The 43420-nt window shown below is 53.2% G+C and carries 38 protein-coding genes and 1 pseudogene; 28 read left to right on the forward strand and 11 right to left on the reverse strand.

The features are described from left to right. On the reverse strand, nucleotides 1–1896 hold a 1896-nt coding region (locus FDW95_RS03675; RefSeq protein ID WP_249358905.1), incomplete at its 3' end, for a beta-L-arabinofuranosidase domain-containing protein. 7 nt (nucleotides 1897–1903) lie between these two features. Next, complete coding sequence (locus tag FDW95_RS03680) at nucleotides 1904–3307, reverse strand: MFS transporter (RefSeq protein ID WP_115257898.1); 1404 nt, start codon at nucleotides 3305–3307, stop codon at nucleotides 1904–1906. Between the two features lie 340 nt (nucleotides 3308–3647). Here FDW95_RS03680 and FDW95_RS03685 point away from each other — a divergent pair, with 340 nt between their 5' ends. From FDW95_RS03685 to hisP, 7 genes are all read left to right on the forward strand, one after another. Continuing rightward, entirely contained in the window at nucleotides 3648–4661 is a 1014-nt protein-coding gene (locus FDW95_RS03685; protein ID WP_115257899.1) for a LacI family DNA-binding transcriptional regulator, read from the forward strand. 40 nt (nucleotides 4662–4701) lie between these two features. Then, on the forward strand, nucleotides 4702–5271 hold the full coding sequence (locus FDW95_RS03690) for a UbiX family flavin prenyltransferase (RefSeq protein ID WP_096756350.1): 570 nt from the start codon (nucleotides 4702–4704) through the stop codon (nucleotides 5269–5271). Between the two features lie 287 nt (nucleotides 5272–5558). Beyond that, nucleotides 5559–6341, forward strand: coding sequence for a lysine/arginine/ornithine ABC transporter substrate-binding protein ArgT (argT, locus tag FDW95_RS03695; protein ID WP_096756351.1), 783 nt, complete (start codon nucleotides 5559–5561; stop codon nucleotides 6339–6341). A 246-nt stretch (nucleotides 6342–6587) separates the two neighbouring features. After that, complete coding sequence (gene hisJ, locus FDW95_RS03700) at nucleotides 6588–7370, forward strand: histidine ABC transporter substrate-binding protein HisJ (protein ID WP_096756352.1); 783 nt, start codon at nucleotides 6588–6590, stop codon at nucleotides 7368–7370. 186 nt (nucleotides 7371–7556) lie between these two features. Beyond that, nucleotides 7557–8243 carry a histidine ABC transporter permease HisQ gene (locus FDW95_RS03705; protein ID WP_096756353.1) on the forward strand — a complete coding sequence of 229 codons (687 nt, stop codon included), beginning with the start codon at nucleotides 7557–7559 and terminating at the stop codon, nucleotides 8241–8243. Continuing rightward, complete coding sequence (hisM, locus tag FDW95_RS03710) at nucleotides 8240–8953, forward strand: histidine ABC transporter permease HisM (RefSeq protein ID WP_096756354.1); 714 nt, start codon at nucleotides 8240–8242, stop codon at nucleotides 8951–8953. The genes FDW95_RS03705 and hisM overlap by 4 nt, the downstream gene beginning before the upstream one ends. 7 nt (nucleotides 8954–8960) lie before the next feature. Further along, nucleotides 8961–9734 carry a histidine ABC transporter ATP-binding protein HisP gene (hisP, locus tag FDW95_RS03715; RefSeq protein ID WP_096756355.1) on the forward strand — a complete coding sequence of 258 codons (774 nt, stop codon included), beginning with the start codon at nucleotides 8961–8963 and terminating at the stop codon, nucleotides 9732–9734. Nucleotides 9735–9765: 31 nt separating this feature from the next. Here the strand turns inward: hisP and FDW95_RS03720 are convergent, their stop codons facing one another. The 4 genes from FDW95_RS03720 to yfcG form a co-directional block, all read right to left on the reverse strand. Next, nucleotides 9766–10284, reverse strand: a complete 519-nt coding sequence (locus tag FDW95_RS03720; protein ID WP_115257900.1) for a GNAT family N-acetyltransferase — start codon at nucleotides 10282–10284, stop codon at nucleotides 9766–9768. Between the two features lie 70 nt (nucleotides 10285–10354). Continuing rightward, nucleotides 10355–11248, reverse strand: a complete 894-nt coding sequence (locus FDW95_RS03725; RefSeq protein ID WP_096756357.1) for a TIGR01777 family oxidoreductase — start codon at nucleotides 11246–11248, stop codon at nucleotides 10355–10357. Between the two features lie 19 nt (nucleotides 11249–11267). Then, complete coding sequence (gene folX / locus FDW95_RS03730; RefSeq protein WP_096756358.1) at nucleotides 11268–11630, reverse strand: dihydroneopterin triphosphate 2'-epimerase; 363 nt, start codon at nucleotides 11628–11630, stop codon at nucleotides 11268–11270. 54 nt (nucleotides 11631–11684) lie between these two features. Next, the gene (gene yfcG / locus FDW95_RS03735) at nucleotides 11685–12320 is read right to left on the reverse strand and encodes a GSH-dependent disulfide bond oxidoreductase (RefSeq protein WP_115259916.1); all 636 of its coding nucleotides are present in this window, start codon (nucleotides 12318–12320) and stop codon (nucleotides 11685–11687) included. A gap of 134 nt (nucleotides 12321–12454) precedes the next feature. Here yfcG and yfcF point away from each other — a divergent pair, with 134 nt between their 5' ends. From yfcF to yfcD, 3 genes are read left to right on the forward strand one after another with little or no spacing between them, the layout of a single operon-like run. After that, the gene (gene yfcF, locus FDW95_RS03740; RefSeq protein WP_115257901.1) at nucleotides 12455–13099 is read left to right on the forward strand and encodes a glutathione transferase; all 645 of its coding nucleotides are present in this window, start codon (nucleotides 12455–12457) and stop codon (nucleotides 13097–13099) included. 55 nt (nucleotides 13100–13154) lie between these two features. Continuing rightward, nucleotides 13155–13706 (forward strand): phosphodiesterase, encoded by a 552-nt coding sequence (gene yfcE / locus FDW95_RS03745; RefSeq protein WP_115257902.1) that lies wholly within the window; start codon nucleotides 13155–13157, stop codon nucleotides 13704–13706. A gap of 56 nt (nucleotides 13707–13762) precedes the next feature. After that, nucleotides 13763–14317, forward strand: a complete 555-nt coding sequence (yfcD, locus tag FDW95_RS03750; RefSeq protein ID WP_096756361.1) for an NUDIX hydrolase YfcD — start codon at nucleotides 13763–13765, stop codon at nucleotides 14315–14317. An 81-nt stretch (nucleotides 14318–14398) separates the two neighbouring features. On the opposite strand, the gene yfcC is transcribed toward yfcD, so the two are convergent. The 3 genes from yfcC to ackA form a co-directional block, all read right to left on the reverse strand. After that, the gene (gene yfcC, locus FDW95_RS03755) at nucleotides 14399–15919 is read right to left on the reverse strand and encodes a putative basic amino acid antiporter YfcC (RefSeq protein ID WP_115257903.1); all 1521 of its coding nucleotides are present in this window, start codon (nucleotides 15917–15919) and stop codon (nucleotides 14399–14401) included. A 214-nt stretch (nucleotides 15920–16133) separates the two neighbouring features. Beyond that, complete coding sequence (pta, locus tag FDW95_RS03760; protein WP_096756363.1) at nucleotides 16134–18278, reverse strand: phosphate acetyltransferase; 2145 nt, start codon at nucleotides 18276–18278, stop codon at nucleotides 16134–16136. Between the two features lie 75 nt (nucleotides 18279–18353). Continuing rightward, the gene (gene ackA / locus FDW95_RS03765) at nucleotides 18354–19556 is read right to left on the reverse strand and encodes an acetate kinase (RefSeq protein WP_115257905.1); all 1203 of its coding nucleotides are present in this window, start codon (nucleotides 19554–19556) and stop codon (nucleotides 18354–18356) included. A 340-nt stretch (nucleotides 19557–19896) separates the two neighbouring features. On the opposite strand from ackA, the gene yfbV reads away from it, so the two are divergent. From yfbV to FDW95_RS03785, 4 genes are all read left to right on the forward strand, one after another. Next, nucleotides 19897–20352, forward strand: coding sequence for a terminus macrodomain insulation protein YfbV (gene yfbV, locus FDW95_RS03770; RefSeq protein WP_045445597.1), 456 nt, complete (start codon nucleotides 19897–19899; stop codon nucleotides 20350–20352). Between the two features lie 83 nt (nucleotides 20353–20435). Beyond that, nucleotides 20436–20930, forward strand: a complete 495-nt coding sequence (locus FDW95_RS03775; RefSeq protein ID WP_096756365.1) for a YfbU family protein — start codon at nucleotides 20436–20438, stop codon at nucleotides 20928–20930. Continuing rightward, entirely contained in the window at nucleotides 20923–21600 is a 678-nt protein-coding gene (locus FDW95_RS03780; protein ID WP_115257906.1) for a sugar phosphatase, read from the forward strand. The genes FDW95_RS03775 and FDW95_RS03780 overlap by 8 nt, the downstream gene beginning before the upstream one ends. Before the next feature lie 77 nt (nucleotides 21601–21677). Further along, the gene (locus tag FDW95_RS03785; RefSeq protein WP_115257907.1) at nucleotides 21678–23510 is read left to right on the forward strand and encodes an SLC13 family permease; all 1833 of its coding nucleotides are present in this window, start codon (nucleotides 21678–21680) and stop codon (nucleotides 23508–23510) included. 120 nt (nucleotides 23511–23630) lie between these two features. Here the strand turns inward: FDW95_RS03785 and yfbR are convergent, their stop codons facing one another. Together yfbR and alaA are read right to left on the reverse strand one after the other, a co-directional pair. Further along, on the reverse strand, nucleotides 23631–24230 hold the full coding sequence (yfbR, locus tag FDW95_RS03790; RefSeq protein ID WP_115257908.1) for a 5'-deoxynucleotidase: 600 nt from the start codon (nucleotides 24228–24230) through the stop codon (nucleotides 23631–23633). Between the two features lie 207 nt (nucleotides 24231–24437). After that, nucleotides 24438–25655: an alanine transaminase AlaA gene (alaA, locus tag FDW95_RS03795; RefSeq protein ID WP_096756369.1), complete on the reverse strand. Its 1218-nt coding sequence runs from the start codon at nucleotides 25653–25655 to the stop codon at nucleotides 24438–24440. A 924-nt stretch (nucleotides 25656–26579) separates the two neighbouring features. On the opposite strand from alaA, the pseudogene lrhA reads away from it, so the two are divergent. The 14 genes and pseudogenes from lrhA to nuoN all read left to right on the forward strand — a co-directional run bounded on the left by lrhA (nucleotide 26580) and on the right by nuoN (nucleotide 43384). Further along, nucleotides 26580–27518 (forward strand): annotated as a pseudogene (gene lrhA / locus FDW95_RS03800) (transcriptional regulator LrhA). A gap of 626 nt (nucleotides 27519–28144) precedes the next feature. Further along, the gene (nuoA, locus tag FDW95_RS03805) at nucleotides 28145–28588 is read left to right on the forward strand and encodes an NADH-quinone oxidoreductase subunit NuoA (RefSeq protein WP_003028077.1); all 444 of its coding nucleotides are present in this window, start codon (nucleotides 28145–28147) and stop codon (nucleotides 28586–28588) included. Between the two features lie 15 nt (nucleotides 28589–28603). Then, nucleotides 28604–29266, forward strand: coding sequence for an NADH-quinone oxidoreductase subunit NuoB (nuoB, locus tag FDW95_RS03810; RefSeq protein WP_003028075.1), 663 nt, complete (start codon nucleotides 28604–28606; stop codon nucleotides 29264–29266). An 89-nt stretch (nucleotides 29267–29355) separates the two neighbouring features. Further along, nucleotides 29356–31158 carry an NADH-quinone oxidoreductase subunit C/D gene (nuoC, locus tag FDW95_RS03815; RefSeq protein ID WP_096756372.1) on the forward strand — a complete coding sequence of 601 codons (1803 nt, stop codon included), beginning with the start codon at nucleotides 29356–29358 and terminating at the stop codon, nucleotides 31156–31158. Nucleotides 31159–31160: 2 nt separating this feature from the next. Next, nucleotides 31161–31661 carry an NADH-quinone oxidoreductase subunit NuoE gene (gene nuoE, locus FDW95_RS03820; protein ID WP_003028069.1) on the forward strand — a complete coding sequence of 167 codons (501 nt, stop codon included), beginning with the start codon at nucleotides 31161–31163 and terminating at the stop codon, nucleotides 31659–31661. Beyond that, nucleotides 31658–32995: an NADH-quinone oxidoreductase subunit NuoF gene (nuoF, locus tag FDW95_RS03825; protein WP_096756373.1), complete on the forward strand. Its 1338-nt coding sequence runs from the start codon at nucleotides 31658–31660 to the stop codon at nucleotides 32993–32995. The genes nuoE and nuoF overlap by 4 nt, the downstream gene beginning before the upstream one ends. A gap of 183 nt (nucleotides 32996–33178) precedes the next feature. Then, nucleotides 33179–35905 carry an NADH-quinone oxidoreductase subunit NuoG gene (nuoG, locus tag FDW95_RS03830; protein WP_115259917.1) on the forward strand — a complete coding sequence of 909 codons (2727 nt, stop codon included), beginning with the start codon at nucleotides 33179–33181 and terminating at the stop codon, nucleotides 35903–35905. Next, on the forward strand, nucleotides 35902–36879 hold the full coding sequence (nuoH, locus tag FDW95_RS03835; RefSeq protein ID WP_003028063.1) for an NADH-quinone oxidoreductase subunit NuoH: 978 nt from the start codon (nucleotides 35902–35904) through the stop codon (nucleotides 36877–36879). The genes nuoG and nuoH overlap by 4 nt, the downstream gene beginning before the upstream one ends. Nucleotides 36880–36893: 14 nt before the next feature. Continuing rightward, entirely contained in the window at nucleotides 36894–37436 is a 543-nt protein-coding gene (gene nuoI / locus FDW95_RS03840) for an NADH-quinone oxidoreductase subunit NuoI (protein WP_096756374.1), read from the forward strand. Nucleotides 37437–37447: 11 nt separating this feature from the next. Next, nucleotides 37448–38002 (forward strand): NADH-quinone oxidoreductase subunit J, encoded by a 555-nt coding sequence (gene nuoJ / locus FDW95_RS03845; RefSeq protein WP_096756375.1) that lies wholly within the window; start codon nucleotides 37448–37450, stop codon nucleotides 38000–38002. Continuing rightward, nucleotides 37999–38301, forward strand: coding sequence for an NADH-quinone oxidoreductase subunit NuoK (gene nuoK / locus FDW95_RS03850; protein ID WP_006683663.1), 303 nt, complete (start codon nucleotides 37999–38001; stop codon nucleotides 38299–38301). The genes nuoJ and nuoK overlap by 4 nt, the downstream gene beginning before the upstream one ends. After that, the gene (gene nuoL / locus FDW95_RS03855) at nucleotides 38298–40139 is read left to right on the forward strand and encodes an NADH-quinone oxidoreductase subunit L (RefSeq protein ID WP_115257909.1); all 1842 of its coding nucleotides are present in this window, start codon (nucleotides 38298–38300) and stop codon (nucleotides 40137–40139) included. Before nuoK ends, nuoL begins: the two co-directional genes overlap by 4 nt. A gap of 251 nt (nucleotides 40140–40390) precedes the next feature. Next, a complete protein-coding gene (gene nuoM, locus FDW95_RS03860; RefSeq protein WP_115257910.1) occupies nucleotides 40391–41920 on the forward strand; it encodes an NADH-quinone oxidoreductase subunit M in 1530 nt (509 codons plus the stop codon). A gap of 6 nt (nucleotides 41921–41926) precedes the next feature. Next, nucleotides 41927–43384, forward strand: a complete 1458-nt coding sequence (gene nuoN / locus FDW95_RS03865; RefSeq protein ID WP_115257911.1) for an NADH-quinone oxidoreductase subunit NuoN — start codon at nucleotides 41927–41929, stop codon at nucleotides 43382–43384. Nucleotides 43385–43420: the final 36 nt, after the last annotated feature.

A 43420-nucleotide genomic window follows, 5' to 3' on the forward strand; every position in this document is an offset into this window, starting at 1 on the left:
TAAGGTCTGCTTTTCGACCGTTGTCTGACGGTTATCAAAGCTGTACAGCGGCTTGTCACTCTCAGCGGTCAACACGCGCAGCCCTTCAGCTTGCAGCAACACTTTGCCCTTCAGCACTCCGACGCCCTGAATTTCACGCAGCTCGCTTGCTTTTGGCAGCGACAGGTTATGCAACTCAGCGCCGTTATCCGCCTGTTCCAGACAGTACACCAGCGGCCCGCGCTGAATAGCGACCTTGCCCGCAGCGTGGCGCACCAGTGGGTTAGCGTAAACGCGACGGACCGTCATCGGCAGGTTCAGGGTAATGATGTCACCTTGCTGCCACTGACGGCGCAGATGCAGATAGCCCTTAATCACTCTGCCTTGTGCCGTTTCTCCGTTGACCTGCACGTGCGGTGTTTCGCACCACGCCGGTAGACGTAGCGCGACGGTATGTTCAACGGTCTTTGGCTGGCTAAAGTGAATAGTGACCCGCTCATCCCATGGATAGTTACCGCTAATGTTCAGCGCCAGGGTCTGGTCTTTTACGCTGAACTGCGCTCCGCTCCCGGCGTAGAAGTTGATAAACAGCACGTCCGGTCGCGGGGTGAAAATATAGTGACCAATGGCGACCAGCGTGCGGGCGATATTCGGTGGGCAGCAGGCGCAGCCGAACCAGCGCTGGCGCACCGGCTTAATGTGATCGTAAATATGGTTATGTGGAATACTTTTCGGGTACGTCTCCAGCGGATTGACGTAGAAGAAGTGCTTCCCGTCCAGCGCCATTCCACCCAACACCGTATTGTAAAACGCACGCTCCATGACGTCGGCGTAGTGCGCATCACCTTCCATTTCCAGCATGCGGCGGGCGAACATCATCAGGCCGATGGAGGCGCAGCTTTCGCCGTAAGCGGTGTCGTTCGGTAAATCGTAGTCGCTGGTAAAGGCCTCGCCGATGCCCTGCGAGCCGATACCGCCGGTGATGTACATCCGCCGCTGCACCATATTGTTCCAGATGCGCAGGCAGGTTTGGCGCTTCTCTTCATCCTGGGTGATACGGGCAATGTGCGCCAGTCCGGTCATCAGATACACCGACCGCACTGCATGACCGACCGCTTCATGCTGTTCAGCGAGCGGTTTGTGCGCATGGGTGTATGTTTTGTCTTTGATCATTCCCGGCCAGGCGTCGCCCCAACCAACCCAGTGTCGGGTACCGCCGCGTTTTTCGAACTCAATATCGTAATAGTAGGGTTGTTTGCCACGTTCCTCGACGAAATAGCAGGCCAGCGCCTGGTAGCGCGGTTCCTGAGTGACTTCATACAGACGCATCAACGCCAGCTCGATTTCCGGGTGCCCAGGATAGCCGCGCAGTTGGCCTTCTTTGGGACCAAACACCGTGTCGATGTGATCGGCAAAGCGACAAGCGATGTTCAGCAGTCGACGTTTTCCGGTGGCGTTGAAGAAGGCGACTGCCGCTTCAAACAGGTGTCCGGCGCAGTAGAGCTCGTGGCATTCGGCGACGTTGGTCCAGCGCAGTCCTGGCTCCTTTACGGTATACCAGGTGTTGAGATAGCCGTCGTCACACTGCGCCTGAGCCAGCAGCTCAATCACCTCGTCGGCAGTTTTTTCAAGCACTGCATCTGGCTTCTGGCACAGCGACCAGGCTACGGCTTCCAGCCATTTGGTGACATCGCTGTCCTGGAAGACCATGCCGTAAAACTCGCCGTGTTCCAGACCGGCGGCGATGCGGTAGTTAGCCAGCGCGTGGCTGGGTTCTGCCTCGGGAATCGTGTCGTTCAGTGCTTCCCATTGGTACGGGATCACTACGTCGCGAATCAAGCGTTGGTATTCACCCAGAAATGGATCGGTGATGGTGATTCGGTTGAGATCGGCTTCAATCACAGCAGACTGCATCATGTATACCTCAGGAAATGTGTGAATGTCGTTGGTGAAGATCGGTTGAAATACGCTGCATCATCGGGCCATTGAGGCGGCATTTGAGCAGGCACAGCGCCAGTGCGAGGTGGAAAATGGCCGGCACAATGCTTTGCAATAGGGTGATGCCCTGAAGAGAGGCTGCGGTCTGATTTTCAAGACCTGGCTGGTAGGCCACCATGATCAGCAGAATACTGATAATGCCGCCGGAAGATGCCCACGAGAGCTTGATGAAAAACAGATTAAAAGCGAAGTTCATCCCGGATGAGCGCACGCCGTTTTTCCATTCGCCGTAGTCGTCGGCGAAGGCCATGATTGAGAAGTGCAGGGGGAGGGTGAAGCCGAGGATCACGCCGTTTAGTGCAATGCAGCCCAGCCACAGCATGCGGTAATCAGCTCCGGTTGGCAGGAACCACATCGCAATGCCAAATACCACCAGAATCAGGTTGGTGCAGATATACAAGCGCACCATATCGAAACGCCGCGAGAGGGGATTAACGATGATCGCGCCTAAAATGCCCGCCACTGTCAGTACACCGAAAAACAGCGACATAAACCCGGCGCTGCCCTGCAGAACATACGAAATAAAGTACATGTAGCCGCCGCCGCGAATACACAGGATATTCACCAGCAGGAAGGACATCACCAGCATCATCAGTAACTGATCGTTTTTACGCAGCCCGGCCAGATGCTCACGCAGGGTAAATTTGCCGACCAGCGACAGCGGTACGCGTTCTTTCACCCACAAGAAGCACAGTAAAAACATCACCATGCCCACGCAGCACAGTACGGTGACGCCATATTGATAACCTTTGGCCAGATTGCCCTGACCAAAGAATTCCACCATCCACGGCAGACCGACCGCAACCAGAAAGCCGGCAATACCGCTTAATACAAAACGCCAGGACTGACACGACATCACCTGATCGTGGCGGTTCGTGACGGCGTTTATCAGCGCACAGTAGGGCACATTGTTGGCGGTATAGCCCAGGGAAAGCAGGAAGTAGGTACCGAATGCCCAGGCGATTTTCATGTTGGGGCTGATATCCGGGACGGTAAAGGTCAGGATACCGATAATGCCCAAGGGAACGGCTGTCCATAATTGCCACGGACGAAAGCGCCCCCAGCGACTGCGGGTTCGGTCGGCAACCACGCCCATCACAGGGTCAGAGACGGCGTCGAATATGCGTAGAACAAAAAACATTGCCCCGACGATGGCCGGGCTAAGCCCGAACACGTCGGTGTAGAAAAAAAGTAAAAAGCCGCTTATTAAATCTGAGATGCAGTGTCCACCAGCATCGCCTAATCCATAGCCTATCTTTTCGCGGGTTGAGAGCGTTTCTCCCGCATCAACGGTTTGTGCATCAGAATCCAGGTTATCAGCAATTGTCATAACCAATCCTCGAACAAGGGGGGATGATTTAAAAAGTCATTACGGCTTATCTCTGACAGTTTTTACTAAAGATGTAACGGTTCTGAGCATAGGGCTGTACGGGTATTTCGGTATATGACGGTTTTCTTTCTCTGTGAAAATGATCCTGGTTTTTACTAGAAATAATTATTTTATAGTGATCGGTGTCACGATGTTGGCGGTGGGAGGCGCCATTAGTGGTTCTGTTAGTTATTCTGTAGGGAAATGAGGGAGAGTTAATCATTGGCGCGTTAGTGGTATTCTTAGCGCTTAAGGAACCCGACATCGACTTAACCACGCGTGACAGGTAAAAACGAACGGAATGGCAAACAAGACCCGAATCAAAGATATTGCAATGGCGTGCGGTGTGTCGATTGCCGCCGTGTCCCGGGCCCTGAAAGGGCAGCCAGGACTGAGCGAAGAGACCCGACAGCGGATACTGGCGATTGCCGAGTCTGAAGGTTACGATTTCGGTCGTTTGCGCAGTGGCCGCATTAAGCGGCTGCTGTTTCTGCTGCACCGCGAGCACAATATAGCCAGTGCATTGCCGTTCTATTCCAGCGTGATGCTTGGGGTGGCTGACGCCTGCCGGGAAAACGATATTGCGATGAGTTTCTTGCCGATTGGCCCGGAAGATTCGCTGGCTGAACTCATTAATTTGCATCAGCCTGACGCGCTGATTGCCGCAGGGTATCTGGAAACGGAAACTCTGGTCGAGCTGCGTAAACTGGCACTGCCGGTCACGCTGGTGGATCTGTGGGCAGCGGATTTTCCCTGCGTCAATCCGGATAACTTTCATGGGGGCTTCATTGCGACACGGCATCTGCTTGAACAAGGGCGCAAACGCATTGCGTTTCTCGGCCATTCGCAACGCCATTACAGTATCCGCCAGCGCGTAGAAGGATATCAGCAGGCGTTATTTGACGCCGGGCTGTCTTTACCCGCGGAATATCGTGTTGAAGCACCGCCGGTCAAAGATATTGAACAGGCGCTGGTCGAGGGCATGGACAAACTGTTAGCTCTGCCGCAGCCGCCGGATGCTATCTTTGCCTATAACGATATTGCCGCGCTGGTGGCGATGCGCGTCTGCGCGCGTAAGGGGCTCAACGTGCCGCAAGATATCGCGATTGTTGGCTTTGATGACATCGATGCCGCTGCCTGGGCGCATCCGGCGTTAACCACTGTGGCGGTAGATAAGCGCGAGCTTGGGCGAGATGCGTTTCGTTTACTGCTCAGCGAGCAACATGAGCGAAATTTACTGCTGCCGGTGCGGCTGGTGATCCGCGAAAGCTCGCTGAGTGCGACTGCACATTCACAGTTGCACCCTACGCGGTAATCCGGCACAGTCACGCCATGAAGAACAAAGGGCTCTCACAGTGAAACGACTCATCATTGGTATTTCTGGCGCCAGCGGTGCAATTTATGGCGTGCGGCTGTTACAGGTTTTGCGTGACGTTGCTGATGTGGAAACCCATCTGGTAATGAGTGCGGCGGCACGTCAGACCCTGGCGCTGGAAACCGATCTGTCCGTACGTGAGGTGCAGGCATTAGCCAATGTGAATCACGACGCGCGTGATATCGCCGCCAGTATTTCATCTGGTTCATTCCAGACGGCGGGGATGGTCATTCTGCCTTGTTCCATTAAAACACTCTCCGGTATCGTCCACAGTTATACCGATGGGCTGTTGACCCGCGCCGCTGACGTGGTGCTGAAAGAGCGTCGTCCACTGGTGCTGTGCGTACGTGAGACACCGCTACATCTGGGGCATCTGCGATTGATGACCCAGGCGGCGGAAATAGGCGCGGTAATTATGCCGCCGGTTCCGGCGTTTTATCATCGTCCCCAGACACTTGATGATGTGATTAATCAAACGGTTAACCGTGTACTCGACCAGTTCGACATTGCTCTCCCACACGATCTGTTTACCCGCTGGCAGGGGGCATAAGCCGCTCCGCCAGCGTGCATATCTGCATTCCTTGCCCTGTTTCAGGGCAATTTTGTAACCGCGATCATATCCTCAACATTTAATTCGTTAAAACGTAACGAAACGCTGCGGTTCAACCGTCATACCTGCTATCTTCAAAATCAGGACAATATTGCAACGTTTTATTAACATATTTAACGTCGAATATCCTCATCGACGCGAAAATGGCATAAGACCTGCATGAAAAAGTCTGCAAACACACAACACAACGTAAAACATAATAAAATTTCGCCACTTGAGGGTTATGTATGAAGAAGACGGTACTTGCTTTGTCATTGCTGGTAGGACTTTCCGCCACCGCGGCCAGCTACGCAGCGCTTCCGCAGACAGTTCGTATTGGTACAGATACCACCTACGCCCCTTTTTCCTCTAAAGATGCCAAAGGGGATTTTGTCGGGTTTGATATCGATCTCGGCAATGAGATGTGTAAGCGTATGCAGATCAAATGTACCTGGGTTGCCAGTGACTTTGATGCGCTGATCCCCTCTCTGAAAGCGAAGAAAATTGATGCCATTATCTCCTCTCTGTCTATTACCGAAAAGCGCCAGCAAGAAATCGCGTTCTCAGACAAACTTTACGCCGCAGACTCACGTCTGATTGCTGCGAAGGGTTCCCCGATCCAACCGACCCTTGATTCGCTGAAGGGAAAACATGTTGGCGTACTGCAAGGCTCAACCCAAGAAGCCTATGCTAACGATACCTGGCGCAGCAAAGGCGTGGATGTGGTGGCCTATGCGAACCAGGATCTTATCTATTCTGACCTGACGGCAGGACGTCTGGATGCCGCGTTGCAGGATGAAGTTGCGGCTAGCGAAGGATTCCTGAAACAGCCTGCGGGCAAGGACTACGATTTTGCGGGTCCTTCGGTAAAAGACAAAAAGTACTTTGGTGACGGAACCGGGATTGGCTTACGCAAAGATGACGCAGAGCTGAAAGCGGCCTTTAATAAAGCGCTCGGCGAACTGCGTCAGGATGGGACTTACGACAAAATGGCGAAAAAGTACTTTGCCTTTAATGTCTACGGCGACTAATACGCCAATACGGGAAGCGATTGCACCGTAACGGGGAACGATTACGGTGCATGATAGTTACAGTGCACTATTTTGGTGCTTTTATCGCTGACATAATGAGCATGAATGCATACTTAAGCGCTTTTCATGCAAAAAAATACCGCCAACAGGGCAGAATGCTTTGCCATGTTGGCCTGATTAATGGCACGATAACTGCACCTGGTCCTGTAAAGATCCCCTATAAAAGACAGTCTGTTGAGGATAGTTATGAAAAAACTGGTGTTGTCTCTTTCTCTGGTTCTGGCGTTCTCCAGTGCTACCGCAGCATTTGCCGCTATTCCGCAAAAAGTGCGGATCGGTACCGACCCCACTTATGCCCCGTTTGAATCGAAAAATTCGCAGGGTGAATTAGTCGGTTTTGACATCGATCTGGCAAAAGAACTGTGCAAGCGTATTAATACACAATGTACCTTCGTTGAAAACCCGCTGGATGCGCTGATCCCTTCGTTAAAAGCGAAGAAAATTGATGCCATCATGTCGTCACTTTCGATCACTGAAAAACGTCAGCAGGAAATCGCCTTTACCGACAAGCTTTATGCAGCAGACTCTCGTCTGGTGGTTGCGAAAGATTCGGCTATCCAGCCGACCATTGAATCGCTGAAAGGCAAGCGTGTCGGTGTACTGCAGGGCACGACTCAGGAAACGTTTGGCAATGAACACTGGGCGCCGAAAGGTATTGAAATTGTCTCCTATCAGGGGCAGGACAATATCTACTCTGACCTGACGGCCGGGCGTATTGACGCCGCGTTCCAGGATGAAGTTGCGGCCAGCGAAGGTTTCCTGAAGCAGCCGGTAGGCAAAGATTACAAATTCGGCGGCCCGTCTGTGAAAGACGAGAAATTGTTCGGAGTGGGTACCGGTATGGGGCTGCGCAAAGAGGATAACGAACTGCGCGAAGCACTGAATAAAGCGTTTGCAGAAATGCGCGCTGACGGAACTTACGAGAAGCTGGCGAAAAAGTACTTTGATTTTGATGTTTATGGCGGTTAATCACCGCTGGTGCTGATAAAGCCCGTAGATTTTTGACGTGTTGAATTTATGCCTGATGGCGCTGCGCTTATCAGGCCTACAGCGATTTTGTAGGCCGGATAAGGCAACGCCGCCATCCGGCATTTAACAGTTTGTCTGAAATCAAAAGAGGCTTCTTACTTCACCACACACGACAGGACAGGCAGCATGTTGTATGGCTTTTCAGGTGTTATTTTACAGGGCGCAATCGTGACGCTTGAGCTTGCTCTTAGCTCGGTGGTTCTGGCGGTTCTGATAGGCCTTGTCGGCGCGGGCGCAAAGCTGTCGCAAAGCCGGGCAATGGCGCTGATTTTCGAAGGGTACACGACGTTGATCCGTGGGGTACCCGATCTCGTCTTGATGTTGCTCATTTTCTACGGATTACAAATCGCACTGAACACGGTCACTGACGCGGTTGGTATCAGCCAGATTGATATTGATCCGATGGTGGCGGGGATTATCACGCTCGGTTTTATCTACGGGGCCTATTTTACTGAAACGTTCCGTGGCGCGTTTATGGCGGTTCCAAGAGGCCATATTGAAGCGGCGACGGCGTTTGGGTTTACCTCTTCGCAGATTTTTCGCCGGATTATGTTCCCGGCGATGATGCGCTACGCGCTGCCGGGGATTGGCAATAACTGGCAGGTCATTTTGAAGGCGACGGCGCTGGTTTCGCTGCTCGGACTGGAAGACGTAGTGAAAGCGACGCAGCTTGCCGGGAAGAGTACCTGGGAGCCATTCTATTTTGCCGTCGTGTGCGGGCTTATCTATCTGGTGTTTACCACCGTGTCTAATGGTGTGCTGCTGTACCTTGAGCGCCGCTACTCTGTGGGTGTGAAGAGGGCTGACCTGTGATTGAGATTATTCAGGAGTACTGGAAATCCCTGCTGTGGACCGACGGCTATCGCTTTACCGGCGTAGCGATCACCCTGTGGTTGCTGATTTCATCCGTAGTGATGGGCGGCATTCTGGCGCTGTTTTTGGCGATTGGTCGCGTATCCAGCAATAAGTTTATCCAGTTCCCCATTTGGCTATTTACCTATATTTTCCGTGGCACGCCGCTTTACGTTCAGCTACTGGTGTTTTATTCCGGGATGTACACGCTGGAAATTGTCAAAGGGACGGACCTTCTCAACGCGTTTTTCCGCAGCGGGCTGAATTGCACCGTGCTGGCATTAACGCTGAATACCTGCGCCTATACCACCGAGATCTTTGCCGGGGCGATTCGTTCGGTGCCTCATGGTGAGATTGAAGCCGCGCGCGCTTACGGTTTTTCTTCATTCAAGATGTATCGCTGCATTATTTTGCCCTCCGCATTGCGTATTGCGCTGCCTGCGTACAGCAATGAGGTTATTTTAATGCTGCACTCAACGGCGCTGGCCTTTACTGCCACGGTACCGGATTTGTTGAAAATTGCCCGCGATATCAACTCGGCGACCTACCAGCCGTTTACCGCCTTCGGTATTGCCGCCGTGCTGTATTTGATGATTTCGTATGTCCTGATCAGTCTGTTCCGTAAAGCGGAAAAACGCTGGTTGCAGCATGTAAAACCTTCGACGCACTGAGAACATGATGTCTGAGAATAAATTAAACGTTATCGATTTACACAAACACTACGGCGAACATGAAGTGCTGAAAGGGGTATCGCTGCAGGCCAATGCGGGTGATGTGATCAGTATTATCGGCTCGTCAGGCTCTGGCAAAAGTACGTTCCTGCGCTGTATTAACTTTCTTGAAAAACCGAGCGCCGGGTCGATTGTGGTCAGCGGTCAGAACATTGGCCTGGTCCGTGACAAAGACGGTCAGCTCAAGGTGGCGGACAAAAATCAGCTGCGCCTGCTGCGTACGCGCCTGACCATGGTCTTTCAACACTTTAACCTGTGGAGCCACATGACGGTGCTGGAAAACGTCATGGAAGCGCCGATTCAGGTATTAGGGCTGAACAAGCAGGAAGCCCGCGAGCGTGCGGTGAAATATCTGGCTAAAGTGGGTATTGATGAACGCGCTCAGGGTAAGTATCCGGTGCACCTGTCCGGTGGTCAGCAGCAGCGTGTCTCCATTGCGCGCGCGCTGGCTATGGAGCCGGAGGTTCTGCTGTTTGATGAACCGACGTCAGCGCTTGACCCAGAGCTGGTGGGGGAAGTATTGCGTATCATGCAACAGCTGGCCGAAGAGGGGAAAACCATGGTGGTCGTCACCCACGAAATGGGGTTTGCCCGTCATGTCTCCACGCACGTGATTTTCCTGCATCAGGGGAAAATTGAAGAAGAAGGTGATCCGGAGCAGGTCTTCGGTAATCCGCAAAGTCCACGTTTACAGCAGTTCCTTAAAGGATCGCTGAAATAAGCGCTTGATTGCCCGGTGGCGCTTTTGTTGCTTACCGGGCCTTCGGCTTCCCGCACTCCAGACGATAACCCCAGTCGTCATAATGCACACCATTCACTTCATAGGCTTGCTCGAGCACCTGTGTGCGCACAAAACCGGTCTTTTCCAGTATGCGTATCGAGCCTTTGTTGTCCGCCAGCACCCACGCGTTTATCGCCATTACGCCAGCGTGTTCAAAGGCATAGTCGCACACCGCGCGTACCGCTTCACTGGCAATCCCTTTTCCCTGAGCGCGTGAAATAATGCAATAGCCAATATCAGCCTCTTGCGGAAAGTGATGACTAATCTGCAAACCAATATCACCGAGCGGAGTCGTGTCATGATGTTGGCGGATGACAAACGTATGGGGTGCATTAAGGCGCCGGGCGAACAGCAGGCGTGTTTCTTTTATCGGGGAGATAGTGCCCATAAAGCGCATGATGTCCGGGTTTTCGCGTAGTCGCAGGAAAAACGGCCAGTCAGTCGGTTGAAACGGGGAGAGGATAAGTCGCGGGGTGGTAATTATCGCCATAAATTCGCCATTACAGAAGTCAGGCTTATAACCTTACCACCGTAATGGCGACAGTGAACAGTCTTCGCGCTTATCGAATGACGTCGGCCAGTGCTTCCTCTAAATCATACCAGCGAAACGCAAAACCAGACGCTTCCAGCCGCTTAGGTAATGCGCGCTGACCGCCGAGAACCAGCACCGAGGATTCCCCCATCAGCAAGCGCATTGCGGTTGCGGGAACGCGTAAGACAGCAGGGCGATTCAGCGCATGGCCCAGCGCATGGGCAAATTGCTCATTACGCACCGGGTACGGCGAGACCATATTGAATGGGCCACGCAAATCGTTATCCAGCAGCCAGATGATCGCATTGACCATATCATCAATATGGATCCAGGCCAGATACTGACGTCCGTTACCGATGGGGCCGCCCAGACCAAGGCGAAACGGCGGAACCATTTTTCCGAGGATACCGCCCGCAGGTGCCAGTACGACACCGGTACGCAGCAGGCATACGCGCGTGTTATCGCTTTGCGCGCCGCAGGCAATTTGCTCCCACCGGGCGCAGAGCTTATGGGTAAATTCATTGTGCGGCGGTTCTTCTTCCGTGACGACGACTTCACCTAAGTCACCGTAGTATCCGGCAGCCGAACCTGAGATCAACGCCGTCGGTGGCGTATCGCTGGCGTTGATTAAATCGACCAGTTTCTGGGTGATACCCCAGCGACTTTGGCACAAACGCTCCTTTTGCTCAGCCGTCCAGCGCTTATCGGCGATGGGCTCTCCGGCAAGGTTAACAATCGCGTCGATCCCATTGAGGTTGGGCCTGTCCTCCAGCCCTTTCCACAGCGTAACCCGGGAGTCCAGAATCTGACGGGCCTTATCAGGGGTACGTGTTACAACGCTTATCTGATGCCCCAATTCCAGCAAGCGGGGGATCAGATGGCGTCCAATCAGGCCAGTACCACCGGTAATCAGAATCTGCATGTTGCCTCCCGGATAACGATTAGCGCTGCCAGCTCAGCGTCATGGACACGGAGTCGGCGTAACGCAATGCGTGAAGTTTATCGATCTCTACTTCAGCATAAGTGACCCAGTGATGTTCGCGTGCGATATCGAGCACATCTTGGGTTAATTTTTCTAACAATGAGAAGCGGTTACTCTCTACGTGCGAAATAATGCTCTTGGTAATGGTGCGATAATTCAACGCATCGTTGATATCTTCGCTGGCGCGGGCTTTGTCTGCCGGGTAGTGGATGGCGATGTTAATGACGATATCCTGACGGTTCAGGATCTCCTCTTCTTTGATGCCAATAAACGTGCGCAGACGAAGGTTTTTTATACGAATAATTGCGTCAGGTTGTGACATTGCAGGTTTCCTCCATGTATGAACCTCTTAATGATACACGAGAATCGAATCGCGTTACCGGTTCTCACTCGGCGCGTGCTGCAGCGCACGTTCCGTGGCGGGACGGGTACGAATGCGTTCGTACCAGTTATTAACCGCCGGATAGGTATCGAGGTCGATACGCTGACGCTGATGAGCATGAATCCACGGCCAGCAAGCAATATCCGCAATGCTGTAGTGATCGCCACCTAACCAGGGGGACATTTCCAGACGTTTGTTCATCACGTTGTACAGACGCTGAGTTTCAACCTGATAGCGCTCAATGGCGTAAGGGATGGTTTGGGGGGCAAAATGATTAAAATGATGATTCTGGCCCAACATGGGACCCAGACCGCTCACCTGCCAGAACAGCCACTGCAACGTGGTGTGGCGTTCGCGTAATTCACCGCTGAGCAGCTTGCCGCTCTTCTCCGCCAGATACAGCAAAATTTCACCCGATTCAAACAGGCTGAGCGGCTTACCGCCGTCCTCCGGGGCGTTATCGATAATGGCCGGGATTTTATTGTTCGGCGAGATCTGCAGAAAATCCGGATGAAATTGATTCCCTTTGCTGATATCGACAGGAATCAGACGGTATTTCAACTGCGCCTCTTCGAGAAACAGCGTGATTTTGTGACCGTTGGGCGTTGGTGTGTAGTAGAGGTCGATCATTTTCAGCGTCCGTTGAGTGATGAACCGGGTCATGACAAGTATAGAGCCTGTTGGCGTGCGTGAGTTTTCATCAAGTGACAGGGTGAGAAAGACTCTATATTTTGAAAGCTAGCCAATCCAATCCCGAGGTCATTATGAGCAAACCTGCAATTACGCTGTGGTCAGATGCCAACTTTTTCTCCCCCTATGTGTTGTCTGTTTACGTTGCGCTACAGGAGAAAGGGCTGCCTTTTACGCTGAAAACCGTTGATCTCAGTGCGGGCGAGCATTTACAACCCGCCTGGCAAGGATATGCGCTGACGCGTCGCGTCCCGGTTCTTGAGATTGACGGTTTTGAATTGAGCGAATCATCGGCGATTGCCGAGTTCCTGGAAGAGACCTTCTCGCCGCCGCAGTGGGAACGCATCTATCCACATGATGTGCAAAAACGCGCGCGTGCCCGCCAGGTTCAGGCGTGGATCCGCAGCGATCTGATGCCTATTCGTGAAGAACGTTCCACGGACGTTGTGTTTGCCGGGGTGAAGAAAGCGCCGTTGAGTGAAGCGGGTAAAGCCAGCGCAGAAAAATTGTTCGCCACGGCGGGAAGTTTGCTTGCTCATGGGAAACAAAATTTATTTGGCGAATGGTGTATCGCAGATTGTGATTTAGCGCTAATGCTTAATCGTCTGGTGCTAAACGGAGATGACGTTCCACAGGCGTTAGCAGACTACGCCACCTTCCAGTGGCAGCGGGCTTCGGTACAACGTTTTATCGCGCTTTCAGCGAAGCGTTCCTGCTGATAATCGAGCGATAATCCAGTATCATTAAACGGTATTATACGACGAGGAGTGAGTGATGAAGCTGATGTTCGCATCGGACATTCATGGGTCGTTGCCAGCCACGGAGCGCGTACTTGAACTGTTTGCCCAAAGCGGGGCGCGATGGCTGGTGATATTGGGTGATATTTTAAACCACGGACCGCGTAATGCGCTGCCACAAGGTTATGCACCTGCACAGGTTGCTGACCGCTTGAACGCGCTGGCGTCACGTATTATTGCGGTACGCGGTAATTGTGATAGCGAAGTGGATCAGATGCTCCTGCATTTTCCAATAACTGCGCCATGGCAGCAGGTTCTGATGGATAATCAGCGGCTCTTTTTGACGCATGGGCATCTTTATGGCCCGGAAAACCTCCCGGCGCTGAATGCGGGTGATGTGCTGATTTATGGGCATACGCATCTGCCGGTTGCCGAAAAGCGTGGTGATATTTACCACTTTAACCCCGGCTCGGTCAGTATTCCGAAAGGGGGTTTTACGGCAAGTTACGGGATTCTGGATGATAATGTTCTCAGCGTAATGGCACTCAATGATCAAAGTATCATTGCGCAGATCGAGATTAATCCGTAAGTTACCCCACAAACGTAAACGCGCCGTAAGAGCGCTAGAAAAAAGAAGGTTTCCTGATGGTGGAACAGCATCGTTTGGCAAGTACGGAATGGGTGGATATTGTGAATGAAGACAATGAAGTCATCGCACAGTCCAGCCGTGAACAAATGCGGGCGCAGCGCTTACGTCATCGCGCAACGTATATCGTCGTGCATGATGGTATGGGCAAAATTCTGGTTCAGCGTCGTACCGAGACAAAAGATTTTTTGCCCGGCATGCTGGATGCTACCGCGGGTGGTGTTGTTCAGGCTGATGAGCAAATGCTTGAATCTGCCCGCCGTGAAGCGGAAGAAGAGTTGGGCATTGCAGGCGTACCGTTTGCTGAACACGGTCAGTTTTATTTTGAGGACCAACACTGTCGCGTATGGGGAGGGCTGTTTAGCTGCGTATCCCACGGGCCGTTCGCGCTGCAGGAAGAAGAAATTAGCGAAGTCTGCTGGCTAACGCCGGAAGAAATTACCGCGCGCTGTGATGAGTTCACACCGGACTCGCTGAAAGCGCTGGCGCTGTGGATGACCCGCAACGCCAAGAATGAAGGGGCGAAAGCCGAAAAACAGGAAGAGGCGGAGTAAACACCGCTTATCCAGCCTACCCAGTAATGCAATCGGGTAGGCCGGGTGACACGCTTTGACATCGCCAACCGGCGTTGTGAATTAGTGATACCCCATTATCTGCGCACCAATCACCACCACGCTGGACATAATAAACAGCAGGCCCAGCAGTGTGGCACCTACCTTCAGCCAGTTACGGAAGTCCACCCGGCAAACGCCTAACGTCGCCATTAATGATGCTGATGTTGGATAGATAATGTGGCTGAATCCGTCACCAAACTGGAAGGCCAGCACGGTCACCTGACGGTTTACGCCGACCAGATCGCCCAGAGGCGCTAACAGTGGCATAGTGAGCGCTGCCTGGCCCGAACCGGAAGTGACGAAGAAATTAAATACCGCCTGGAACAGCAGCATAAACCACGCCGCAATGGCATTGTCCAGGCCGCTAATGCCGTTGGCAATGCTGTGCAGCAGGGTATTCAGCACACTCGCATCGCCTGCCTCACCATTACCAACCAGCAGTAATATCCCCTTGGCAAAACCGACCAGCAGGGCCGGGGCAATCATCATGCGTGCCCCCTCAATGAATGAGGAAGCCATGATGTTAACCGTCATTCCGTTGAGCCGGAAGACAACGCCGATAATGCCAATCACCAGACCCATAGTGAAAAACTGGCTGGCGATTTCAGGAATGAACCATGCGTTGACGATAACGCCCCAGACAACCCAGATCATTACCGCAGTGAGGACGATCAGTACCAGCCAGTCACCCAGCGTGAAGCGTCGCTCTACCACCTCGTCCTGCTGTTCGCGGAAAAAACGGTCTGATTCATGAACGCGGGATAGCAGGGGGTTTTTCTTGATGCGTGTTGCGTAGGCCAGCGTAAAAGTCAGGCCAATCATTGTGGCAACGACCCACACCACGATACGCAAACCAGAGCCGGAGAGTACCGGGACGCCTGCAATGCCCTGTGCGACAACCACACAGAACGGGTTCATCCATGAACTGGCAAAGCCGATTTGGGTGGCAATGTAGGTCACCAGCACGGTGGTAATACTGTCGTAACCTAAGCGCACCATGAGTGGGGCGATGATAATGGCAAAGGCGACCGCCTCTTCTCCCATACCAAAGACCGCGCCACCCAATGAGAAGAGGATAAACAGCACCGGGATGAACAAGACCTCGTTACCCCGGGTATGGCGGATGAGCGCCAGGATGCCGTTATCAATGGTTCCGGTGCGCATAACAATGCCAAACGCGCCGCCGATCACCAGCATAAACATAATGATGCCAACGGCAGTACCGAATTTAGAGCCGGAGGTTAACCCTTCGAACGGAAAATTCATCAGCCCGGGACTTTCATCGCCGGTGGTGAAAAATTTCACCCGGTGATACTGCTCTTCGCCGGCATCGTTGGTCAGAATGCGAAAAGAGTGGGGATCGACCACTTTACGGGTTTTGGTTTGCCCATCAACCTGGTACTGCACTTCTTGACTGTCGAACATGCCGACGGGAACAACCCAGGTGGCCAGGCTGGTTAAAATAGCGACGAAAAAAATAATCACCAGCGTATCGGGCATAGCCCATTTTTTCGCGGATTGTGATTCTGTAACTGCAGACATGACAGACTATCCCTGTTGCAAAGCAAAGAGACTAAGTATGAGAAGAGAAGAATAGTTATTCATTGATGCAGCGCAGCTAAGCAAAATTTTCAGAATTTGCGACTGCAATTGCGGAGATAAAAAAGCCGGAAATATCAGCTATTTCCGGCTTTCATGAGCATGATGTGTAGGCCGGATAAGGCGCTTGGCGCCACTATCCGACACACGCAGCAAATTACTGCTGTTGCTGGGAAGACTGGATCGCGGTCAGTGCGATGGTGTAGACGATATCGTCTACCAGCGCGCCACGAGACAGATCGTTCACCGGCTTGCGCATACCCTGCAGCATCGGCCCGATGGAGATCAGGTCGGCAGAACGCTGTACCGCTTTGTAGGTGGTGTTACCGGTGTTCAGATCCGGGAAGATGAACACGGTAGCGCGACCTGCAACCGGAGAGTTCGGCGCTTTAGATTTCGCAACGTCAGCCATAACAGCGGCGTCGTACTGCAGCGGACCGTCGATCATCAGGTCTGGACGTTTTTCCTGAGCCAGACGCGTTGCTTCGCGGACTTTCTCAACGTCGCTACCTGCACCAGAGGTGCCGGTAGAGTAGGAGAGCATCGCTACGCGAGGTTCAATACCGAAGGCCGTTGCGGAGTCTGCGGACTGGATGGCGATTTCTGCCAGCTGTTCTGCAGTCGGATCCGGGTTGATCGCGCAGTCGCCGTAAACGTAAACCTGATCCGGCAGCAGCATGAAGAACACAGAAGACACCAGAGAGCTGCCCGGTGCAGTTTTGATCAGCTGCAGCGGTGGGCGAATGGTGTTTGCGGTGGTGTGAACAGCACCGGAAACCAGGCCGTCAACGTCGTCCTGCTCCAGCATCAGGGTACCGAGAACCACGTTGTCTTCCAGCTGTTCGCGGGCAACGGTTTCAGTCATACCTTTGTTTTTACGCAGTTCGACCAGGCGGGCCACGTAGCTTTCGCGAACCACATCCGGGTCAACGATTTCTACGCCTGCGCCCAGTTCAACGCCCTGAGACGCTGCAACACGGGTGATTTCATCCGGGTTACCCAGCAGTACGCAGGTCGCGATACCACGTTCAGCACAGATAGCTGCCGCTTTAACAGTACGCGGTTCGTCGCCTTCTGGCAGAACTACGCGTTTGCCTGCTTTACGCGCCAGCTCGGTCAGCTGGTAGCGGAACGCTGGCGGAGACAGACGACGGCTGCGCTCAGAGGTCGCAGTCAGGGATTCAACCCAGTCAGCGTTGATGTAGTTAGCAACGTATTCCTGAACTTTCTCGATGCGCTCGTGATCGTCAACCGGGACTTCCAGGTTGAAGCTCTGCAGGCTCAGGGAGGTCTGCCAGGTGTTGGTGTTTACCATGAATACCGGCAGGCCGGTTTCGAATGCACGTTCGCACAGTTTTGTAATGCGCGCGTCCATTTCGTAACCGCCAGTCAGCAGCAGAGCACCGATTTCTACGCCGTTCATTGCCGCTAGGCATGCTGCAACCAGCACGTCAGGACGATCGGCAGAGGTCACCAGCAGAGAACCGGCACGGAAATGCTCGAGCATGTGCGGAATGCTGCGTGCGCAGAAAGTCACAGACTTCACGCGACGGGTATTGATATCGCCTTCGTTAACGATGGTGGCGTTCAGGTGACGCGCCATATCGATTGCACGAGTGGCGATCAGATCAAAGCTCCACGGCACCGCGCCCAGAACCGGCAGCGGGCTGGATTCTTGCAGTTTAGCCGGGTCAACTTTAACCACTTTCGCTTTGGAGGAGTCGTCAAAAATTTCGGACAGATCCGGGCGAGTACGGCCCTGCTCATCAACCGGTGCGTTCAGTTTGTTAACGATAACGCCGGTGATGTTGGTATTTTTAGCGCCGCCGAAGCTGCTGCGAGTCAGTTCAATACGCTCGTTCAGCTGTTCCGGGGTGTCAGTGCCCTGAGACATTACGAAGACGATTTCTGCATTCAGCGTTTTCGCAATTTCGTAGTTCAGAGACTGAGCGAACTGGTGCTTACGGGTTGGGACCAGGCCTTCAACCAGCACCACTTCAGCATTTTTGGTGTTCGCGTGGTAGTTTGCGATGATCTCTTCCATCAGCACATCTTTCTGATTGCTGGAGAGCAGAGACTCAACGTGGCTCATCTTCAGCGGCTCAGCGGCTGGCAGAGACGAGTTCGCACGGACAATCGCAGTAGTCTGGTCTGGCGCATCGCCACCGGCACGCGGTTGAGCGATCGGCTTAAAGACGCTCAGACTTACGCCTTTACGTTCCATTGCACGGATCACGCCAAGGCTGACGCTGGTCAGACCGACGCTGGTTCCGGTAGGGATCAGCATAATAATACGGGACACGGTTTATCCTCTTTCGTTACCGTCGATTTCGACGGGTTACAAAACAGCACCGCCAGCTAGGCTGGCGGTGTGAAATCAGGCAGTCAGACGGCTCGCGTCTTGCGCGATAACCAGTTCTTCGTTGGTTGGGATAACCACCGCAGGACGGGTACCTTCTTTGTTGATGAAACCAGATTTGCCGAAACGTGCGGCCAGGTTACGTTCGTGGTCAACGTCAAAGCCCAGAACGCCCAGTTTGCCCAGGGACAGTTCACGAACCATCGCGGCGTTTTCACCGATACCACCGGTGAAGACGACGGCGTCCAGACGACCGTCCATCAGTGCAGTGTAAGAACCGATGTATTTCGCCAGACGGTGACAGTAAACGTCCATTGCACGTTTAGCGTCTTCTTTGGTCTCGTAGTTGTCTTCAACATAGCGGCAGTCGCTGGTGACTTCGGTCAGGCCCAGCAGGCCAGACTCTTTGGTCAGCATTTTGTTGATTTGGTCAACGCTCATGCCCAGGGTGTCGTGCAGGTGGAAGATAATCGCCGGGTCGATGTCACCGGAACGCGTACCCATCACCAGACCTTCCAGCGGGGTCAGACCCATGGAGGTATCAACACATTTACCGTTACGGATAGCAGACACAGAACCACCGTTGCCCAGGTGGCAAGTGATGATGTTCAGTTCATCAACCGGTTTGTTCAGCATTTTTGCCGCTTCTTGAGTGACGAAGAAGTGGCTGGTGCCGTGTGCGCCATAGCGACGAACACCGTGCTCTCTGTACAGGCTGTACGGCAGAGCGTAGAGGTAAGATTCTTCCGGCATAGTCTGATGGAACGCGGTGTCAAACACGGCCACGTTTTTGTCTTTCAGATTAGGGAAAGATTTCAGTGCTTCTGCAATACCGATCAGGTGAGCCGGGTTGTGCAGCGGTGCGAAAGAGGCAGAATCTTTGATGCCCTGAATAACGGAGTCATCGATAACCACGGAGCTGGTATACTTCTCGCCGCCGTGTACGATACGGTGACCAATCGCAGTCAATTGCGCGGACAATTCCGGTTTTTGTGCCAGAATAGTGTTAACGATGAAGTTCAGCGCTTCACTGTGAGCGGCGCCTGCACCTAAAGCCGCTTCTTGTTTACCGCCGTCCATTTTCCACTTGATACGTGCTTCTGGAAGATGGAAACATTCGGCTAAACCAGAAAGGTATTCTTCACCGTTTACTGCATCGATGATGGCAAATTTCAGTGAGGAGCTACCGCAGTTCAGAACCAGTACTAACTTACTCGACATGGAAGTACCTATTTATGGATACGTGGCTAAAAAAACGTCATGGAGTCAAAGAGCGTAGCGCATGATGACACCGACGTTTATGATTAACATCATGCGCCGTTGTCTTTTTGGGCATGATGGAATAAATACCTTTGAGTCTATGTCATTTTGCGTATTTTTCAGCCAATGGCATACTGTATGCCAATTTGACGACTCAATTATTTTGGACTAAAGGCCTTACAGGCCGACACAGGATACCTGATTGTGGGTATCGAAGACAAAATGTTTTGAACGATGTCCCTTGCAGTTGTTGTTTTGCACAAATTTTTTAAATTTTATATGTGAAGTTGAGGTAACCGCCATGTCGACACCGGATAATCGCTCCGTAAATTTTTTCAGTTTGTTTCGCCGGGGGCAGCACTACGCTAAGACGTGGCCGATGGAAAAGCGCCTGGCGCCCGTATTTGTTGAGAATCGCGTAATCCGCATGACGCGTTACGCGACCCGTTTTATGCCGCCGATTGCCGTCTTTACCCTGTGCTGGCAAATCGCGCTGGGTGGGCAACTGGGACCGGCCGTAGCGACCGCGCTGTTTGCGCTCAGCCTGCCGATGCAGGGCATGTGGTGGTTAGGTAAACGTTCCGTTACGCCGTTGCCGCCCTCGATTCTCAACTGGTTTTATGAAGTCCGGGGCAAATTACAAGAGGCCGGCCAGGCACTAGCTCCGGTGGAAGGGAAGCCTGATTATCAAGCGCTAGCTGACACGCTTAAGCGCGCCTTCAAACAACTGGATAAAACTTTTCTCGATGATTTGTAATTGACCCCTGATTACGCATATAAAAGAAGGCATAAGATGCCTTCTTTTTTTTCATCGCAGCAGTAGTGATACAGGAGTCCCAAATGGAAATGACCAACGCTCAACGTCTCATTTTATCTAACCAGTACAAAATGATGACTATGCTCGATCCAACCAACGCCGAGCGTTATCGTCGTTTACAGACGATTATTGAACGCGGTTATGGCTTGCAGATGCGCGAGCTCGATCGTGAGTTTGGTGAGCTGACAGAAGAAACCTGCCGAACAATTATCGATATCATGGAGATGTATCACGCATTACACGTTTCATGGACTAACCTTAAAGACGCCCAGTCCATTGATGAGCGCCGCGTCACATTTTTGGGCTTTGATGCCGCAACGGAAGCGCGCTTCCTCGGATACGTGCGTTTTATGGTCAATGTGGAAGGGCGTTATACCCACTTTGATGCCGGTACGCATGGCTTTAACGCCCAGACGCCGATGTGGGAAAAATATCAGCGTATGTTGAGTGTCTGGCATTCTTGCCCGCGTCAGTACCACCTGAGCGCGAATGAAATTAACCAAATCATTAATGCCTGAGGGGGCGAGCGTGCAGTGCAAAGGCTTTCTGTTTGATCTGGATGGTACGCTGGTCGATTCCTTACCTGCGGTAGAACGTGCATGGTGCAACTGGGCCGATCGTTTTGGGCTTGACCACGATGAGGTGCTGGGCTTTATTCATGGTAAGCAGGCGATTACCTCCTTGCGACACTTTATGGTGGGTAAGTCAGAGGCAGATATTGCCGCAGAATTTACGCGCCTGGAGCAAATAGAGGCAACGGAGACCGCAGGCATCACCGCACTGCCAGGAGCGGTGGATTTACTCAATCACCTCAATAAAGCCGGGATCCCCTGGGCGATCGTCACGTCGGGATCCATGCCGGTGGCGCGGGCGCGCCATCGTGTTGCGGGTCTGCCTGATCCGGAAGTGTTTGTCACTGCCGAGCGGGTAAAAAGAGGTAAGCCAGAGCCTGACGCCTATCTGTTAGGCGCGCAACTGCTGGGTCTTGCGCCGCGTGAATGTGCCGTTGTTGAGGATGCGCCAGCCGGGGTGCTCTCTGGTCTGGCGGCAGGGTGTCATGTCATCGCTGTGAACGCGCCGGCGGATACGCCGCGTCTGGATGAGGTCGATTTTGCGCTGACCAGTCTGGAGCATATTTCCGTGACTAAACAACCCAACGGAAATGTGGTCGTTGTAAGAAATACCTGAACATGATTTAGCCCCAGATTGTTGGGGCTTTTTTATGGCAGAATCGGTCCATCCCTCTCATTTAACAAGGATATGTTGTGAACGGTGAATTGATCTGGGTTCTCTCATTGCTGGCAGTTGCCGTGGTCTTGTTTGCGACGGGCAGAGTGCGTATGGATGCGGTCGCTTTGCTGGTCATTATTGCTTTTGTTTTGAGTGGAACGCTGAGCATTTCTGAGGCCTTCTCCGGTTTCAGCGATCCTAACGTTATTTTGATAGCCGCTCTGTTTATTATTGGCGACGGCCTGGTGCGCACCGGGGTGGCGACCGTGATGGGGGCCTGGCTGGTGAAGGTCGCCGGCAGCAGCGAGGTTAAAATGCTGGTGCTGCTGATGATAACCGTCGCCGGACTCGGCGCGTTCATGAGTTCTACCGGCGTTGTCGCTATCTTTATCCCGGTTGTCTTATGCGTCTCCATGCGCATGCAAACCTCACCTTCACGCTTGATGATGCCGCTCAGCTTTGCCGGATTGATCAGCGGCATGATGACGCTGGTGGCAACGCCGCCTAACCTGGTCGTCAACAGTGAACTCCTGCGCGAAGGGCTTAACGGTTTCAGCTTCTTTAGCGTGACGCCGCTGGGTCTGGTGGTGCTGGTGCTCGGCATTATTTATATGCTGCTGATGCGCTTTATGCTGAAGGGCGATGATGCCGGTCAGCAGGGCGATGTCTGGAAGCGCCGGACTTTTCGCGATTTGATCAAAGAATATCGCCTTACGGGACGCGCGCGCCGACTGGCTATTCGCCCCGGTTCACCGATGATTGGTCAACGTCTGGACGATTTAAAACTGCGTGAACGCTACGGGGCGAACGTCATTGGCGTTGAGCGCTGGCGTCGTTTTCGCCGCGTCATTGTTGACGTAAACGGTGTTTCTGAGTTTCGTGCCCGTGATGTTTTGTTGATCGATATGTCTTCAGCCGATGTCGACCTGCGCGAATTTTGTAGCGAGCAGTTGTTGGAGCCGATGGTGCTGCGCGGCGAATATTTCTCCGAGCAGGCGTTGGATGTGGGTATGGCGGAAATTTCGCTGATCCCGGAATCGGAATTGATCGGTAAAACGGTGCGGGAGATTGGATTTCGTACCCGCTATGGACTTAACGTTGTCGGATTAAAGCGTGATGGCGCGGCGTTAGCCGGGGCGGTCGTCAATGAGCCGCTGCTGATGGGCGACATTATTCTGGTCGTGGGTAACTGGAAACTGATCACCGCGTTGGGGAAAAAGGGACGCGATTTTGTGGTGTTGAATATGCCCGTTGAGGTCAGTGAAGCGTCTCCGGCGCACAGCCAGGCACCGCATGCGATTTTCTGCCTGGTCCTGATGGTTGCCCTGATGCTGACCGATGAAATCCCCAATACGGTTGCTGCGATTATCGCCTGCCTGCTGATGGGGAAATTCCGCTGTATTGACGCAGAAAGTGCGTATAAAGCCATTCACTGGCCGAGCATTATTTTAATTGTCGGAATGATGCCTTTTGCGCTGGCCCTGCAAAAAACCGGTGGCGTCGATCTGGTAGTGAAAGGCCTGATGGACGTTGGTGGGGGATACGGGCCGTACATGATGCTGGGCTGTCTGTTCGTACTGTGCGCCACCATCGGGTTATTTATTTCGAATACCGCGACGGCGGTGTTGATGGCGCCGATTGCACTGGCGGCAGCGAAGTCGATGGGCGTTTCACCGTATCCTTTTGCGATGGTCATTGCGATGGCGGCATCTGCAGCCTTTATGACGCCGGTATCGTCACCGGTTAACACGCTGGTACTGGGACCGGGTAACTACAGCTTCAGCGACTTCGTGAAGATTGGCGTGCCGTTTACACTGATTGTCATGGTGGTCTGTATTGTGATGATCCCGATGCTGTTTCCGTTCTAATGCTTCCCTGGTGTCGTTTCGCGGGTCTTGTAGGCCTGATAAGCGTAGCGCCATCAGGCATGATGCCGGATGGCGACGTAAACGTCTTATCCGGCCTACAAAGGCAACGTCGCCGCAAATTTACAATGGCGAGTCCTGGCTAATTTCATCCAGCGAGAGATGGAAACTCGGTACAAATACGTCTAAGAAATAGTCCATCTCTTCACTGCGACGCGATTCCAGCGTTTTTTCCAGCCGCGTTTTCGCAAGCAGAAACTCATTATTTCCGGCTGAAAGTTCCTCAAGGCACTTCAGATAGGCGCAAAGCGCATCGGCCTGTTTAACAATCGCGCGCTCTTCTTCGCTGCTGGCGTGTTCATCAATTAACGGCGCAAAAATATCGCGCAGTTCATCGGGTACCATGTCGACCAGTTTCTGCTGGGCAATTTTCTCAATGGCTTTATATTCCTGGGCGATTTGCGAGTTAAAGTATTTCACCGGGGTCGGGAGGTCACCGGTCAGCACTTCGGAAGCATCGTGGTACATCGCCAGCAGGGCAATGCGTTCCGCGTTAACCTGACCGCCGAACTTGCGATTCTTGATTGCCGCCAGCGCATGCGCAACCATCGCGACTTGCAGACTGTGTTCAGATACGTTTTCGGTGCGCACGTTGCGCATCAGCGGCCAGCGGTTAATGAGTTTCAGACGGGAGAGGTGGGCAAAAAAATGGCTCTGCTTCATAACGACCCTTATATGATGGCAACCTAAGAGTCATTTTGCGCAGAGAAGGCTGTCAGATGCAAATACTCGTCATAATTCAAGTTGCATGCGCGTTGGCTTTCCTCATTCACCCCAGTCACTTACTTTTGTAAGCTTCTGGGGATTCATTGCGTCGCCGCCTTCCTGCAACTCGAATTATTTAGAGTATTCCGGTTGCTGATTTTCGACTTACAGCTGGTGATAGCCAGACAGGAAGCGCTCAAATTTGCTTAGCGACATTTCGATATCGTCAATACGCGGCAGCGTCACGATACGGAAGTGATCCGGCCACGGCCAGTTGAAGGCTGTGCCCTGCACCAGCAGCACTTTTTCCTGTAACAGGAAGTCGAGCACCATTTTCTGGTCGTCATGAATATTGAAGCGTTTGGCGTCAATTTTCGGGAACATGTACAGTGCGCCGCGCGGCTTCACGCAAGAAACGCCGGGAATGTCGTTGAGTAATTCCCAGGCACGGTTGCGCTGTTCATACAGACGTCCGCCAGGCATGATGAATTCGCTAATGCTTTGGTATCCGCCCAGTGCGGTTTGAATAGCATGCTGTGCTGGAACGTTGGCGCATAAACGCATAGACGCTAGCATTTCCAGACCTTCAATATACCCTTTCGCGTGTTTCTTCGGTCCGTTCAGTACCATCCAGCCCTGACGGAAACCCGCAACACGGTACGTTTTTGACAGGCCGTTGAAGGTGATGGTCAGCAGGTCCGGTGCCAGCGGGGCAATAGAATGGTGCTCTGCGTCATCATAAAGAATTTTGTCGTAAATCTCGTCAGCAAAGATAATGAGATTATGCTGACGTGCAATTTCAACAATCTCCAGCAGAAGCTCTTTAGAATAGACTGCGCCGGTAGGGTTGTTGGGGTTGATAATAACAATCCCACGCGTGCGAGGAGTAATTTTGGCGCGAATATCGTCGAGGTCCGGGAACCAGTCAGAGGATTCATCACACAGGTAGTGCACAGCCTTACCGCTGGAAAGCGATACCGCCGCCGTCCACAGCGGATAGTCAGGCGCAGGTACCAGCATTTCGTCCCCGCTGTTCAGCAATGCCTGCATCGCCTGCACGATCAATTCGGAAACACCGTTGCCGATATAAATGTCTTCCACGGTAACATCGCGCATCCCACGTGCCTGATAATGCTGCATGATGGCTTTGCGGGCGGAATAAAGGCCTTTTGAGTCACAATACCCTTGCGCGGTAGGCAAATTACGGATCACATCAACCAGAATTTCATCCGGTGCTTCAAACCCGAATGGCGCGGGGTTGCCGATGTTTAGTTTCAGAACCTTATTGCCTTCTTCTTCCAGACGCTTTGCTTCTTTCAGAACCGGGCCACGAATGTCATAACAGACATTTTCTAATTTGCTGGATTTTTCAATAGGGGACATGAATCTTGACCTTTTAGCTGTGAATGCCACTCCCTGCCGTGGAAGTCAGCACAGAACAATGTACTCTTCCAACGGTGCATTTTGAAGGGTCTTTAGCAGAAGATTTTGATGAACTATGCAGTTATAATCAACCGTTAATGGCTGTTAAATCATTATAATTTAGAGTTTTATTCTTATTAATATATATTTCGTAGTTATCTGTTTTGATGTGATGCCAGTGTTGTGGTCGTTTATCTGGTAAGAAATAGTTATGTATCGGGCACGAAAGCAATCGTTCTCTGGGGTGAAAAGAAGAATTCGGAAATACGGAACACTTATCTCCACTGCCTGTTATCGGCATGATCGGTCAGCGCTACAGTGTGAATCTATTGTTAAGCATAATTAATGAATAGTGGAAATTTTAATTAATTATTATTTAATATTTAAACAGCGCTCATTGAATGCGTTAATAATACGAAAACGGCTAGCCTGACATAACACCTTTGCGCATCAGATTATTCACGATAACACTTATAAATATAGTGGTTTTGGGTTAAGATAAGTCCCATGAAATGGTGTGTTGCGTATGTTCTTTGATAATTCTAATGCTGACACGTTGACCATAACATACTGAAAAATTAGATTTTAATGTGTAAATTGACGTCCATAAACTATTTTTTCATATTTACAAAATTTACATGTTTTCCATTAGTAAGAATCTGCCTGTAGCTAAAAAATGGCGCTTTCTCTTTGCTATATTCTGATGAGCCATGCGGCGCATTATATAGCGAAGTAAGAGGGTTGTTTCAGTTGTTACATCTAATACATCCTTATTTTCACTTAGTTACACTAAGTGAAAATACGAGGCAGGCACATTACAAATGGAATTTTTGTTTCTGAATGCACAGCATTAACCCGGAATGACCCGCGAGTAAGTGAAAATTTATGATAAATGCAAATCGTCCGATAATTAACCTCGATCTCGATCTGCTGAGAACGTTTGTTGCTGTTGCCGATCTGAATACTTTCGCGGCTGCGGCTGCTGCGGTATGTCGCACTCAGTCTGCGGTGAGCCAGCAAATGCAACGCCTCGAGCAACTTGTCGGGAAAGAGTTGTTCGCGCGCCATGGACGTAACAAACTGCTGACGGAACACGGTATCCAGCTGTTGGGTTACGCCAGAAAAATTCTGCGCTTCAATGATGAGGCTTGCTCATCATTAATGTTCAATAATCTTCAGGGCGTGTTAACTATTGGCGCCTCTGATGAATCCGCCGATACGATACTGCCGTTTTTGCTCAACCGCATCAGTTCGGTTTATCCGAAGCTTGCGCTGGATGTGAGGGTCAAGCGTAACGCCTTTATGGTGGATATGCTGAAGTCACAGGAAGTGGATTTGGTGGTGACCACCAACCGCCCTGGGGATTTCGAGTGCCTGAATCTGCGTACCTCTCCGACGCACTGGTATTGTGCGGCTGAATACATCCTGCAAAAAGGGGAACCGGTGCCGCTGGTCCTGCTGGACGATCCCAGCCCGTTTCGCGATATCGTGCTGTCTACGCTAAATGCTGCGCAGATCCCGTGGCGTTTGGCCTAAGTGGCGTCAACATTGCCTGCGGTTCGCGCTGCAGTAAAAGCAGGATTGGGCGTCACGGCCCGTCCGGTAGAAATGATGAGTCCGGACTTGCGCGTGTTAGGTGCGGTGGATGGTTTGCCACCGTTGCCAGAAACCGAATACCTGCTGTGCTGCGATACCAGCACGCAAAACGAGTTAGCTCAGGTTATCTTTAAGTCGATGCAAACGTACCAAAACCCATGGCAATACAATCAGTTTACCCCTGAAGGGGGAGATGATTCGCTGATCGTTGAAGGTGACTTTGAGTAATGCGTCACAAATAATCGTTTTAAAATGTAAGTGCAAAAAAGAGCCACTAAAGATGAAATAACTTCCAGTGGCTCTTTTTTTATACAAAACAGGCAGTCTATAGCCTGTTTGTAAATGAAAAGTGAATAAAATCAGTAGGTAAAAGATTTTCGATTAAATTGAGCAAAAAATAAACAAAAGAAGGGCCTATTATTTTCATGTTAAAAAACTAGAGAAATTGTTGCTGTTTTTTATGATGGATTAACAAAAGCGTGTCACAGATCAAGAAAATACTCACATTTAGGGGGAGGCATCTGCACGAATTCCTGTCAAAATAGAGGTGTATTATCTTTTTTACTTCACTACGGACACGATTCAACAACATTAAAATTGGCTAATGACAGGACTGAAATGAGTCTAAATAGCACTTTATGTTAATGATGCTGAATTGGTGTAAAATAATGTGAGGAAACTTTTGTTAAAGTTGACAAAAGGTTATAGAAAGGAGTAAAAAACCCCATCAATTGGCTGTATAAATGGTTTTCTACAGTGATTGTAAGGTTTTTTTTATTCCTCCCCATGAATCGATGTGGCGTTCATCTGCCGTAAAGAGCAGAGAATTTGGCGCTACTTTTGATGAGTAAGCAATGAGTATGTCAACATCCACTGAAATCATCGCTCATCACTGGGCATTCGCTATCTTTCTTATTGTTGCCATTGGCCTGTGCTGCCTGATGCTCGTCGGCGGCTGGTTTTTAGGGGGTCGCGCGCGCGCGAGATCTAAAAACGTGCCGTTTGAATCAGGTATCGACTCGGTCGGCACCGCCCGCTTGCGCCTGTCTGCCAAGTTTTACCTGGTAGCCATGTTCTTCGTTATCTTCGACGTTGAAGCGCTGTATCTTTTTGCATGGTCAACATCTATCCGTGAAAGCGGCTGGATTGGCTTTGTGGAAGCTGCAATTTTTATTTTTGTGTTACTGGCAGGTCTGGTTTATCTGGTGCGTATTGGCGCGCTGGACTGGACGCCCGCGCGTTCACGCCGCGAGCGTATGAACCCGGAAACGAACAGTATCGCTAATCGTCAACGCTAACCGCGAGGCATTAAGATGGATTATACGCTCACCCGCATAGATCCTAACGGTGAGAACGACCGTTACCCCCTGCAAAAACAGGAGATCGTAACCGACCCCCTGGAACAAGAAGTTAACAAAAACGTGTTCATGGGCAAACTGCATGACATGGTTAACTGGGGCCGTAAAAACTCAATTTGGCCATACAACTTTGGCCTTTCCTGCTGCTACGTTGAGATGGTGACCTCGTTCACCGCCGTGCATGACGTGGCCCGTTTTGGCGCAGAAGTTCTGCGTGCCTCTCCGCGTCAGGCCGACCTGATGGTCGTGGCCGGCACCTGCTTTACCAAAATGGCCCCGGTTATTCAGCGCCTCTACGATCAGATGCTGGAACCAAAATGGGTTATTTCCATGGGCGCATGTGCCAACTCCGGCGGTATGTACGATATTTACTCCGTTGTGCAGGGCGTTGATAAGTTTATTCCGGTTGATGTGTACATCCCGGGATGCCCGCCGCGTCCGGAAGCCTACATGCAGGCACTGATGCTGCTGCAAGACTCCATTGGCAAAGAACGTCGTCCGCTCTCATGGGTGGTTGGCGATCAGGGCGTTTATCGCGCCAATATGCAGTCAGAGCGCGAGCGTAAGCGTGGCGAACGTATTGCTGTAACGAATCTTCGCACACCGGACGAGATTTAATTTGCGCCTGTCGGCCTGGGGATTACCTTCGCATATCACTATTCAAATAGCGCGAAGCCAGGCTTAACAGTCACCACGAACCATTTGCAATGGTGAACAATATGACCGACTTAACCGCGCAAGACGCTGCCTGGCAAACACGGGATCATCTCGATGACCCGGTCATTGGCGAACTGCGCAACCGTTTTGGGCCGGATGCCTTTACCGTTCAGGCGACTCGCACCGGGGTACCCGTTGTTTGGGTCAAGCGTGAACAACTCCTGGAAGTGGGTGATTTCTTAAAGAGATTGCCGAAACCTTACGTCATGCTGTTTGACTTACACGGTATGGACGAACGTCTGCGTACGCACCGCGAAGGGTTACCTGCCGCGGATTTTTCCGTTTTCTATCACCTGATCTCCATTGAACGCAATCGCGATATCATGCTCAAGGTGGCATTGTCTGAAAACGATCTGCGCGTGCCGACGTTCACCAAACTGTTCCCGAACGCCAACTGGTATGAGCGTGAAACCTGGGAAATGTTTGGTATTGATATCGAAGGCCACCCGCACCTGACGCGTCTTCTGATGCCGCATACCTGGGAAGGCCATCCGCTGCGTAAAGATTACCCGGCGCGTGCGACCGAATTCGATCCGTTTGAGCTGACCAAAGCCAAGCAGGATCTGGAAATGGAGTCACTGACCTTCAAACCTGAAGACTGGGGCATGCAGCGTGGTACCGAAAACGAGGACTTTATGTTCCTCAACCTCGGTCCGAACCACCCGTCTTCTCACGGTGCATTCCGTATTGTTCTTCAGCTTGACGGCGAAGAGATCGTCGACTGCGTGCCTGACATCGGCTACCACCATCGTGGCGCCGAAAAGATGGGTGAACGTCAGTCCTGGCACAGCTACATTCCGTACACCGACCGTATCGAATATCTCGGCGGCTGCGTGAACGAAATGCCGTACGTGCTGGCGGTAGAAAAGCTGGCGGGCATTACCGTACCGGATCGCGTCAACGTGATCCGCGTTATGCTTTCTGAACTTTTCCGTATCAACAGCCACCTGCTGTATATCTCCACGTTCATTCAGGACGTCGGCGCGATGACCCCCGTGTTCTTCGCCTTTACCGACCGTCAGAAAATCTATGACGTGGTAGAAGCGATCACCGGTTTCCGTATGCACCCGGCCTGGTTCCGTATCGGTGGCGTTGCACACGACCTGCCGCGCGGTTGGGACAAGCTGCTGCGTGATTTCCTCGATTGGATGCCGAAGCGTCTGGATTCCTACGAGAAAGCTGCGCTGCGCAACACCATCCTGAAAGGCCGTTCGCAGGGTGTTGCCGCTTACGGTAAGAAAGAAGCGCTGGACTGGGGTTGTACCGGTGCTGCGCTGCGTGCAACTGGTATTGATTTTGACGTGCGTAAGTCACGTCCGTACTCTGGCTATGAAAACTTCGATTTCGAAATCCCGGTGGGCGGTGGTGTTTCCGACTGCTACACCCGCGTGATGCTGAAAGTTGAAGAGCTGCGCCAGAGCCTGCGCATCCTTGAGCAGTGCCTCAACAACATGCCGGAAGGCCCGTTCAAAGCGGATCACCCGCTGACCACGCCGCCGCCGAAAGAGCGCACGCTACAGCATATCGAAACCCTGATCACCCACTTCCTGCAAGTGTCGTGGGGCCCGGTAATGCCGGCGCAGGAATCCTTCCAGATGGTGGAAGCGACCAAGGGTATCAACAGTTACTACCTGACCAGCGATGGCAGCACCATGAGTTACCGTACTCGTATCCGTACACCGAGCTATGCGCATTTGCAGCAGATCCCGGTAGCGGTACGTGGCAGCCTGGTGTCCGACCTTATCGTCCATCTGGGTAGTATCGATTTTGTTATGTCAGATGTGGACCGCTAATTATGCACGAGAATCAACAACCACAAACCGAGGCTTTTGAGCTGAGTGCGGCTGAGCGTGAAGCGATTGAGCACGAGAAGCACCACTACGAAGACCCGCGTGCGGCGTCCATTGAAGCGCTGAAAATCGTTCAGAAACAGCGTGGCTGGGTGCCGGATGGGGCGATCTATGCGATCGCTGATGTGCTGGGTATCCCGGCAAGCGACGTTGAAGGTGTTGCCACGTTTTACAGCCAGATCTTCCGCCAGCCGGTCGGTCGCCACGTGATCCGCTACTGCGACAGCGTGGTGTGCCATATCAACGGCTATCAAGGGATCCAGGCGGCACTTGAGAAAAAACTCAACATCAAGCCGGGGCAGACGACCTTTGATGGTCGCTTTACGTTGCTGCCGACCTGTTGCCTGGGGAACTGCGACAAGGGGCCGAACATGATGATCGATGAAGATACGCATGCTCACCTGACTCCGGAAGGCATTCCCGAACTGCTGGAGCGGTATAAATGAAAGACATTATCCGTACTCCCGAAACGCATCCGCTGACCTGGCGTCTGCGCGATGACAACCAGCCAATATGGCTGGATGAATACCGTAGCAAAAACGGTTACGAAGGTGCGCGTAAGGCCCTGACCGGGCTGTCACCGGACGAAATCGTTAATCAGGTGAAAGACGCTGGCCTGAAAGGGCGCGGCGGCGCAGGCTTTTCCACGGGTCTGAAGTGGAGCCTGATGCCGAAAGACGAATCCATGAACATCCGTTACCTGCTGTGTAACGCCGATGAAATGGAGCCGGGCACCTATAAAGACCGTCTGTTGATGGAACAGCTGCCACACCTGCTGGTGGAAGGCATGCTGATCTCCGCGTTTGCGCTGAAAGCGTACCGCGGTTACATCTTCCTGCGCGGTGAATACATTGAAGCGGCGGTGAATCTGCGTCGCGCCATTGCTGAAGCGACCGAAGCGGGTCTGCTTGGCAAAAATATCATGGGCACCGGTTTCGACTTCGAACTGTTTGTGCACACCGGGGCAGGGCGCTACATCTGCGGTGAAGAAACCGCCCTGATCAACTCCCTCGAAGGTCGTCGTGCTAACCCGCGATCCAAGCCGCCGTTCCCGGCAAGCTCTGGCGCATGGGGTAAGCCGACCTGCGTGAACAACGTCGAAACTCTGTGTAACGTACCGGCTATCCTCGCCAACGGCGTGGAGTGGTACCAGAATATTTCGAAGAGCAAAGACGCAGGCACCAAGCTGATGGGCTTCTCCGGTCGCGTGAAGAATCCGGGACTGTGGGAACTGCCGTTTGGGACCACCGCGCGTGAAATCCTCGAAGATTATGCGGGCGGCATGCGTGATGGCCTGAAGTTCAAAGCCTGGCAGCCGGGCGGTGCGGGGACTGACTTCCTGACCGAAGCGCACCTTGACCTGCCGATGGAGTTCGAAAGCATCGGTAAAGCGGGTAGCCGTCTGGGTACGGCGCTGGCGATGGCGGTCGATCACGAGATTGGCATGGTGCCGCTGGTGCGTAACCTCGAAGAGTTCTTTGCCCGCGAGTCCTGCGGCTGGTGTACGCCGTGCCGTGATGGTTTGCCGTGGAGCGTAAAAATTCTGCGTGCGCTGGAGCGTGGCGAAGGCCAGCCTGGGGATATCGAGACACTTGAGCAACTGTGTCGTTTCCTCGGTCCGGGTAAAACCTTCTGTGCACACGCACCGGGTGCGGTCGAACCGCTGCAGAGCGCCATTAAATATTTCCGCGAAGAATTCGAAGCTGGCATCAAGCAGACCTTCAGCAATACCCATGCGATTGGTGGTATTCAGCCGAACCTGTTGAAAGAGCGCTGGTAAACGTTTTACGCGAAAGCATTCAAGATGCGTCAAGGCGGCAACCGAGAGAATCCCTGAGCTTACTAAAGTAAGTGACTGGGGTGAACGAGAGAAGCCAACGCCGAGGCAGCTTGAAGGATAAAGCGGAAAAGAAATTCGATTAACGCTTGGTCACTGACTAAGCCAACTGGAAGCATGCTGACTATGGCTACGATTCATGTAGACGGCAAAGAATATGAGGTCAACGGCGCGGACAACCTGCTAGAAGCTTGTCTGTCCCTCGGCCTTGATATTCCGTACTTTTGCTGGCACCCGGCGCTGGGAAGCGTCGGTGCTTGCCGCCAGTGTGCGGTGAAGCAATATCAAAACGCGGAAGATACGCGTGGTCGCCTGGTGATGTCTTGTATGACACCGGCCACCGAAGGCACCTTTATTTCTATCGATGACGAAGAAGCGAAACAGTTCCGTGAAAGCGTGGTGGAATGGTTGATGACTAACCACCCACACGACTGTCCGGTCTGCGAAGAGGGCGGTAACTGTCACCTTCAGGATATGACCGTGATGACGGGTCATAGCTTCCGTCGCTACCGCTTTACCAAGCGCACCCACCGCAACCAGGACCTGGGGCCGTTCATCTCTCATGAAATGAACCGCTGCATCGCCTGCTATCGCTGCGTTCGCTACTACAAAGATTACGCTGACGGCGCGGATCTGGGCGTCTATGGCGCACATGACAACGTCTACTTCGGTCGCCCGGAAGACGGCGTGCTGGAGAGCGAATTCTCCGGTAACCTGGTAGAAATCTGCCCGACCGGCGTGTTCACCGATAAAACGCACTCCGAGCGTTATAACCGTAAATGGGACATGCAGTTTGCGCCAAGCATCTGCCAGCAGTGTTCCATTGGCTGTAACACCAGCCCGGGTGAGCGTTACGGTGAACTGCGTCGTATCGAAAACCGTTATAACGGTACCGTTAACCACTACTTCCTCTGCGACCGTGGTCGTTTTGGCTATGGTTACGTGAACCTGAAAGACCGTCCGCGTCAGCCGGTTCAGCGTCGTGGCGACGATCTGATCACCCTCAACGCCGAGCAGGCGATGCAGGGCGCGGCTGACATTCTGCGTCAGTCGAAGAAAGTGATCGGCATCGGCTCCCCGCGCGCCAGCGTTGAAAGCAACTTTGCGTTGCGTGAACTGGTGGGTGCGGAAAACTTCTATACCGGTATCGCTCAAGGCGAACTGGAACGTCTGCAACTGGCGCTGAGCGTGCTGCGTGACGGCGGTATTCATACCCCGGCACTGCGCGAGATTGAATCTTACGATGCGGTCCTGGTGCTGGGCGAAGATGTTACCCAGACCGGCGCACGCGTTGCGCTAGCTGTACGTCAGGCGGTGAAAGGTAAAGCACGCGAAATGGCAGCAGCGCAGAAAGTGGCTGACTGGCAGATTGCCGCGATCCTTAACATCGGCCAACGTGCCAAGCATCCGCTGTTCGTGACCAACGTGGATAACACCCGTCTGGATGATATCGCAGCATGGACCTACCGTGCGCCGGTTGAAGATCAGGCGCGTTTAGGTTTCGCCATTGCCCACGCGCTGGATAACACCGCTCCGGCCGTTGACGGTATTGACCGTGACCTGCAGAACAAAATCGACGTCATCGTTCAGGCCCTGGCTGGCGCGAAGAAACCGCTGATTATCTCCGGTACCAACGCCGGTAGCGCTGAAGTGATTCAGGCTGCTGCTAACGTGGCGAAGGCGCTGAAAGGTCGTGGCGCAGACGTCGGTATCACCATGATTGCCCGCTCTGTTAACAGCATGGGCCTCGGCATGATTGGCGGCGGTTCACTTGATGATGCGCTGACCGAACTGGAAACAGGTCGTGCTGATGCCGTGGTGGTACTGGAAAATGACCTGCATCGCCATGCGTCTGCCACTCGCGTTAACGCTGCGCTGGCGAAAGCACCGCTGGTACTGGTCGTTGACCATCAGCGTACCGCGATTATGGACAATGCCCATCTGGTCCTTTCTGCAGCAAGTTTTGCCGAAAGCGACGGTACGGTTATCAATAACGAAGGCCGCGCACAGCGTTTCTTCCAGGTATATGACCCAAGCTACTACGACAGCAACATTGTGATGCTGGAAAGCTGGCGCTGGCTGCACTCGCTGCACAGCACCGTGCAGAGCCGTGAAGTGGACTGGACGCAGCTCGATCACGTCATCGACGCCGCCGTAGCCGCGTTGCCGCAGTTGGCTGGCATTAAAGATGCCGCGCCGGACGCGAGCTTCCGTATTCGTGGGCAGAAACTGGCACGTGAGCCGCATCGTTACAGTGGTCGTACCGCCATGCGTGCCAACATTAGCGTGCATGAACCGCGTCAACCGCAGGACAAAGACACTATGTTTGCCTTCTCGATGGAAGGGAACAACCAGCCGTCTGCGCCGCGTTCACAAATTCCGTTTGCCTGGGCACCAGGCTGGAACTCACCACAAGCGTGGAACAAGTTCCAGGATGAAGTGGGCGGCAAACTGCGCCATGGCGATCCGGGCGTGCGTCTGATTGAAGCCTCCGAAGGCGGTCTGGACTACTTCACTACCGTTCCGGCGAGCTTCCAGGCGCAGGATGGTCAGTGGCGTATCGCGCCGTACTATCATCTGTTTGGTAGCGACGAAATGTCCCAGCGCGCGCCGGTTATCCAGACCCGCATGCCGCAGCCGTACATTAAACTCAATCCGGCTGATGCCGAGAAGTTGGGCGTCAATGCGGGTACGCACGTTTCCTTTAGCTACGATGGCAACACGGTCACATTACCGGTTGAAATCGCAGAAGGGTTGACGGCGGGGCAGGTTGGTTTGCCGATGGGTATGCCGGGTATCGCGCCGGTTCTGGCAGGTGCGCGTCTTGAGGATCTGCAGGAGGCACAACAATGAGTTGGATTACACCCGATCTGATTGAGATCCTGCTGAGCATTCTCAAAGCGGTGGTGATCCTGCTGGTGGTGGTCACCTGCGGGGCATTCATGAGCTTTGGCGAACGTCGTCTGCTGGGTCTGTTCCAGAACCGTTATGGACCGAACCGTGTAGGCTGGGGCGGTTCGCTCCAGCTGGTCGCGGACATGATCAAGATGTTCTTTAAAGAAGACTGGATCCCGAAATTCTCGGATCGCGTCATCTTTACGCTGGCACCGATGATCGCTTTCACTTCGCTGCTGCTGGCCTTCGCCATTGTGCCGGTCAGCCCGAACTGGGTGGTCGCTGACCTTAACATCGGGATCTTGTTCTTCCTGATGATGGCCGGTCTGGCGGTGTACGCGGTGCTGTTTGCCGGTTGGTCGAGCAACAACAAATACTCGCTGCTCGGCGCAATGCGTGCGTCTGCGCAGACCCTGAGCTATGAAGTGTTCCTCGGACTTTCCCTGATGGGCGTGGTGGCGCAGGCCGGTTCATTTAACATGACCGACATCGTCAATAACCAGGCTGATATCTGGAACGTTATTCCGCAATTCTTTGGTTTTGTCACCTTTGCTATCGCGGGCGTCGCGGTCTGTCACCGTCACCCGTTTGACCAGCCGGAAGCCGAGCAGGAACTGGCCGATGGTTACCACATTGAATATTCCGGGATGAAATTCGGCCTGTTCTTCGTGGGGGAGTACATCGGTATCGTCACCATTTCTGCGCTGATGGTTACCCTGTTCTTCGGTGGCTGGCATGGCCCGTTCTTACCGCCATTCGTCTGGTTCGCGCTGAAAACCGCGTTCTTTATGATGATGTTCATTTTGATTCGTGCGTCGTTACCGCGTCCTCGTTATGACCAGGTAATGTCCTTCGGCTGGAAAGTTTGTCTGCCGCTGACGCTCGTCAATTTGCTGGTAACGGCGGCTGTCATTCTGTGGCAGGCGCAATAAGGGACACAAAGACCATGACCTTAAAAGAATTACTTGTAGGCGCAGGCACCCAGCTTCGTAGTATCTGGATGATCGGCCTGCATGCGTTCGCCAAACGCGAAACGCAGATGTACCCGGAAGAGCCGGTCTATCTACCGCCCCGTTTTCGTGGTCGTATCGTACTGACACGCGACCCGGACGGCGAAGAGCGCTGCGTTGCCTGTAACCTGTGTGCGGTAGCCTGTCCGGTCGGCTGTATCTCTCTGCAAAAAGCAGAGACTAAAGATGGTCGCTGGTATCCGGAGTTTTTCCGCATCAACTTCTCACGCTGCATTTTCTGCGGTATGTGCGAAGAAGCCTGTCCGACAACGGCTATTCAGCTTACTCCAGATTTCGAACTGGGTGAGTATAAGCGCCAGGATCTGGTTTACGAGAAAGAGGATCTGCTGATCTCCGGTCCGGGTAAATATCCGGAATATAACTTCTACCGGATGGCAGGTATGGCAATCGACGGCAAAGATAAGGGCGAAGCAGAGAACGAAGCCAAGCCTATCGACGTCAAGAGCCTGTTACCGTAAGGAGAGGGGCAATGGAGTTCGCTTTTTATATCTGTGGCCTGATAGCCATTCTCGCAACCTTGCGGGTCATCACTCACACCAATCCGGTACACGCACTGCTGTACCTGATTATTTCGCTGCTGGCGATTTCTGGGGTGTTTTTCTCGCTGGGCGCTTACTTTGCCGGTGCGCTGGAAATTATCGTGTACGCGGGCGCCATTATGGTGCTGTTCGTGTTCGTGGTCATGATGCTCAACCTGGGCGGTGCTGAAATCGAACAGGAACGTCAGTGGCTGAGGCCGCAGGTGTGGATTGGTCCGGCGATTCTGTCGGCCATCATGCTGGCGGTGATCGTCTACGCGATTCTTGGCGTTAACGATCAGGGCATCGACGGGACGCCAATTAGCGCGAAAGCGGTCGGCATCTCGCTGTTCGGACCTTATGTTCTGGCGGTTGAGCTGGCGTCAATGCTGCTGCTGGCGGGTCTGGTTGTGGCCTTCCACGTCGGTCGCGAAGAGCGTTCTGGCGAAGTGCTGAGCAACCGCACGGATGACCGCGCGAAAAGAAAAACGGAGGAGCACGCATGATCCCCTTACAACATGGACTGATCCTCGCGGCTGTCTTATTCGTACTGGGCTTAACCGGTCTGGTTATCCGCCGCAATCTGCTGTTTATGCTGATTGGGCTGGAAATCATGATTAACGCCTCTGCGCTGGCCTTTGTGGTCGCCGGAAGCTACTGGGGCCAGACCGATGGTCAGGTGATGTACATTCTCGCCATCAGCCTTGCGGCTGCGGAAGCGAGCATTGGACTTGCGCTGTTGCTGCAACTTCATCGCCGCCGCCAGAACCTGAACATCGATTCAGTAAGTGAGATGCGTGGATGAACATGCTTGCCTTAACCATTATTCTGCCATTTCTTGGCTTTGTATTACTGGCGTTCTCTCGTGGTCGTTGGTCAGAAAATCTGTCCGCTACCGTGGGCGTCGGGTCGATTGGCCTGGCGGCGCTGGTCACTGCATTTATTGGCGTCGATTTCTTCGCTAACGGTAAACAGGCATTTAGCGTTCCGCTGTGGACGTGGATGTCTGTTGGCGACTTTAACATCGGTTTTAATCTGGTGCTGGACGGCTTGTCGCTGACCATGCTCTCAGTAGTAACCGGCGTTGGTTTCCTGATTCACATGTTCGCTTCCTGGTACATGCGCGGGGAAGAGGGGTACTCCCGTTTCTTCGCCTATACCAACCTGTTTATCGCCAGCATGGTGATTCTGGTACTGGCGGATAACCTGCTGCTGATGTACCTCGGCTGGGAAGGCGTGGGCCTGTGCTCCTATCTGCTGATCGGTTTCTACTATACCGATCCGAAGAATGGCGCAGCGGCAATGAAAGCCTTCGTGGTAACCCGTGTCGGCGACGTATTTCTGGCGTTCGCGCTGTTCATTCTCTACAACGAGCTGGGCACGCTGAACTTCCGCGAAATGGTTGAACTGGCACCGGCGCACTTTGCCGCGGGCAATGACATGCTGATGTGGGCAACCCTGATGCTGCTGGGCGGTGCGGTCGGTAAATCGGCGCAGTTGCCGTTGCAGACGTGGCTTGCTGATGCGATGGCCGGCCCGACGCCTGTCTCCGCGCTGATCCACGCCGCAACGATGGTTACTGCTGGTGTCTACCTGATTGCGCGTACCCACGGCCTGTTCCTGCTGACGCCGGAAATTCTGCACCTGGTGGGGATTATCGGGGCGATCACGCTGGTTCTGGCAGGCTTCGCCGCACTGGTACAAACCGACATCAAACGCGTTCTCGCGTATTCCACCATGAGCCAGATTGGCTACATGTTCCTGGCGCTTGGCGTTCAGGCCTGGGATGCGGCGATTTTCCACCTGATGACGCACGCTTTCTTTAAAGCGCTGTTGTTCCTGGCATCGGGTTCGGTGATCCTGGCCTGCCACCACGAACAGAACATCTTCAAAATGGGCGGCTTGCGTAAGTCAATCCCACTGGTTTATCTCAGCTTCCTGGTTGGCGGCGCGGCGTTGTCGGCTCTGCCGCTGATTACCGCAGGCTTCTTCAGTAAGGATGAGATTCTGGCCGGTGCGATGGCGAACGGTCATATCAATCTGATGGTGGCAGGTCTGGTCGGTGCGTTTATGACCTCTCTGTACACCTTCCGTATGATTTTCATCGTGTTCCACGGTAAAGAACAAATTCACGCGCACGCAGGGAAGGGGATTACCCACCATCTGCCGCTGATTGTGCTGATGATCCTGTCCACCTTCGTTGGCGCGCTGATTGTGCCTCCGTTGCATGGCGTGCTTCCGGCAACCACCGAGCTGCCGCATGGTAGCGTGATGACGCTGGAAATTACCTCTGGCATCGTCGCGATTGCGGGGATCCTGATTGCAGCATGGCTGTGGCTGGGTAAACGTACGCTTGTGACCTCGATTGCCAACAGTGCGCCGTGCCGTCTGCTGGGCACCTGGTGGTATAACGCCTGGGGCTTTGACTGGCTGTACGACAAAGTGTTCGTCAAGCCGTTCCTTGGCGTTGCCTGGCTGCTGAAACGCGATCCGATGAACGCAATGATGAACATTCCGGCGATCCTCTCCCGCTTTGCAGGCAAAGGTCTGCTGCTCAGTGAGAACGGGTATCTGCGCTGGTATGTCGCGTCAATGAGCATCGGTGCGGTTGTCGTGCTGGCACTGCTGATGGTACTGCGTTGAGTTTGTTGGCCGGATGAACGACTGCCGGATGGCGCTGTGCTTATCCGGCCTACAAACCCAAAAATAATTTTTAGAATTCGTTGAAAATCTGTTCCTGAAGTACAGGCGTCATCGGCGAAGTCAGACCGAATACCGCCAGCGCAGAGCAACCGGAGCGTACTGAAGTACGTGAGGATTGCGAGCACTGCCGGGATTTGGGCTGACGAGTGAGATAGCCTGAGCAGGAATAAATATAAGGGACATACTTAGCTATGTTATTACCTTGGTTGATATTAATCCCCTTTATCGGTGGTTTCCTGTGCTGGCAGACCGAACGCTTTGGCGTGAAGGTACCGCGCTGGATCGCGCTGATTACCATGGGACTGACGCTAGCGCTTGGCCTGCAACTGTGGTTGCAGGGCGGCTATTCACTGACGCAATCCGCTGGTATTCCGCAGTGGCAGTCTGAGTTCGTCATGCAGTGGATCCCGCGCTTTGGCATCTCTATTCATTTAGCTATCGACGGTCTGTCGCTGCTGATGGTGGTGCTGACCGGTCTGCTCGGTGTTCTGGCGGTACTGTGTTCCTGGAATGAAATTGAAAAGTACCAGGGCTTCTTCCACCTGAACCTGATGTGGATCCTCGGCGGCGTGATCGGCGTGTTCCTGGCCATCGACATGTTCCTGTTCTTCTTCTTCTGGGAAATGATGTTGGTGCCGATGTACTTCCTGATCGCGCTGTGGGGGCATAAAGCGTCCGACGGTAAAACGCGTATCACGGCGGCCACCAAGTTCTTCATTTATACCCAGGCGAGTGGTCTGGTGATGTTGATTGCCATCCTGGCGCTGGTATTTGTGCACTATAAAGCCACCGGTGTCTGGACCTTCAACTATGAAGAACTGCTGAACACACCGATGTCCCACGGCGTGGAATATCTGCTGATGCTGGGCTTCTTCATCGCCTTTGCGGTGAAAATGCCGGTGGTTCCGCTGCACGGCTGGTTGCCGGATGCGCACTCCCAGGCACCGACCGCAGGTTCCGTTGACCTGGCGGGGATTTTGCTGAAAACCGCGGCCTACGGTCTGCTGCGCTTCTCCCTGCCGCTGTTCCCGAACGCGTCTGCGGAGTTCGCACCTATCGCTATGTGGCTGGGTGTTATCGGTATTTTCTACGGCGCGTGGATGGCCTTTAATCAGTACGATATCAAGCGTCTGATTGCCTACACCTCCGTCTCGCACATGGGCTTCGTGTTGATTGCTATCTACACCGGTAGCCAGCTGGCGTACCAGGGTGCGGTTATCCAGATGATTGCGCACGGTCTGTCTGCGGCCGGCCTGTTCATTCTGTGTGGTCAGCTGTACGAACGTCTGCACACGCGTGATATGCGTATGATGGGCGGCCTGTGGGGCAAAATGAAATGGTTGCCTGCGCTGTCGATGTTCTTCGCGGTCTGTACGCTGGGTATGCCGGGAACCGGTAACTTCGTTGGCGAATTTATGATTCTGTTCGGCAGCTACCAGGTGGTTCCGGTCATTACCGTGATCTCGACCTTCGGTCTGGTGTTTGCCTCTGTTTACTCGCTGGCGATGCTGCATCGCGCTTACTTTGGTAAAGCGAAAAGCCAGATTGCCAGTGTTGAACTGCCAGGGATGTCGCTGCGTGAGCTGTTTATCATCCTGTTGCTGGTCGTGCTTCTGGTACTGCTTGGCTTCTATCCGCAGCCGATTCTGGATACCTCGCATTCTGCGATGAGCAACATCCAGCAGTGGTTTGTTAATTCCGTTACTACTACAAGGCCGTAAATCGCCATGACAATAACTCCACAACACCTGATTGCGCTGCTACCGCTGCTGATCGTCGGCTTGACGGTGGTGGTTGTGATGCTCTCCATTGCGTGGCGACGCAATCACTTCCTCAATGCCACGCTGTCGGTCATTGGGCTTAACGCCGCGCTGGTTTCGCTCTGGTTTGTTGGCCAGGCAGGCGCCATGGACGTCACCCCGCTGATGCGGGTTGACGGTTTCGCGATGCTCTACACCGGGATGGTCCTGCTGGCGAGCCTTGCTACTTGTACCTTTGCCTACCCATGGCTGGAAGGCTATGACGACAACCGGGAAGAGTTCTACCTGCTGGTGCTGATTGCCGCGCTGGGCGGGATTCTGCTGGCTAACGCTAACCATCTGGCGGCGTTGTTCCTCGGTATCGAACTGATCTCTCTGCCGCTGTTTGGTCTGGTGGGCTATGCGTTTCGTCAGAAACGCTCGCTGGAAGCCAGTATCAAATACACCATTCTGTCTGCCGCAGCGTCTTCATTCCTGCTGTTCGGTATGGCGCTGGTGTACGCACAGTCCGGCAACCTGTCGTTCGTGGCACTCGGTAAGAGCCTCGGCGACGGTATGCTGAACGAACCGCTGCTGCTGGCAGGCTTCGGGATGATGATCGTCGGTCTGGGCTTTAAGCTCTCTCTGGTGCCGTTCCACCTGTGGACGCCAGACGTCTACCAGGGTGCTCCGGCTCCGGTGTCCACCTTCCTGGCGACGGCGAGCAAAATCGCTATCTTCGGCGTGGTGATGCGTCTGTTCCTGTACGCGCCGGTTGGCGACAGCGAAGCGGTACGTATTGTGCTGGGCGTGATTGCCTTTGCCTCTATCATCTTCGGTAACCTGATGGCGCTGAGCCAGACCAACATCAAGCGTCTGCTTGGTTATTCGTCTATCTCTCACCTTGGCTACCTGCTAGTGGCGTTGATTGCCCTGCAAAGTGGCGAGATGTCGATGGAAGCAGTAGGCGTGTACCTGGCTGGTTATCTGTTCAGCAGCCTCGGCGCGTTCGGTGTGGTCAGCCTGATGTCCAGCCCGTATCGTGGTCCGGATGCGGATTCACTGTTCTCCTACCGCGGTCTGTTCTGGCATCGTCCGATCCTCGCGGCTGTGATGACGGTGATGATGCTGTCTCTGGCGGGTATCCCGATGACGCTGGGCTTTATCGGTAAGTTCTACGTGCTGGCCGTCGGTGTGCAGGCTAACCTGTGGTGGCTGGTTGCCGCCGTGGTGGTCGGTTCCGCGATTGGTTTGTACTATTACCTGCGCGTTGCCGTGAGCCTGTACCTGAGCGCACCGCAGCAACTGAACCGTGATGCACCGTCTAACTGGCAGTACAGCGCGGGCGGTATCGTGGTGCTGATCTCTGCGCTGCTGGTGCTGGTGCTGGGTATCTACCCGCAACCGCTGATCAGCATCGTGCAGTTAGCGACGCCGCTGATGTAAGCGATACGCTAAAACGAAAAAACCCGCCGCGGCGGG

This window comes from Citrobacter sp. wls718, assembly GCF_005280945.1.
Taxonomy (GTDB): domain Bacteria; phylum Pseudomonadota; class Gammaproteobacteria; order Enterobacterales; family Enterobacteriaceae; genus Citrobacter; species Citrobacter gillenii.

What these genes read in the sequence shown, in the direction of transcription:
- alaA (WP_096756369.1), bottom strand. Translation starts at nt 25,655, where the DNA reads ATGTCCCCTATTGAAAAATCCAGCAAATTAGAAAATGTCTGTTATGAC.
- FDW95_RS03705 (WP_096756353.1), top strand. Translation starts at nt 7,557, where the DNA reads ATGTTGTATGGCTTTTCAGGTGTTATTTTACAGGGCGCAATCGTGACG.
- nuoC (WP_096756372.1), top strand. Translation starts at nt 29,356, where the DNA reads ATGGTGAACAATATGACCGACTTAACCGCGCAAGACGCTGCCTGGCAA.
- FDW95_RS03685 (WP_115257899.1), top strand. Translation starts at nt 3,648, where the DNA reads ATGGCAAACAAGACCCGAATCAAAGATATTGCAATGGCGTGCGGTGTG.
- yfcD (WP_096756361.1), top strand. Translation starts at nt 13,763, where the DNA reads ATGGTGGAACAGCATCGTTTGGCAAGTACGGAATGGGTGGATATTGTG.
- folX (WP_096756358.1), bottom strand. Translation starts at nt 11,630, where the DNA reads ATGTCACAACCTGACGCAATTATTCGTATAAAAAACCTTCGTCTGCGC.
- nuoF (WP_096756373.1), top strand. Translation starts at nt 31,658, where the DNA reads ATGAAAGACATTATCCGTACTCCCGAAACGCATCCGCTGACCTGGCGT.
- hisP (WP_096756355.1), top strand. Translation starts at nt 8,961, where the DNA reads ATGTCTGAGAATAAATTAAACGTTATCGATTTACACAAACACTACGGC.
- FDW95_RS03720 (WP_115257900.1), bottom strand. Translation starts at nt 10,284, where the DNA reads ATGGCGATAATTACCACCCCGCGACTTATCCTCTCCCCGTTTCAACCG.
- ackA (WP_115257905.1), bottom strand. Translation starts at nt 19,556, where the DNA reads ATGTCGAGTAAGTTAGTACTGGTTCTGAACTGCGGTAGCTCCTCACTG.
- nuoI (WP_096756374.1), top strand. Translation starts at nt 36,894, where the DNA reads ATGACCTTAAAAGAATTACTTGTAGGCGCAGGCACCCAGCTTCGTAGT.
- FDW95_RS03725 (WP_096756357.1), bottom strand. Translation starts at nt 11,248, where the DNA reads ATGCAGATTCTGATTACCGGTGGTACTGGCCTGATTGGACGCCATCTG.
- nuoM (WP_115257910.1), top strand. Translation starts at nt 40,391, where the DNA reads ATGTTATTACCTTGGTTGATATTAATCCCCTTTATCGGTGGTTTCCTG.
- FDW95_RS03775 (WP_096756365.1), top strand. Translation starts at nt 20,436, where the DNA reads ATGGAAATGACCAACGCTCAACGTCTCATTTTATCTAACCAGTACAAA.
- nuoN (WP_115257911.1), top strand. Translation starts at nt 41,927, where the DNA reads ATGACAATAACTCCACAACACCTGATTGCGCTGCTACCGCTGCTGATC.
- nuoL (WP_115257909.1), top strand. Translation starts at nt 38,298, where the DNA reads ATGAACATGCTTGCCTTAACCATTATTCTGCCATTTCTTGGCTTTGTA.
- yfcE (WP_115257902.1), top strand. Translation starts at nt 13,155, where the DNA reads ATGAAGCTGATGTTCGCATCGGACATTCATGGGTCGTTGCCAGCCACG.
- argT (WP_096756351.1), top strand. Translation starts at nt 5,559, where the DNA reads ATGAAGAAGACGGTACTTGCTTTGTCATTGCTGGTAGGACTTTCCGCC.
- FDW95_RS03780 (WP_115257906.1), top strand. Translation starts at nt 20,923, where the DNA reads ATGCCTGAGGGGGCGAGCGTGCAGTGCAAAGGCTTTCTGTTTGATCTG.
- nuoJ (WP_096756375.1), top strand. Translation starts at nt 37,448, where the DNA reads ATGGAGTTCGCTTTTTATATCTGTGGCCTGATAGCCATTCTCGCAACC.
- yfbR (WP_115257908.1), bottom strand. Translation starts at nt 24,230, where the DNA reads ATGAAGCAGAGCCATTTTTTTGCCCACCTCTCCCGTCTGAAACTCATT.
- nuoB (WP_003028075.1), top strand. Translation starts at nt 28,604, where the DNA reads ATGGATTATACGCTCACCCGCATAGATCCTAACGGTGAGAACGACCGT.
- nuoE (WP_003028069.1), top strand. Translation starts at nt 31,161, where the DNA reads ATGCACGAGAATCAACAACCACAAACCGAGGCTTTTGAGCTGAGTGCG.
- nuoH (WP_003028063.1), top strand. Translation starts at nt 35,902, where the DNA reads ATGAGTTGGATTACACCCGATCTGATTGAGATCCTGCTGAGCATTCTC.
- yfcG (WP_115259916.1), bottom strand. Translation starts at nt 12,320, where the DNA reads ATGATCGACCTCTACTACACACCAACGCCCAACGGTCACAAAATCACG.
- nuoG (WP_115259917.1), top strand. Translation starts at nt 33,179, where the DNA reads ATGGCTACGATTCATGTAGACGGCAAAGAATATGAGGTCAACGGCGCG.
- nuoA (WP_003028077.1), top strand. Translation starts at nt 28,145, where the DNA reads ATGAGTATGTCAACATCCACTGAAATCATCGCTCATCACTGGGCATTC.
- yfcF (WP_115257901.1), top strand. Translation starts at nt 12,455, where the DNA reads ATGAGCAAACCTGCAATTACGCTGTGGTCAGATGCCAACTTTTTCTCC.
- FDW95_RS03680 (WP_115257898.1), bottom strand. Translation starts at nt 3,307, where the DNA reads ATGACAATTGCTGATAACCTGGATTCTGATGCACAAACCGTTGATGCG.
- hisJ (WP_096756352.1), top strand. Translation starts at nt 6,588, where the DNA reads ATGAAAAAACTGGTGTTGTCTCTTTCTCTGGTTCTGGCGTTCTCCAGT.
- nuoK (WP_006683663.1), top strand. Translation starts at nt 37,999, where the DNA reads ATGATCCCCTTACAACATGGACTGATCCTCGCGGCTGTCTTATTCGTA.
- yfcC (WP_115257903.1), bottom strand. Translation starts at nt 15,919, where the DNA reads ATGTCTGCAGTTACAGAATCACAATCCGCGAAAAAATGGGCTATGCCC.
- yfbV (WP_045445597.1), top strand. Translation starts at nt 19,897, where the DNA reads ATGTCGACACCGGATAATCGCTCCGTAAATTTTTTCAGTTTGTTTCGC.